Source organism: Amycolatopsis xylanica (assembly GCF_900107045.1).
GTDB lineage: Bacteria > Actinomycetota > Actinomycetes > Mycobacteriales > Pseudonocardiaceae > Amycolatopsis > Amycolatopsis xylanica.
In genome coordinates this window covers 114,385-170,510 of sequence record NZ_FNON01000007.1, presented here as the reverse complement: position 1 = coordinate 170,510, position 56,126 = coordinate 114,385, and the positions used below count along the sequence as shown (strand labels likewise).

The following is a 56,126-nucleotide window of genomic DNA, read 5'->3' as shown; positions in this document are numbered from 1 at the left end:
TTGGGTCGTCATAGGGGGAGCCTCCTCGGGCTTGCGCGGCCACTTCGGGAACATGCGACGGGCCCGGGTCTGACTCGCCCGCGGGGTTCACGGGCTCACAGTGGCGCGTCCGTGCGGGTTCTCACCGCTTCCGGAGTCCGTCGCCTAGCGTGGATGAGGGTAGGTGCGGCGGCCTGGGCCGGTCAATGTGAGGTACGCATAAAACCGGGCCACGATCAGTTGCAAGGTGGTTACGGCACGTTCTGGCGAAAAGCCGAAGTGGGCTGTTCGGGTAATACCGTTCCACCACCAGGCTGAGTGAATCTGATGGAGAAAGCGGTTGACCGTGCATAATCTTGCACATGACGCGATCGTTCATGGCTGACGAGATCGCAAGCCAGCCCGCGTGCTGGCGCCAGGCCGCCCAGCTGGTCCACTCAGTGGGAGATCGGTTGCCCGCCAAGGGCGCCAGCGTCGCGGTGGTCGGCTGCGGAACCTCCCGCTACATCGGCGAGTGTTATGCGGCGTTGCGCGAATCGGCCGGGCTCGGGCACACGGACGCGTTCGCCGCGTCGGAGTTCCCCGGCCGCCGCCGCTACGACCACGTGCTCGCCATCTCCCGCTCCGGCACCACGACCGAGGTGCTGCACCTGCTCGAATGGCTGCGCGGGGTCACCCCGACCACGGTGATCACCGCGGTGCCCCGCGAGATCGGCGACCGCGCCGACACGGTCATCGACCTGTCGTTCAGCGACGAGCGCTCAGTGGTGCAGACCAGGTTCGCGACCACCACGCTCGCGCTGCTGCGCACGCACACCGGCGAGGACCTCGCCGAGGCGACGGCGCAGGCGGAGATGCTGCTGGTCGAGCCGGTGCCCGACCGGGTCCGCACGGCGAGCCAGTTCACCTTCCTCGGCACCGGCTGGACGATCGGGCTCGCGCACGAGGCCGCGCTGAAGTTCCGTGAGGCGACGCTGAGCTGGACCGAGTCGTACCCCGCGTGGGAGTACCGGCACGGCCCGATCAGCATCGGCGAGCCGGGCAGGGTGACCTGGATGTTCGGCAAGCCGCCGCCGGGATTGGCCGAGGACGTCGCGAACACCGGCGCGCTGTTCATCGAGAGCAAGCTGGACCCGCTGGCCGACCTGGTGCGTGCCCAGCTGGTCGCCGCGGCGATCGCCACCGACCGTGGTCTGGACCCCGACAGCCCACGGAACCTGACTCGCTCGGTGGTACTGCGGTAAGAATCTCCCCCATGGTGATTACGGCGCTCGACGTCGGCGGGACGAGCATCAAGGCCGCGGTGCTGGACGGCGACCTCAAGACACTGGCGACCAGCCGCGAACCCACCGCCAAGGGCGCGGACGGGCACGCGGTCGCCGACCAGGTGGCCAGGATGGTGGCCGAGCTGGGCCACGACCCGGCGGCCGTCGGCGTGGTCGTGCCCGGCATCGTCGACGAGAACGCCGGTATCGCCCGGTTTTCGGCCAATCTCGACTGGCGTGACGTGCCGCTGCGCGCGCTGCTCGCCGAGCGGCTCGGCATCCCGGTCGCGCTCGGCCACGACGTCCGCGCCGGCGGGCTGGCCGAGTTCAGGGTCGGCGCGGGGCGAGGCTGCACCGAAGCCGCGTTCGTCGCCGTCGGCACCGGGATCGCGGCGGCGCTGCTCGTCGACGGCAGGCTCTACTCCGGCGGCGGGCTCGCCGGGGAGCTCGGCCATGTCGACGTCGGCAACCAGCTCAAGTGCGGCTGCGGCGCGGTCGGCTGCATGGAGATGATCGCCTCGGCGTCGGCGGTCGCCCGGCGCTACACCGAACTGACCGGCGAACCGGCCGACGGCGCCGAAAGTGTCGTACTCGCGGCGCAGAATGGGGACGAGCGCGCGAAGGTCGTGGTGGACGAGACCGTCGACGGGCTCGCGCGAGGCCTGCGGATCTTGGCGACCCTGCTGGCCCCGGAGGTCGTCGTGCTCGGCGGCGGGCTGTTCACGACAGGGGAGTACCTGCTCGACGCCGTGCGCGGGCAGCTGCGGCTGACGTTCCAGCGTGAGCCGGAGCTGCGCCTTGCCGAGCTCGGCCCGGATGCCAGCCGCTACGGCGCCGGGCTGCTGGCGCTCGACCTGCTCAAGCCGTGACGACCGCGAGGCCCTGCTCTTCGAACTCGCGCAGCACGTCGGGGTCGGCCGACTCGTCGGTGATCAGCATGTCCACCGCCGAGGCCGGGCAGATCTGCGCGAACGCCTGGCCGCCGAGCTTCGAGCTGTCGGTCACCACGACGACCTGACGCGCCCGCTCGGCCAGCAGCTTGTTGATGCTGGCCTCGCCCTCGTGGTGCGCGTAGGCGCCGCGCGTCACGTCGAACGCGTCGACGCCGAGGAACACCAGGTCGAGCGTGATCTCGTTGAGCAGCAGCTCGGCGAGCGGACCGGTCAGCTCGAACGAGTGCTGCCGCGCGACCCCGCCGGTGGTGACGATCTTGATGTTCGGCCGCACCGCCAGTTCGTGCGCGATGTTCAGCGCGTTGGTCACCACGGTCAGCGCCGGCGAGACCGAGCCGCGGTCGTTGAAGTCGGCGCGCGTGGCGATGGCGCGGCCGATCTCGGTGGTGGTCGTGCCGCCGTTGAGCCCGACGATCATGCCCCGCTCGATCATCCGCGCCGCGGCCGCGCTGATCCGCTGCTTCTCCGGCGCGTGCCTGGCCGCCTTGTGGCGCAACGGCAGGTCGTAGGCGACGTTGCTGGCGACGGCGCCGCCGCGCGTGCGGGTGAGCAGCTGGCGGCCCGCGAGGTGGTCGAGGTCGCGGCGGATGGTCGCGGGCGACACGTCCAGCTCCTCGGCGGTCTTCTCGACGTCGATCTTGTCGCGCTGGCCCACCATGTCCAACAGCGCGCTGAGCCGCTCGTGCCGGTCCATGCTTCCGCCCCTCTGGTCCGAGTTGAACAACGTACTACCGCTGGAATGTCTCCGTACGCGGTTTCGGTGAATCGAGCCCGGCACGCGGATTCTTCCATCGTCCCCGCGTGAAGTCCGGAAAGTCCACCGGGGCGCCACCCCGTCGGATGGATTCGGCGGACAGCGCGAACGGGGCGCTCCACGCGGCGGAATCGTAGACGTCGATGTCGGGGACCAGGCCCAGCCGCAGTGTCTGGGTGAGCCGGTAGAGCATCAGGAAGTCCATCCCGCCGTGCCCGCCCGGCCCCGGGCCGATGTCCGTCCACAGCCAATGGTCGTAGCTCGCGTACTGCTCGAAGTCACCCCACTCGTGGTCCGTCTGCTTCGGCTCGAGGTAGATCCGCGGCGGGAAGTCCTCGAACGCCCCGCGCGTGCCCGCGAGGTGGTTCAGCCTGCTGTACGGATGCGGGTTGGACACCCCGTGCACCAGGTGGACGACCTTGCCGAGCTCGGTCTGGAGCAGGCTCATGGTGACATCGCCCGCCCGGTACCGCTCGCCGCGGCGCGGATCGCCGCCGGGGAGCACCCGGTCGCGGTAGTCGGCGAGCCCGGCGGCCGGGGTGCTCATCGAGGTCAGCCTGGCGAGCCGGTCGCCACGGTGGATGCCGAGATACCCGGCGACCGGGCCGAGCCCGTGGCTCGGATAGGAGTCACCGTCCCCGTCGGTGTGCCAGCCGCGCCGCCACTGGCCCGCGTAGTAGCTGTCGGACAGCAGAAGCTCGCGCAGGTCGTGCAGGTAACCGCCGGAGGCGTGCAGGGTTTCGCCGAACAGCCCGGCGCGGACCATGCGGAGAACCCGGAGTTCGTTGCGCCCGTAGCAGCAGTTCTCCAGCTGGATGCAGTGCCGCCGGGTCTGCTCCGAGGTGTCGACCAGCTCCCAGAGATCCTCGATCGACGTCGCCAGCGGGCATTCGACGCCGACGTGCTTGCCCGCGCGCATCGCGGTCAGCGCGAGCGGCGCGTGGGAGTCCCACGGTGTCGCGATGTAGACGAAGTCGACGTCGTCGCGCGCGCAGAGTTGCTCGAAATCGGTGCAGGCGGCCGACTCGGGCAGCTCGGCCGATGCGATCGTCGCCGCGACGGCGGCCGGGTCGACGTCGTAGAGCGCGGTGATCCTGGCGCCGGGAATTTCGCGGAACAGGGGGACCATCGAGCGGCCACGCTGGCCGAGCCCGGCGATGCCGAACCGGGCGACGGGCCTCGGCTCGAACGGAACATCCATCATGGACAGTGAGTCTAGTCAGCGGGACAACGCGCACAAGTGCTCGAAACCGGAGCCTTTCAAGCACTTGTGCGCAATGATAGCTAGGCGGCGCTGCCGATACCGGCGCGGCGCACTCCCTTGCCCTGCATGATTTCCTCCCAGTTCCCGGCGCGCGAGACCCTTTCGCGCACCCCGCAGGACATTAACGTGCGCGGTCGGCGGGCGGATATCCGATTCGCGCCGCACCCCGGTGACGCTTTCCGGATAGCCCGACGGTGGCCGACGGTGCCTCCCGGTAGGCCTCGCGGTAGAACTGCGCGAACCGGGACAGGTGCACGAATCCCCAGCGCAGCGCCACTTCGGTGACGGAACCGGTGGCGCGGCCCTGCCGGATCGCGACCAGGTCCTCGTGCACACGCGCGAGGCGGACCCGGCGCAGGTAGCCGAGCGGGCTCAGCCCGAACTGCGCGCGGAAACCCTTCTGCAGCGCGCGGACACTCGTGCGGGCCGCGATGGCCAGGTCGGTCACGGAGATCGGTTCGTGCGCGTGGTCCTCGCAGAACCTGGCCGCGCGCTTGACCGCCTCGGTCATCAGGGTGGCGGGCTGCGCGGTGAGCAGCGGGCTCAGCGAGTGCGGCTGGGCGGTGACCAGCCCGTGCAGCACGAGCTGCTGGAAATGCGAGGCGGCCAGCGGCGACGCGGTGAACAGTCCCGAGCGCCAGGTCTCGGCGTAGGTCTTGATCAGCCCGGTCCAGGCGGTGACGGGCGGATTGTCGGCACGCAGGTCGGTCTCGAAGAGGATCGGCGACGGCACGTCCCTGCCGAGGTACTTGCCCACCGTGCGCTCGATCTGGACGCGGGGCACCTGCAGCACGTACGCGAGCGAGTTCGGCTCGAACCGCACCGACCGGAAGGTCTTCTGGCGGAAGTCGGTGATGTGGTCGAGCGTGCGGGTCTCGTGCCCGTCCCGCAGGGTGATCCCGTCGCCGCGCAAGGTGAGCTGAATCCGGTAGAAGTCCTGCTCGCCGACCATTTTGCCGCTGATGTCGAACTGCGGCTCCGAGAACACCTCGATCAGGTCGAACGGCGCGGCTGGCCCGCTCAGCAGGCCGAACTTGAACTGCCCGGGCCCCGAGGAGAAGGAAAGCGTGCGGGTGCCGAAGTTCTCGGTGATGAAGTCGCCGTAGGAGTCGGCCGCGTCGAGCACGATCTGGTCAACCTCGGCAGCCATCTCGCGATCTTCGCACAAGGTCGTGAGTGGTGCGGTCGGTTCTGACCGGCCGCACCACTCACGACCCGAATCAGGTGAGCGGCCGGTCCGTCGGCGCGATCGGCGCGGGCAGCAGGTCCCGCCCGGTCAGGTACGCGTCGACGCCCGCGGCGGCCGAGCGGCCTTCGGCGATCGCCCACACGATGAGCGACTGCCCCCGGCCCATGTCACCGGCGACGAACACGTTGTCCAGGCTCGTCTTGAAAGCCTTGTCCCGCGCCACGTTCCCGCGCGGGTCGAGTTCGACGTCGAGTGCCTCGAGCAAGCCTTCGCGCTGCGGGCCGACGAAGCCCATCGCGAGCAGCACGAGCTGAGCGGGCAGCTCGCGCTCGGTGCCTTCGACCGGCACGAACTTGCCGTCCGACAGCTTGACCTCGACCAGTTTCAGCGCGCGCACGCGCCCGGCCGAGTCGGCGACGAACTCCTGGGTGTTGACCGAGTAGAGCCGCTCGCCGCCCTCCTCGTGCGCCGACGAGACGCGGTAGATCATCGGGTAGGTCGGCCACGGGTGCGCGGCCGAGCGGGACTCCGGCGGCTTCGGCATGATCTCCAGCTGGGTCACCGATTTCGCGCCCTGGCGGTGCGAGGTGCCCACGCAGTCCGCGCCGGTGTCGCCGCCGCCGATGACGACCACGTCGAGGCCCTCGGCGTTGATCGGGGACACGTCCAGCTCGCCGGCCGCCACCCGGTTGGCGGGCGGCAGGAACTCCATCGCCTGGTGGATGCCGTCGAACTCCCGGCCGGCGATGGGCAGGTCACGCCACGCCGTCGCGCCACCGGCGAGCACCACGGCGTCGTACTCGGTCCGCAGCTGCTCGGCGGTGATGTCGACGCCGACGTTCACGCCGGTCCGGAATTCCGTGCCCTCGGCCCGCATCTGGTCGAGCCGCCGGTCGAGCCGGTGCTTCTCCATCTTGAACTCGGGGATGCCGTACCGCAGCAGCCCGCCGATCTTGTCGGCCCGCTCGAACACCACCACCTGGTGCCCGGCGCGGGTCAGCTGCTGCGCGGCGGCGAGCCCGGACGGCCCGGACCCGACCACCGCGACCTTCTTGCCGGTCTGCGCGGCCGGAGGCTGCGGGACGACCCAGCCCTCGTCGAAGGCGCGGTCGATGATCGAGATCTCGACCCGCTTGATGGTCACCGGGTCGTCGTTGATCCCGAGCACGCAGGCGGTCTCGCACGGCGCCGGGCAGAGCGTGCCGGTGAACTCGGGGAAGTTGTTGGTCGCGTGCAGCCGCTCGGCCGCGTCACGCCAGTCCTCCCGCCACACCAGCGTGTTCCACTCGGGGATGAGGTTCCCGAGCGGGCAGCCCTGGTGACAGAACGGGATGCCGCAGTCCATACAGCGCCCGGCCTGCTTCTGCAGCTTGTCCGACGCGAAGCCTTCGTAAACCTCGCGGTAGTCCAGCAGCCGCAGCGCCACCGGACGGCTCTTCGGCGTCTCGCGCGGGGTGGTCAGAAAGCCCTTGGGGTCAGCCATGTGCGGCCTCCATGATCGCCTCGTTCACGTCGCGTCCGTCCCGCTCGGCCTCGGCCTGCGCGGCGAGCACACGCTTGTAGTCCTTCGGCATGACCTTGCCGAACCGTGCGACGCCGGCCTCCCAGTCCTCGAGCAGCGCCCGAGCGACCGCGGATTCCGTTTCGTCGTAATGCTTTTCGACCGCTTCACGCAGGAACGCGACGTCCTCGTCGTCGAGCGGGTCGACGTCGACCATCTCCGGGTTGACCCGGTGCTTCGGCAGGTCGAGCACGTACGCGATGCCGCCGGACATGCCCGCCGCGAAGTTGCGGCCGACCTCGCCGAGCACCACGATCCGGCCACCGGTCATGTACTCGGCACCGTGGTCGCCGACGCCTTCGACGACCGCCAGCGCGCCGGAGTTGCGCACGCAGAACCGCTCGCCGACCTTGCCGCGGATGAAGATCTCGCCGCTCGTCGCGCCGTAGCCGATCACGTTGCCCGCGATGATGTTCTCTTCGGCGACGATGCGCGTCTCCTTCGGCGGCCGCACGATGATCCGGCCACCGGAGAGACCCTTGCCGACGTAGTCGTTGCCGTCACCGAAGAGCCGCAGCGTGATGCCCTTCGGCACGAACGCGCCGAACGACTGGCCCGCGGTGCCGGTGAACGTCACGTCGATCGTGTTGTCCGGCAGGCCTTCGCCGCCCCACCGCTTGGTCAGCTCGGAGCCGAGCATGGTGCCGACCGTCCGGTTGACGTTGCGGACGGGCAGTTCGAGCCGCACCTTGTCGCCGGAGGACAGCGAGCCCTCGGCGAGCTGGATCAGCGTGTTGTCGAGTGCCTTCTCCAGCCCGTGGTCCTGCTGGCGCTGCTGGTGACGGCGGCCGGCCGGCGCCATCTCGGGCACGTGGAAGATCGGCGAGAGGTCGAGCCCCGACGCCTTCCAGTGGTCGACGGCCTTGCGCTTGTCGAGCATCTCGGCGTGGCCGACCGCTTCGGCGAGCGACCGGAAACCCAGCTCCGCCAGGTATTCGCGGACCTCTTCGGCGATGAACTTGAAGAAGTTCACCACGTATTCGGCCTTGCCGTTGAACTTCTCGCGCAGCTTCGGGTTCTGCGTCGCGACGCCGACCGGGCAGGTGTCGAGGTGACACACCCGCATCATGATGCAGCCGGACACGACCAGCGGCGCGGTCGCGAAGCCGAACTCCTCCGCGCCGAGCAGCGCGGCGATGATCACGTCACGCCCGGTCTTGAGCTGGCCGTCGGTCTGCACGACGATCCGGTCACGCAACCGGTTCGCGAGCAGCGTCTGCTGGGTTTCGGCGAGGCCGAGCTCCCAGGGACCGCCCGCGTGCTTGATCGACGAAAGCGGCGAGGCGCCGGTGCCGCCGTCGTGCCCGGAGATCAGCACGACGTCCGCGTGCGCCTTGGACACGCCAGCCGCGACCGTGCCGACGCCGACCTCGGACACGAGCTTCACGTGGATGCGCGCGGCCGGGTTGGCGTTCTTGAGGTCGTGGATGAGCTGGGCGAGGTCCTCGATCGAGTAGATGTCGTGGTGCGGCGGCGGGGAGATGAGCCCGACACCCGGCGTCGAGTACCGCGTCTTCGCGATCCACGGGTACACCTTCGCGCCGGGCAGCTGCCCGCCCTCGCCGGGCTTCGCGCCCTGCGCCATCTTGATCTGGATGTCGTCGGCGTTGACGAGGTACTCGCTCGTGACCCCGAACCGGCCACTCGCGACCTGCTTGACCGCCGAGCGCCGCTCCGGGTCGTAGAGGCGTTCCGGATCCTCGCCGCCCTCGCCGGTGTTCGACTTGCCGCCGAGCTGGTTCATCGCGATGGCCAGCGTCTGGTGCATCTCCATCGAGATCGAGCCGTAGGAGATCGCGCCGGTCGCGAACCGCTTGACGATCTCCTCGACCGACTCGACCTCTTCGATCGGCACCGGTGGCCGCTCGCCGTACTTGAAGTCGAACAGCCCGCGCAGCGTCAGCAGCTTCTCGGACTGGTCGTTGACCGCCTTGGTGTACTCCTTGAAGATCTCGTACTTCCCGGCACGCGTGGAGTGCTGCAGCTTGAACACCGTCTGCGGGTTGAACAGGTGCGGCTCGCCCTCGCGGCGCCACTGGTAGTCCGCGCCGGTCTCCAGCTCGCGGTGGCTCGCGTGCACCCCGTCCGGCGGGAACGCCTTGCGGTGCCGCTCGGCCACTTCGAGCGCGATGGTGTCGAAGCCGACCCCGCCGAGCTTGGAATCCGTTCCGGTGAAACAGTTTTCGATGATCTCCTCGCCGAGCCCGACGGCCTCGAAGATCTGCGCGCCCGTGTAGGACGCGACCGTCGAGACGCCCATCTTCGACATCGTCTTGCGGACGCCCTTGCCGAGCGCCTTGATGAGGTTCTGCGTCGCCTGCACCTGGCTGACGCCCGGGATCAGGCCACGGAAGGCCATGTCCTCGACGGTCGCCATCGCCATGTACGGGTTGACCGCGGCGACGCCGTAGCCGATGAGCAGCGCGATGTGGTGCACCTCGCGGGCGTCGCCGGACTCGACGATGAGCCCGACCTGGGTGCGGGTCTTCTCGCGGACCAGGTGGTGGTGCACCGCGCCGGTCAGCAGCAGCGACGGGATCGGCGCGTGGTGCTCGTCGACGCCGCGGTCGGACAGCACGATGAACCGCGCGCCGTCCTCGATCGCCTCGGACACCTCGGTGCGGATCTCGTTGAGCCGCTTGACAAGCGCCTCGCCGCCGCCTCGGACGTCATAACGCCCGAGAACCGTCACGGCCTGGAACTCCGGCAGCGTGCCGTCGTCGTTGATGTGGACCAGCTTGGCGACCTGGTCGTTGTCGAGCACCGGGAACGGCAGCACGACCCGGCGGCACGACTTGGCGTTGGCCTCCAGCAGGTTCGGCTCGGAGCCGATCTGCGCGCCCAGCGCGGTGACGAGCTCCTCGCGGATCGCGTCGAGCGGGGGATTGGTGACCTGGGCGAAAAGCTGGATGAAGTAGTCGAAGATCAGCCGGGGCCTGGACGACAACGGCGCCAGCGGCGAGTCGTTGCCCATCGAGCCGATCGGCTCCGCCCCGGTGCGCGCCATCGGCTCCAGGATGGTCTCGAGTTCTTCCTCCGTGTAGCCGAAAGCCTGCTGCCGCCGCACGAGCGCGGCGTGCAGCGGGACCTCGCGATCACGCGGGGGCAGGTCTTCGAGCTGCACCAGCCCGGCGTCGATCCACTCGTCGTACGGGTGCGCGGTGGCGAGCTCGTCCTTGATCTCGTCGTCGGAGATGATCCGGCCTTCGGCGGTGTCGACGAGGAACATCTTGCCCGGCTCGAGCCGTCCCTTGCGGACGATCGTCGACTGCTCCAGCTCGAGCACGCCGACCTCGCTGGCGAGCACGACCAGGCCGTCCTCGGTCACCCAGTAGCGGGCGGGGCGCAGGCCGTTGCGGTCGAGCACGGCGCCGATCTGGGTGCCGTCGGTGAAACTGACCAGTGCCGGCCCGTCCCACGGCTCCATGAGCGTCGAGTGGAACTCGTAGAACGCGCGGCGTGCGGGGTCCATCTCCTGATGGTTCTCCCACGCCTCGGGGATCATCATGAGCACCGAGTGCGGCAGCGACCGGCCGCCGAGGTGCAGCAGTTCGAGCACCTCGTCGAACGAGGCCGAGTCGCTCGCGCCGCGGGTGATGATCGGGTAGATCCGCTTGAGGTCGCCGGGGATCAGGTCGGTTTCGAGCAGCGCCTCGCGGGCGTCCATCCAGTTGCGGTTGCCCTTGAGCGTGTTGATCTCGCCGTTGTGCGCCACGTACCGGTACGGGTGCGCGAGCGGCCACGACGGGAAGGTGTTGGTGGAGAAGCGGGAGTGCACCAGGCCGATCGCGCTGGTGACCCGCTCGTCGGTCAGGTCGTCGAAGAACTTCTCGACCTGAGGCTCGGTGAGCATTCCTTTGTAGACGATCGTGCGCGAGGACAGGCTGGGGAAGTAGAGGTCACCCTCGAGCTCGTGCTCGGCGCGCTTGCGCACACAGAAGGCGGCGCGCTCCAGTTCGAGCCCGCTCGCGCCGTCCCGCCCGGCCAGGAACAGCTGGGTGAAGTGCGGCATCGATTCAGCCGCCGTGGGCCCGCAATGCTCCGCGTGCACGGGAAGTTCACGCCAGCCGAGCACGCGCATGTGCTCCTCGGCGGCGATCCGCTCGATGGTCGACATGGCGCGGCCACGCTGTTTTTCGTCCGTCGGCAGGAAAGCCGTGCCGACGGCGTACGCGCCCGCTTCGGGCAGCTCGAAGTCCACCACGGCCCGGTAGAACTCGTCGGGCACCTGGATCAGGATGCCCGCGCCGTCCCCGGTGTCCGGTTCGGCTCCTCTGGCGCCACGATGTTCGAGGTTGCGCAGCGCGACCAACGCCTTGCGCACGATCCCGTGATCTCGCCTGCCCGCGAGATCGGCGACGAAGGCCACGCCGCAGGCGTCGTGTTCATGGTGCTTGTCGTACAAGCCCTTGCGGGTTTCCGGTACGTGGCGGGTCACGGCTGGCCGCCTCCCAAGGCGTCTGCGCGATTCGGTGGGTCGAACCAGTTAACGAAGTGGTCCGGAATCGCGATGGTCAGTCGAGAACAGAAGATGCTTCGTTGCCACTGCTTAGGTGACGGGCAGGGCAGGCATCATCACGGGGTCACGCTGCACTGGGTGACCCTGAACTTCAGGTGCGCCATTGCACCGAGCACGCGCTGGGTCGTCAACCGCGGGTGGTGGGGGTTGTCGGAGCGCGCGGTCGTACTCCCGGGTTCGCCGGGTCTTATGACGATAGTGTGAATTCGCTGTTATCGACATACGTCGTGGTGTCCGGGTGGGAAATGCCACGCCCTAGTTGACTTCCTGCCAGTGTGCCCATAGTACGGACACAGTGTGTCATCTAGTGGACTTGCGGGCCGTGAACTGCGGGTATGTCGTTTACGGACGTTCGTCTGACGACTGCGGCGCGGTTTCTGAGGCTTCCGTGACCATACCGAGATCGCTCGAATGGCAGAGTCGATCACGCTGGGAGTTCGCTTGCCGATTGGGCCATCCGCCGCATCGTAAACCGTTCTGCCCCAGGCAGTGACGGCTCGGACACCCCGTGCTTTGTTGCAGGGCATGGGAAAGGTGTCTCAGCCAACCCTCTTCTGTCCGGGTTGGACTGAACTCAGAGCGACTCGATGAACCCCAGCGCGATCCGCCACGTCTTCTCGGCGGCTTCTTCGTCGTAGTCCGGGAGGTCCGGATCGGTGTAGACGTGCCCGGCGCCCGGGTAGCGGAAGACCTCGACATCGGCGCCCGCCGCGCGGATTTGGCGGTACCACACGTTCTGCCAGTCGTCGGGCTCGAACAGGTCGGGGTCGGCGACGTGGAGCTGGACCGGGAGGTCGTCGACCGATGCGTCGTCGGCGATGTCCGAGGTGCCGTGCAGCAGGAGGAGACCGCGGGCCTTCTCGTCACCCAGTGCGAGGTTCTGGGCGAGCGCGGCGCCGAGCGAGAAACCCGCGTAGAGCAAGCCGCTCGCGGAATGGGGCGCGGAGGCGCGGACCGCGCGGCGGAGGAGTTCGTCGGTGCCGATCTCGTCCTTGATCTTCATTCCGTCTTCGACCGTCTCGGCGGTGCGGCCGTCGTAGAGGTCGGGCACGTGCACCTGGTGGCCGGCCGCGCGGAGCCGGTCGGCCGCCGCGTGCACCGCGGGCCGCGGCCCGTACGCCGAATGGAAGAGCATGATGTCCACCCGGCGATCGTAGGCGGGTGCGGCGCGCGCGCCCGCGCGGACGCCGTGGAAGGCTCGGGTGGTGGCCGACCGGTACCTGACCATCGCCCGAGCGGGCGAGCACGAGATCGAGATCAAGCGCTCGCGGTTCATTTGCGCGCTGGCGCCGGTCGGTTCGGTGGACGCGGCGCGCGAGTTCATCGCAGAGCGGCGCAAGGCGGGCCCCGACGCCAGACATCACTGCCACGCGTTCGTGCTCGGGCCGGACGGGCGGACCGCACGGTCCAGTGACGACGGCGAGCCCGCAGGCACCGCGGGCATGCCGATGCTGGAAGTGCTGAAGCGCAGGGAACTGACCGACACCGTCGCGGTGGTCACCCGCTACTTCGGCGGGGTGCTCCTGGGCGCGGGCGGACTCATCAGGGCGTACAGCCAGGCTGTCGCCGAAGCGGCGGACGTGCTGGGGGTGCGTGAGTATCAGCGGCTGAATCTCGTGGCGGTGACCATGGATTACGGGCCTGCCGGGAGGTTCGAGAGCGACCTGCGGGCTTCGAAGTACCTGCTGAGCGGTGTCCGCTACGAAGAGGTGGCCCGGTTCGAGGTCGGGGTGAAGGCGGGTGAGCTCGACGGGTTCCGAGCTTGGCTGGCGGATCTGACCGGTGGGGCCGCGACCGCCGAAGAGATCGGTGAGGACTGGCTGGGTTAGCCGAGTACGTCTTCGAGCAGCTGCTCACGGTGGATGCCGCGATCCTGCGCCGGGATCTCCGGGGCCGGCTCGCTGAGCAGTGAGACCACGAGTTCCTTGAGGCGTGCGATGAAGGCCATGACCGTCTCCCCGGTGCTCAGGCGGCCAGCGCCAGCTCGTCGGCGAACTCGATGCCCAGTGCGGTCGCGCCTGCCTGGGTCAGCAGCGCGGGAACGCGCTCGCCCCTTCTTCCGTCGCGGGCGGGCGCCAGGTAGCCCAGGTCGGCCAGCCGGTGCGCGGTGTACTGGTCGCAGCAGGCCAGCCCGTCGACGAACAGGTCGGGAACGCAGCTGCAGGTCATCTCCGCGTGCCCGGTGGCGACGGCGGTGAGGGTGGCCCTTTCGCGGTTGTTGAGAGTCATCGTCTCGGTCCTTCCACTGTCTGGTCCATTGAACTTCGTTCCACCGACAGTTTCTGGCCGCGCTGTGGCCTGCGTCACCTCCTAGAGGGCTCTTTAGGGGTAAACAAACGTCTGTTTAAGGGATGGCGTCTCCCGCCCCCTACCCGTGGTTCGCGGCCGGTAGTGGTGCGGGCCGGGTGTTGGCGATGTGGTGGAAGATGATCGAGCTGCGGAAGCCCACGATCTCTTTCCGCTGGCTGAGGCGGTCGACCAGGAACGCGTGCAGATGGTCGATGTCCTGGGCGCTGACATGGATGAGGAAGTCGTCGCTGCCCGCGATGACGAACACCGAAAGCACCTCGGGCAGCTGCGCGACCGAGTTCTTGAACGTGTCGATGACCGTCCTGCTCAGCGGCCTGACCTGGGCGGACACCATCGCCTGGACCCCGCGGTTGAGCGCGGCGAGGTCGATGTCGGCGTGGTAGCCGCGGATCACGCCGCGCTCGCGGAGCAGGCGGGTGCGCTCGAGGCAGGTGGAGGGGGCGACCCCGACCTTGCGGGCGATGTCGCGGTTGGTCTGCCGCGCGTCGGCCTGCAGCTCCCGGATGATCGCCGAATCAAGTTCGTCCATGGACCTCATCGAACCACGCTCGCCGAATATCGTTCGGAAGTTGCCCTATTCGCCCGCGTGACTATCTAACTTCAGCCTCGGAAGTTGGCTCTTGTTCGGGAGGAAACAGGTATGTGGGAACACGAGGAACTGGTCGTCCGGCGTGGGGCGCGGTCGGGGATCACCACCATGGTCGCCGCGCACTCCCGGGTACTGGGGCCCGCGATCGGTGGCTGCCGGATGAAGCGGTATCCGCAGGTCGGAGCGGCCATCGACGATGTGCTGCGGCTCGCGAGGGCGATGAGTCACAAGTGCGCGGTCGCCGGGGTCCCCTATGGCGGCGGCAAGAGCGTCATCGCGCTCGACGAGCGACCCCTCACCCCCGAGCTGCGACGTGCGGTGCTGCTCGACCACGCCGATCTCATCGCCTCGTTCGGCGGGTCCTACCTGGCCGGTCCGGACATCGGGACCGGCCCGGACGACATGCTCGTCTTCCGTGAGAAGGGGCCGTACGCGTTCTGCGTGCCGGAGTCGCACGGCGGTGTCGGGTCGTCGAGCGTGCCGACCGCGACCGGGGTGCTGGCCGCGTTGCGCGCGGGCGCGCGGCAGGTCTTCGGCGGCGAAGACCTCACCGGGCGGCGGGTGGTGATCAGCGGATTCGGCGCGGTGGGCGCGCGAGTGGCGCAAGGCATCGAGGGCGCCGAGATCATCGTGTCCGATGTGGACGAAACCAAGCGGTCGGCGGCGGCCGGACTGGGACTGGGCTGGGTCGAGCCTTCGGAAGCCTTACAGGTCAAGGCCGACGTGTTCATCCCGGCGGCGGTCGGCGGGGTGCTGAGCCCGGAGACGGCGAGCGAACTCGACGTGGCGCTGATCGTCGGCCCGGCCAACAACCAGCTCACCGAGGACTCCGTTGCCGACCTGCTCGACGAGCGCGGCATCGTCTGGGTGCCCGATGTCGTGGCCAGCGCGGGCGGAATCGTCTACACGCTGGCCCGTGAGGTCGACGGCCTCGACCACGCGGCGGCGTCGGCGCGCGTCGAGGCCATCGAGTCCACGGTGGCGGAAATCCTGCCAGGCCCCGGCACTCCGCTCTCCCGGGCCCTCGCGCTCGCGGAACAGCGCCTGAGGTCGTGAGTGGTATGGCCGGTTAGAACCGGCCATACCACTCACGACCCCGCCCGGGATAAAGCCCGCTTTATCCCGACGTGGCCCGACCCGACCCGGCCTGGCCAGCGAAGCGGAGGGCTCGTGAGCGTTGCGAACGGTTAGAACCGTCCGCAACGCTCACGACCCTCGGGCTGCCGCTCGCCCATGGCCAGACCCGTGAGCGAGGGGTTCCCCTGCTGCACCCAACGCAGCAGGGGAACCCCTCGCTCAAGCAAGAAAAGGTTGCGCGAGCGGCAACTCTGCTCCGTTGGATGCGGCGGAGTCACCACTCACGACCCCACCCGGGCCTCGCGGAGTGAAGGTGACCGGGATAAAGCCCGCTTTATCCCGGGCTTGGCTACTTCTGGTGCGGGGCCACGTAGGCGCCCGCTTCGGGGGCGGCGAAGAGCTGCTTGACGTAGCGCAGGCCGCCCTCGGCCGTCGCGTCCGGCGCGGCGGCGTAGACCTGGCGGGTCGCGGGTGCGCCCGGCTTCGAGAAGTCCAGCGGCGCGACCAGGTTGCCGGTGTCGGCCGACGTGGTCTGCTTCAGCGCGGCCTGGATGCCGTCGCGGGTCAGGTCCTTGTTCTCGCAAGCCTTCTTAAGCACCGTGCCCCAGACCTCGCCGACCGCGTAGCCGTAGGGGGTCCCGCCGTTGGGGGTCTCCTTGTAGGCCGCCTTGTACTTCGTGGCGACCTCTTTGGCCTTCGGGAGGTCCGCCGAGAACGGCACGCTGCTCGCGACCACGGTCAGCTTGTCCAGCGCGGACGCCGCCGGGCTCTTCAGCAGCGCGGGGTCGAACGTCGGGTTGTTGCCCAGCACGGGAACGTTGAGCCCCAATGCCTTGTTCGAGGCCAAGGTAGAGCCGGTTTGGGTGGGCGTCGTGGTCAGCACTATGAGCTTGACGCCGTCACCCTTGAGGCCGGTGACGATGTTGGACAGGTCCGCGTCGGTCGAGGTGATCTTGACTTCCTTGACCTTCAGCCCGTGCTTCTCGGCATAGAACCGCGAACCGCGCAGGCCGTTCGCGCCGTATTCGCCGTCGATGTAGATGTGCGCGATCTGGTCGCCGTCCTTGAGCTGGCCCTGTTCCTGAAGGTAGGAAAGGCCGTCGATGATCTCGACGTCATAGGTCGTGCCCACGATCATCACGTACGGGTTGTCGAGCAGTTCCGAAGACCACGAGGCCGGCGCGGCGGTCAGCTTGTCGGACTTCAGGTTCTGCTTGAGCGCCGCGACCACCGGGGAACCGAGCAGCTGCACGAAACCGAGCACCTTCGGCTCGATCTGCGGATAGAGCGTCTTGGCGGCGTCGGCCTTGTAGCCGTGGTCGACGGTTTCGAGTTTCACCTTGCGCCCGCAGGCGCCGCCCGCGTCGTTGAAATCCTTGGCCCACAACTCGTTTCCCTGGGTCACACCCAGCCCCAGGTTCTTGAAGACCCCGGTTTTGTCGGTCATCACGCCTAGAGTGATGTCCGAGGAGGTGACACCTTTGTCGGTCTTGACGCCCGAGTTGTCCGAGCCGGAGGAGCCGGAGTCGTTCGCTTTCGTGCTGCACGCCGTGACGGCCAGCAGCGCGGCCATGGTCAGCGATGCTGCGAGTGGTGCGCGTTTCATCGTTCCTGCTCCTCTTTTCTGGTGGTGCGCGCGGTGATCCGGCGACCGATCGCGGCGAGGCCGCCGGGTTCGAACAGCACGACGAGGATGATCGCCGCGCCATACACGAACGAACTGACGAGAACGGGGGAGAGCGCACCGCCGCCGGTACCGGTGAACCAGCCGAGATCGGCCGAATACAAGGAAAGGATCTGCGGCAGGCCGTTGACGATCAGCGCGCCCACCACGGCGCCCGGCACCGAGCCGAGGCCGCCGATGATCACCATCGCGAGAAAGGCGATCGAAATGTTGATCCCGTATGTGCCGTACTCACTTTCATCCGGCTTGAGGATGTCGAACCACAGCACGGTCATCGCGCCCGCGAGGCCCGCGTACGCCGAGGAGACGGCGAACGCGCCCGCTTTCGCCCGCGTGACGCTGACGCCCATGACCGAGGCGGCGGCCTCGTTGTCCCGCACCGCCCGCCACGACCGGCCGACGCGGCCCTTGACCGCGCCGGTGGCGACCACGAACGCGATGATCGTGAGCGCGAGGAAGAGATACCAGCCGCGTTCGGCCTGGCGCAGTGGCACACCGAGGATTTCGATCTGCGGGCCGCCGTTGCCGAACGGGAAGCCGAACAGCGAGAACTGCGCGGGCGCGCGGCCGGTGGACGTGCCGCCGGTCAGCTTCTCCGCGGACTGCCCGAGGTAGAGACCCAGGAACACCAACGAAAGTGAGGCGACACCTAGGTAGATACCCCTGAGGCGCCCGGAAACCGGCGCGAACGCCAGTCCCAGCAGTGCGCTGATCACGACCGCGCCGATCAGCGCGAGCTCGGGACTGAGGCCGAGCCCGGTCACGCGCGGGTCCCCGGTCGGTCCGGCGAGGACGGTGTAGCTGGTCGCGCCCGCGAGCAGGAAGAAGGCGTGCGCCAGTGAAAGCTGCCCGGCCTGCCCGACCAGCAAGGTCAGGCCGATGGCGCCGACCGCGCCGATCATCATGTACTGCCCGGCCTTCAGCCAGGCGGCGTCGAGATAGAGAGGAAGTGCGAGCAGGACGACCAGCACCGCGATCCAGGCGGCCAGGCGCACCCAGCGGAGCGGCCGCTTCGGCGGGATGCCCTGTGCCGGAACGACTTCGGGTGGTTTCACGGCGGTCTCAGACACGGGTGCTCTCCCTGGTTCCGAACAAGCCCGACGGACGCACCACGAGCACCACCAGCATGACCAGGAACACCGCGCTCTTTGAAAAATCAAAAGAGATGTACTGCGCCGAAAGCGCTTCGACCACGCCGACCACGATCCCGCCGACCACCGCGCCCGCGGTCGAGTCGAGCCCGCCGAGGATGGCTGCCGGGAACGCGGCGAGCGCGATCGAGTGCGTGCCACGCGAAAGGCCGGCCCCGGAGAAGTCCTGGGTGGCGATGAACAGCACCGCGACCCCGGCGAGCAGCCCGGCGACCAGCCAGGCCGTGGCGGTGACCCGGGAGCTGCGGATACCCATCAGCGCGGCGGCTTCGCGGTTCTCCGCCTGGGCGCGCATCGCGACGCCCCAGTCGGAGTACTTGAACGCGATCGTGAACGCGGTGATCAGCACGGTCGCGACCAGCAGGGCGACCAGATGCGTCCGGAAGAGCGTGATCCCGCCCAGCTGGAACGGTTTCGCGTCCCAGGCCTCGCCGAGGAACGGCACGGTGACACCGAGCCGCCGCACGATCTCCTCGGTGATGATCACGTCGACGCCGATGGTCAGCAGCGCGAGGCTGTCCGGGCCCGCGTTGCGCGAGCGCGACAGCAGCAGCCGCTCGAGCAGCAGCCCGATCAGGCCGGCGCCGATCACGCCGACCAGCGAGGCACCCACCCAGCCGAGCGCGTCGCGGGTGACCACGACCAGGTAGCCGCCGAACAGCACCAGCGAGCCGTGCGCGAAGTTGACCACCTCGGTGGCCTTGAAGATGATGACGAAACCCAGCGCCAGCAGTGCGAACACCGCGCCTTTGCCGAGTCCGTTCACCAAGAGCTGCAGGAAGGTGTTCACGCTTCCACTCCCAAGTAGGCCTTGACGACGTTCGGATCGGCTTGCACCTCGGCGGGTGTGCCGTCGGCGATGCGCTTGCCGAAGTCGAGGACGGTCACCCGGTCCGCGATGCCCATCACCAGGCCCATGTCGTGTTCGACGAGCAGGATCGAGATGCCGAGTTCGTCGCGCACCTCGCGGATGGTGCTGGCGAGTTCGGCGGTCTCCGAGGCGTTCATCCCGGCGGCCGGTTCGTCGAGCAGCAGGATCACCGGCTCGACGGCGAGCGCCCGCGCGATGTCGACGCGTTTGATCGCGCCGTACGGCAGCGCGCCGACCGGGGTGTGCACGAGGTCGCCGATGCCGAGGAAGTCGCAGATCTCGGCCGCTCGCGCCGCGTGCTTGCGCTCGGTCTTGCGGGTGAGCCGCAGCCCGCAGGCCAGAAAACCGCCCTTGGTCAGGGAATGGCGGCCGAGCATGACGTTGTCGAGCACGGTCGAGCCGGGTGACAGCGCCGCGTTCTGGAACGCGCGGCCGACGCCGAGCCCGGCGAGCTTGTGCGCGGGCAGCCCGGAAAGGACGGTGTCGCCGAGCCGGACCTGCCCGGAGTTCGCGCGGTAGACCCCGCAGATCACGTTGAAGCAGCTGGACTTCCCGGCCCCGTTCGGGCCGATCAGCGCGTGCAGTGAGCCGGGTTCGACGGTGAACGAGACGTCGTCGAGCGCGTGGATGCCGCCGAAGCTCAGCGTCACGTTCTCGATCTCCAGCGAGGGCGGGGTGGTCATCCGGCCCACCTCGTCAGCCCGCGCGACCGGGCGCGCCGGATCTCGGCGTCGCGGGCCTCCGCGTCGGCCGTGGCCTGGGATTCGGCATGCCCCCCGAGGTAGAGCCGCTGGACGTCCTCACTGCGCGCGAGTTCCGCGGTCGTCCCGGCGAGCGCGACGCGGCCGACTTCCAGCACGATCGCGTGATCGGCGACGTTCAGCGCCATGACCGCGTTCTGCTCGACCAGCACCACGGCGGTGCCCTGGGCGTGGATCTCGCGGATGATCTTGCCGATGCGCTCGACGACCTGGGGCGCGAGCCCGAGTGACGGTTCGTCGAGCAGCAGCAGCTTCGGTCCGGACATCAGCGCCCGGCCGATGGCGAGCATCTGCTGCTCACCGCCGGACAGCAGGCCCGCGCGTTGTTTCGCGCGCTCGGCGAGCACCGGGAACAGCTCGTGCACCCGGCGCCGCGCGGCCGCGCGCAGGTCCGCCGACCTGGCACCGATACCGCCGGCGCGCAGGTTTTCGTCGACCGTCATCCGCGCGAAGACCTGGCGGCCCTCCGGCACCCCGACGACCCCGAGCCGCACGATCGCGGCCGGATCGAGCCTGCCCAGCGGCTTGCCGTCATAGCGGATGTCGCCACCCGCGATCGAGCCGCGATGCATGCGCAAGGTGCCCGAGATGGCCCGCAGCAGTGTCGACTTCCCGGCCCCGTTGCTGCCCAGCACCGCCACCACGCCATCGGGTGACACGTCGAGGTCTATGCCGTGCAGTGCGGCGACTGACCGGCCATAACGCACCCGCAGATCCCGAATGCTGAGCAAACCGCCTCCCAAGGGTGGCGTGACACGAGTCACGCTGGGTGGCGGTCATCCTCTGTTTGTCCGTGACCGCGAAACACCCCCACCTGGAGAGGTCCGGGACACAAAACGGACACATCGTGCCGAGTTGAGGACGTTCAGCGTCGGTCAGGTCGCCCGAGTAGACGATCTCTCTTAGCGACCACTCCCGGCGACATCACCGCTACTACTTCGGAGGCTGATCTTTCTTTGGTGAAGGGCCGGCAGGCTGAGCGGGTGGTTTGCCCGGAATTACAGGATGCTTCGGCGTCGAAGGCTGTATTCCGTAGCGCGGTTCGGACGGGGCTGAGTCGACGATGAGGCTGTCGTCACTCATCGCTCTTGTCCTTGCTGGGGCTCGACACTCCTGCTCGTCCTTTAGGCGGAGTGCTGGTGGCTTTTGGCGGTTCAGCCGACGCGGCCTCCTTTGCCTTGGTGTACGACCCTGAGTAGCCACCTCGTGACGGTGCGATCCATTCGGGACGCGTTTTGGTCATGTCGTCCTCCTTGGCGCGGGCTGACGGCCAAGTGTGGCTGATCGATGTCACGTTGTCACTCCTCTGGTCTGCTCTTGCCTGGCTCTGAAGGCTCGTTGCCGGTTGGGAACTCGATCGTGACGATGTCCTCGCATCGAATATAGATTCCAGATTCGGCCGCTACTCGTCCTGTGAAAGCGCCGTCTTCTTTCATTTCAAAAGATTTTTCCAGGTATAGTTCCCGCGGATGGGGATATGATGAGGCGAATGACGACTCGTCGAACCATCCCCCCATCCAGCGGCCGTCTTCCGTCAGCACTCGCACCCAGGTGGGGCCTGTTCTTCTGAAGGCGAAATCCCATGCAGTTGGATCTGGCGTGTAGGCTCTGCGAAGGCCAAATCGTTTTCTTACGGCTGCACCGATCTTGGCGCGGAACCTCAACCACCAGGTTGCGGTTGTGAAGTAGAAGGTCGCATGCGCGGCAAGCCAGGGAAAGATGATTACGAGTAAGAGGCCGATCGCTGCTATGTATCTAGGGTCACCCTTTGTTGTTTCGTTACTTCGAAATAGGTCTAGCAGGCTCTGCCTGCATGCGAGAATGTACAGTCCTGCAAAAGCGACGCTAGTTGAGACTGCTCGCAATATGCGTATTGGCACCTCGAGTTCGTCGGGGCTTGGCCCACGTAGTGTTCTTCTGGTGATTTGGTAGACAAAGCCGGGGATGATGGTCACAAGGATGATGAGAATTTGGACCCACGTTTGTGGCAACATTTTCACCCCTCCTTGTGTTGGCCTTAGCCTGTTCATCAAGTCGCGGGAGGTATGAGAGTCGCTACAGTGTTTGCCGCATCGTGACACTGCGTAGCCTTGACAGCTAGAGAAGCCCGGCTTCCGAGGCCTTGCCGATGGCTTCGACGCGGTTGCGGGCGCCGAGTTTGTGCAGCGCCGACTGCAGATACGTCTTGACGGTGTTGCGGGCGAGGCCGGTCGATTCGGCGATCTCGGGGTTGGTCTGGCCCTGGGCGGCGAGCCGCAGCACCTCGTACTCGCGGCGGGTCAGGCCGCTGCGGGCGAGCGCGTCGGAACGCTGGCCGTCGTCGGGCAGGATGCGGGGGTCGACCACGCGTTCCCCGCGCAGGACGCGGCGCAGCGCGGCGACGAGATCGGTGCCGGCGACGTCCTTGAGCAGGCAGCCGTGCGCGCCGGAGTCGAGTGCGGCCAGCACGCCCTGGTGGTCGCCGTGCGCGGTGAACACCACGATCCGCGCGGCGGGCTGGAGCTTGCGGAGTTCGCCGACGACCTCGGGCGCGAGCATGTCCGGCAGCCGGAGGTCGAGCAGGATCAGGTCGGGGCGGAGTTCGAGCACGCGGCTCAGTGCCGTGTGGCCGGATTCGGCCGAGCCGACGACGGTCAGTGACGGGTCGGAGCGCAGGAGCAGCGCGACGCCGTCGCGGACCACCGGGTGGTCGTCGACGACCATGACCCGCCAGGTCACGAGGGCCGTCCGACCCAGGCGCGCAGGGTGCAGCCGTCGTCCTCGTCGCGGACGACGCTGACCCGGCCGCCGAGCCTGGCGGCGCGTTCGGCGAGGCCGCGCAGGCCCATGCCGGTGCCGGGCGCCTCCAGCGACGGCTCGCCGGTGCCGTCGTCGGCGACGACCACCTGGACCCCGCCGTCGCTGGGCAGCAGGCTGACCACGACCGAGAGCGCTCGTGCGTGTTTTTCGACGTTGAGCAGGCCTTCGCGGACGGCCGAGATGAGCAGCGCGGTGCGTTCGGCGTCCAGCGGCGGTACCGGCGCGAGCTGGACGAACCGCGCGGGGACGCCGCAGCGGGCTTCGAACGAGCGGCAATGTTCGGCCAGCTCGACCGGCAGCGCCCGCTCCGGGCTGGACTCCGACAGCGCGAGCAGCGACTCGCGCAGCGCGCTGGACGCGGCCGAGACGTCGCCCTCCAGCCTGCGCAGCCGCGAGGCGAGCACGGGGTTGTCCTGGATGTCTTCGTGCAGGTTCCGCACCTGGACGCCGATGGAGAACAGCAGCGCGCCGACCGAATCGTGCAACGCGCTCTGCATGCGCTGGCGCTCGGCCGAGACGGCGTTCTCGCGCTTCGATTCGGCGATCTTGGCCAGTTCGAGTGCGGTTCCGGCCTGCTGGGCGACCAGTTCGAGCGTGTGGACGGCGTCGTCGCCGAACTCGGCCGCCTCGCGCATCGCGGCGTAGGCGATGGCGACGGTTTCGGTCCGGTCGCCGACCCGGCTGAAGATCGGCACCGCGAGCATCGCGCCGATGCCCTCGCCGCGGACCTGCGCGTCGAACTGGTGGGTGATGGCCGTTGAGCTGACGTAGTCGTTGACCCTGACCGGCTTCCCCAGCGCCAGCACCCGGCCGCCGATGCCCTGGCCGACCGGCACGACCAGGTTCTGCAGCGCGTCGGTCCGGTTGCCCGACATCCAGCGGATGACGGCCTCACCCGGCTTGTCCAGCTCGCCGACGAACCCGGAATGGACGCCGATGGACTCGCGGATCAGCCGCGCGGTGCCGTGCAGCGCGACCACCCGGTCCAGGGTGGCGAGCAGCGATTCGCGCTCACGCAGAAGGCCGTCGAGCGTGGCGCTGAGCTCGGCGGCGCGATCACTGGCGACGTGCTCCCTTGCCGTCACGCCGGTCACCTTGACACAAAGCGACCGGATCCGGACATACCCGAGTGGAGACCGAGGGCCGAATTGTTTTAACTGGACCGGTGGAGATCACCCGCGACGCCGCGACGCTCGCCCTGTACACGACCGACGCGTCCAACTACCGGCACGTGCCGCTCGGCGTCGTGCGCCCGCGTGACGCCGAAGAGCTGATCGAGGCGCTCGCGCACTGCCGCGACCAGGGACTTCCCGTGATCGCGCGCGGCGGTGGGACCAGCGTCGCGGGCAACTCGTGCGGGCCGGGCGTCATCGTCGACACGTCCCGGTACTTCGCCGGCGTCCGTGCACTCGACCCCGGGCGGCGGCTCGCGCGGGTCGCGCCGGGCACCGTGCTCGACGATCTGCAGGCGCTCGCCGCGCCGCACGGGCTGCGGTTCGGGCCCGATCCGTCGACGCACAGCCGGTGCACGATCGGCGGGATGATCGGCAACAACGCGTGCGGCTCGCATTCGGTCGCCTGGGGCCGCACGGTCGACGTCGTCCGCGAACTCGACGTCCTGCTCTACGACGGGACCAGGATGACCGTTGGCGCCACCGCACCGTCCGAAGTGGACCGCCGGTCCGCGTTGCCGGGCAGCGAAGGCCGGATCTACCGCGGGCTCAAGGCACTCGTCGACGAGAACTTGGCGCTGCTGCGCACCGAACTGTCCACTTGGCCGCGCCGAGTGTCCGGGTACGGGCTCGAACACCTGTTGCCGGAGAACGGTTTCGACGTCGCCAAGGCACTCGTCGGCAGCGAGGGCACCTGCGTCACCGTGCTCGAAGCGACCGTTTCGCTCGCCGAGCTGCCCAAGCACAAAGCCTTGGCGGTGCTGGGTTTCCCGTCGGATATCGCCGCCGCCGACGCGGTCATGGACATCCTGCCGTGGTCGCCGCTGACCGTCGAAGGCGTCGACGCCGAGCTTGTCGCGCTGCTGCCCGGGCACCGGCGGGTGGGCCTGCCGGATGGTGGGGCGTGGTTGTTCGTCGAAATGGCGGGTGACGAGCCAGGGGAGGCCGAGCGCCGGGCCGCCGACCTCGCGCGCAAGCTGGCGGGCAGGCTGACCGGGCAGGTCGTGCTGACCGACCCGGCCGCGCAGAAACGGCTGTGGCGGATCCGCGAGGAGGGCGCCGGGCTCGCGACCAGGCTGGCCGACGGGTCGGAGGCGTGGCCCGGCTGGGAGGACGCCGCGGTGCCGCCGGAAAACCTGGGCGCGTACCTGCGTGACTTCAAGGCACTGATGGCCGAGCACGGCAGGCAAAGTGTCGTCTACGGGCACTACGGTGAGGGCTGCTTACATATGCGGCTCGATTTCGACCTGCTGTCGGAGCCTGGGATCGCGCGGTTCCGGACGTTCCTGGAGCAGTCGGCGGACCTGGTCGCGGCGCACGGCGGTTCGCTGTCCGGTGAGCACGGCGACGGGCAGGCGCGCTCGGAGCTGCTGCCGCGGATGTACAGCCCCGAGGTGATCGGGCTGTTCGAGCGCTTCAAGACGCTGTTCGACCCGGACGGCCGGATGAACCCCGGGATTCTGGTCAACGCGCGGCCGGTCGACGCCGACCTGCGCGTGCGGTCCGCGGCCATGCCGACGTTCCTCGGCTTTCCCGAGGACCACGGCCGGTTCGACGAGGCGATGCGGCGGTGCGTCGGCGTCGGGAAATGCCGCAACACCGGTAGCTCGGGCGTGATGTGCCCGAGCTACCGGGTCACCCGCGAGGAGAAGGACTCGACACGCGGGCGCGCGCACCTGCTCGCGGAGATGATCAATGGCGAGCTGATCACCGACGGCTGGCGGTCCGAGGAGGTGCGGGACGCGCTCGACCTGTGCCTGTCGTGCAAGGGCTGTCTGTCCGACTGCCCGGTCGATGTCGACATGGCGACATACAAGGCCGAGTTCCAGTACCAGCACTATCGCGGCCGCATCAGGCCCGCGTCGCATTATTCGATGGGCTGGCTGCCGATGTGGCTCCGGCTCGCCGGGCGCATGCCGCGCGTCGCGAATGCTGTCACCAAGGTGCTTAGTAAGCCGCTTAAGCGTCTCGGCGGGATCGCGGCCGAGCGCGACTTGCCAACCTTTGCCGAGCCCTTCACCCGTCGGCGCCGGGACCTGAAGCGTTGGGCGACAGGGGAGCGGCGCGTGGTGTTGTGGCCGGATTCGTTCAACAACCACTTCACCCCGGACGTGCTCGACGCGGCGGCCGAGGTGCTGACCGCGGCCGGGTACGAGGTCGTCATCCCGGATCGGCCCGTGTGCTGCGGGCTGACGTGGGTGTCGACCGGCCAGCTCGGCATGGCGCGGCGGGTGCTGCGCAACACTCTCGACGTTCTCAAGCCTTATCTCGACGCAGGGTATGAGGTGGCGGGTCTCGAACCGAGCTGCACGGCCCTGTTCCGCGGCGACCTCAAGGCGTTGCTGCCGGATGACCCGACGGCGGAGCTGCTGACGGCTCGCACCAAGACGTTCGCCGAACTGCTGACCGGCACCGAATTCGCCGACCTGGACATCGACACGCTCACGCAGGTCCATTGCCATCAGCACGCCGTGCTCGGCTTCGCGGCCGACGAAAAGGTGATGGCCGCGGCCGGGATCCGCAATACGACCATGGACTCCGGCTGCTGCGGCCTCGCGGGCAACTTCGGCTTCGAAGACGGCCACTACGACGTCTCCGTCGCCTGCGCGGAGGACCGCATGCTCCCGGCCGTGCGCGCCGCCTCACCCGGGACCGTCGTGGTTTCGGACGGCTTCAGCTGCCGCACGCAGCTTGAGCAGCTCGAAGGCCGCCGCGCCGTTCATCTGGCCGAGCTGCTGAGGCAAGCCCTTCGTACGGTGGAGAGGTGACCGAGGAAGAGACGACCGTCGTCGAGACGGTGCGGGAGTTCGTCGACCGTGAGGTCCGGCCGGTGGTCCGCGAGCTCGAGCACGCGAACACCTACCCCGGGCGGCTGATCGCCACCATGAAACAGCTCGGTGTCTACGGGCTGGGCATCGCCGAGGAGTACGGCGGCACGGACGTCTCGGCCGAGTGCTTCGTGCACGTCACCGAGCAGCTCGCGCGTGGGTGGATGAGCCTCGCCGGTGCGATGGGCGGGCACACGGTCGTCGCGAAGCTGATCGGGGAGTTCGGCACACCGCACCAAAAACGCCACTACCTGCCCAAGATGGCGACCGGTGAGATCAGGGCGACCATGGCGCTCACCGAACCGTCCGGTGGCAGTGACCTCCAGGCCATCACCACGACCGCGCTGCGGCGGGACGAGTCTTATGTGGTCAACGGCGCCAAGACCTGGATCAGCAACGCCCGCCGCGCCGGGCTGATCGCGCTGCTGTGCAAAACGGATCCACTGGCCGAGAAGCATCGCGGGATCAGCATCCTGCTGGTCGAGCCTGGCGACGGGCTGACCGTGTCCAGGGATCTGCCGAAGCTCGGCTACAAGGGCGTCGAAGCCTGCGAACTGTCCTTCGATGGCTACAAAACGTCCCGCGAGTCGCTGCTCGGCACCGAGGAAGGCCACGGGTTCGCCCAGATGATGCGCGGACTCGAGATCGGCCGCATCCAGGTCGCGGCGCGTGCTTTGGGTGTCGCCACGGCGGCTTTGGACGATTCGCTCGCCTACGCGCGGGAACGGACCAGCTTCGGCAAGCCGATCTGGCAGCACCAGAGCATCGGCAACCTCCTCGCCGACATGGCCACGAAACTGACCGCCGCGCGTCAGCTCACCCTCTTCGCCGCCGCGAAGTACGACACCGGCGCGCGGGCCGACCTCGAAGCCGGGATGGCCAAACTGTTCGCCTCCGAGACCGCGATGGAGGTCGCACTCGACGCCGTCCGGATCCACGGCGGGTACGGGTACTCGACCGAGTTCGATGTCGAGCGGTATTTCCGCGACGCACCGCTGATGATCGTCGGCGAGGGCACCAACGAGATCCAGCGGACGGTCATCGCCCGCCAGCTCGTCGAACGGGGTGGCCGATAATGCTCCCCCTGGAAGGAATCCTCGTCGTCGCGCTGGAACAGGCGGTCGCCGCGCCGTTCGCCACGCGGCAGCTGGCCGACCTCGGCGCCCGCGTCATCAAGATCGAGCGGCCGGGCACCGGGGACTTCGCGAGAAAGTACGACGAGACGGTGCACGGCCAGTCGAGTCACTTCATCTGGCTCAACCGCAACAAGGAGAGCATCACACTCGACATCAAGGACCCGAAGGACCGCGAGGTGCTGGACGCGCTCATCGCGAAAGCCGACGTGTTCGTCCAGAACCTCGCGCCCGGTGCCGTCGACCGGCTCGGCCTCACCACGCACGAACGCCTGATCGTCGCCAACATCTCCGGATATGGCCCGGACGGGCCGTACCAGGACAAGAAGGCCTACGACCTGCTCGTGCAGTGCGAGGCGGGCGTCGTGTCCCTCACCGGCACACCGGGAGAACCCGCCAAGGCGGGCATCCCGGTGGCCGACATCGCCGCGGGCATGTACGCCTACAGCGGGGTGCTTTCCGCGCTCTACGAACGCGAACGGACCGGCAAGGGCACGACGTTCGACGTCGCCATGCTCGACGCGCTCGGCGAATGGGCCGGTTTCCCTTATTACTTCGCCAAATACGGCGGAACCGAACCGCCGAGGGCGGGCGCCAAGCACGCCGCGATCTCGCCTTATGGTCCCTATCGGACCGCGGACGGGACCGTGTTCATCGGGGTGCAGAACGACCGGGAATGGCGCGCGCTCTGCGAATCCGTGCTGGGCCGGGCGGATCTGGCCACGGACGCCCGGTTCGCGACGAACACCGCGCGGGTCGCGCACGACGACGAGCTGACCGCGCTGCTCGAGCAAGCGCTCGCCGGGCGCTCATCGGCTGAGGTGGAACATCGTCTGGACACGGCCGGCATAGCCAACGCCAGGATGCGCACCATGGCCGAGTTCGCCGCGCATCCCCAGCTCGAGGCGCGGCGGCGCTGGGCCGACGTCGGTACGCCCGGGGGTGAGGTCACCGCTCTTCTCCCACCGGTCGACGTCCACGGCAGGCTGCCGCGGCTGGATCCCGTTCCGGACCTGGGGGAGCATTCGGCCGCGATCAGGGCGGAGCTCGGGCTGCCCGAAGACCGGTAGCCGCGGGTTGCTGACGTTCACGAATTCGACCTTCCCGCTCGCGGTGAGGAACCGTTTGCCCGGCGCGCCCAGCGCGGCCGCCGCTTCGTACCAGGACGGATGGTCCGCGTACAGCACGCTGACCCCGGGATGCCCGACGCTCGGACATGGCCACCGCAGCGGCTCGTCCTGTGCTTCCAGGCGCGCCTGTGTCATGCCGCCCATCCCCGGTGTGTGCGCGACGAACTCCGCCCACAGCGTCGGATAGTCCAGCCACGCCAAGGGAAACGCGTCGTGCCAGTACGCCGGGCCGCGCACGGCGTCCACGTCGCCGAGCGCTCGCGCGAGGCCGATCCAGATCTCCCAATCCGGCCGGGACAGCCCGGCCCGCGGCAGCGTCTGGTGGTGCCAGCGCACGGCCCGGTCGTCGCGGTGCCGGTACACACCCTCGAACTCCAGCTCACCGCACGAGGGCAGGATCAGGTCCGCGTGATAAGCGATCTCGTCCATGACAAGTCCGATGTGGACGGAGAATTCGACTTCGCGCAGCGCTTGGCGCACTCGCGTGCTTTCGGTGACCGTTTGCAGCGGATTGCCCTGGGTGACCAGCGCGCGCAACCGGTACGGCCTGCCGGTCAACACCGGCTCCGGGCCCGGCGGGAGAGCTGGCGGCGTCGGCGGAACCGCCACGGTCAGCGGCGGCAGCCGCAGGTCACCCGGCCAGGTGTGGTGCATGAAATTGCAGCCACCGCCCGGAATCCCGATGTTGCCCGTCACCGCCGCGAGGAACGTCAGCGCCCGGTAGGCGTCGAACGCGCCGCGCTGATGCGAGACACCCGCGTCGCAGAAGATGGCCGCCCGGTCGGCGGCGGCGTACTCCTCGGCGATGCGCCGGATCGTGTCCGCCGGGAGCCCGGTGATCCGCGCCGCCCAGTCCGGCGTGTAGCCGTGGTCGCGCAAGTGGTCGCGCAGCTCTTCGAACCCGGTCACCCAGTGCGCGACGAACCGCCGGTCCTGCCTGCCGGTCGTGATGATGTGCGACAGCATGCCGAGCACCAGCGCCAGGTCCGTGTGCGGACGCGACGCGAGCCATTCGTCGGCCCGCGCGGTGGTCGGCGTCCGGCGTGGATCGACGACCACCAGCTTGGCCTGGGTCCGGTCGCGGCGCAGGTAGTCGAAGACGAGCGGGTGCGTCTGGGCCTGGTTCGTGCCGAGGAACAGCAGGTACTTCGACGAGCCCAGGTCGTCCTGCCCGGTCGCGCCGTCGATGCCGTAGCCGTTGGTGAACATGCCCAGCCCGAACGCCGAAGCGAGCGCCGCGCTGCCGGGGTCGACCATGCCCGGCCCGTTGGGACTGCCGAGCAGCGCGAACAGCCTCGACATCAGCGAGCCCGTCCCGTGTGCCCGGCTGCCCGAGGTCCAGGTGGCGATCGACCGTGCCTCGCCCTCGTCGCGCAGTGCCAGTAGCCGCGCCGCGACCGCCGCGAAGGCCTCGTCCCACGAGATCGGTTCGAACTCCGATTCGCGCGAGCCCTTCTTGCCCGAGATCCGGCGCAACGGCGTGGTCAGCCGTCTGCTGCCGGGGCTGCAGGGCCCGGCCAGTACGCGGTCAGGTGCGTTCACGCGAGTCTCCGCATCATCACGCCGACCGGGGCACGCCTGGCCGAGGTCGCCGGGGTGATGTGGTCGGCGGCGAGCAGGCCGAACGCGACGCGCGGATCACCGGCGAGCTCGCCGTGCGTGATGGCCGTGCGGCGCCACTGGCCCATGAAGTCGGTGAAGAACCGCATGACCGCCGGCTCCGCGCCGCTCGCGGGTTCGTGCGCGATGGTCAGCCCTGTAGCGACGCGCAAGGTGTCCGTGCGGTGGCACGGCAGGCCCGGCCACCGCAGCTCCGGCTCGCCGAGCAGGTCGGTGGCCGCCCGCAGCCGCCTCGCCCGGTCGTAGGCCGCGGTGGTGAGCACCGCGGTGGCGCCGGAGACGTCGGCGATCGCGCCGAGGGTGGCGAACCCGGTGCCGGGGGAGAACGGGTCGGGCGCCGTCACCGGCACCGCGACCACGCCTGCCGCGAGGCAGCCGGCGAGCGCGAACAGGTAGTCGCGCTGGTCCCGATAGACGAGCAGCAGCCGGTCACCGGGGCCGAACCCGCGTAGCCGTAGCCGGGCGGCGACGCGCTGGGCGCCGGCGTCGAGCTCGCCGGTCAGCACGCGTCTGTGCCCTTTGCCGCTGCCTGTCATGCACAGAATCGAGTGCGGCTCCGCCGTGGCGGCCTTCCGGAGTGCCGGAATGATCCAGGTCGTCCCGATCGGGGTCATGGCTCTTCCTCTCGCAGGGTCAGCGTTCGACTACTGCACGGTTGCGATCCGAAGAAGGTTCACGATTCGGGATGGACTCGCATGTGAACCGCATGATCCATACCGCTCGCCCGTTCGTCGCCTGCTCCGGTCCATTCGGCTTGGTTCGGCGTAACGGAGCAGTCTTTCGCGGCATCCGGTGATCTAACGTCCCATCGGGAGAGACGCGTGCGGGCAGGGGAGCCGGAGGATGAAACAGGATCTTGTCGAGAGGCTCGAAGCCCTCATCGACGTCGGCAGCGCGTGGGCCGATGACGTCGAGGCGCTGCGTGACTCGATCTCACGACAGGCAGGCGCCGGTGCCGCGTTGTCGATCGAACTCGCCGCTCGGCGGGCCGAGCAGGCCTTTGTCGAGCTGCAGACTGCGCTCGATGACGTTCGATCGGCTGATGGCCGCCGCGTCAAGTAACCACTAGCCTGCCATGGGTGACGGTCGCGAATGGCCCCCAGCTCTGTTCCACCTGCGAACGCAGGGGTATCAGGCCGCCCTATCAGCCGACACTGCGGGTGCTGGCGGTCGATGACGAGCTGCCGGTGCTCGAAGAACTCGTGTACCTGTTGCGCGCCGACCCCCGGATCGCGTGGGCCGAAGGCGTTTCCGACGCGACCGAGGCGTTGCGGGTGCTGCATCAGGCGATCGGCAGCGGCCAGCCGCTCGACGCGTTGTTCCTCGACATCCGCATGCCCGGCCTGAACGGTCTCGACACCGCGCGCGTCCTTTCCCGGTTCGCCGAACCGCCCGCGATCGTGTTCGTCACCGCCTACGACGACTCCGCTGTCGAGGCCTTCGAGCTCAACGCGGTCGACTATCTGCTCAAGCCGGTGCGCCAGGAACGGTTCGCCGAGGCCGTGCACCGGGTGCTGCACGCGGTGGCCGAACGCGGCGACCACGTCGAACCGGCGGCGCCGGAACCCGCTGCCGAGTCCGAGGACGACACCATCCCGGTCGAGGTCGGCGGGCTGACCCGGTTCGTCAAACTGGGTGACGTCCGGTTCGCCGAGGCCGACGGCGACTACGCGCGGCTGCACACCGCGCAGGGCAGCTTCCTGGTCCGCTCGGCGCTCACCGCGCTCGAAGAACGCTGGCGTGACCTGGGTTTCCTCCGGATCCACCGCAGTCATCTGGTCGCGCTGAAGTACGTCGACGAGCTGCACGTCAACGCGGGCCGGGTGACCGTCCGCGTCGGCGGCACACTGCTCACGGTCAGCAGGCGGCACGCGAAGCAGCTGCGGGACGTCCTCGTCAGGCAGGCCAGGGTCAACACGCGGAACGGGTGAGCGGCGATGAACGAGCGCAAACGGGTCACCGTCACCAGATCGACCACCTCGGCCAGGCCGCGGCAGTATCCGGTGCGCCAGGAGATCGACGAGGAGACCGACATCGGCGGGCTGTATGTCGGCTCGCTGATCCGCGCGCAGCTGCGGCTCGGGATCACCGTGTGCCTCGCGGTCGGCGGGACGCTTGCCGCGATCCCGGCGCTGTTCTGGATTTTCCCCGCGGTGCGCGATATCCGGCTGTTCGGCGTCGGGCTGCCGTGGCTGCTGCTCGGGGTGCTCGTCTATCCGTGCGTGGTGCTCGTCGCGTGGATCCTCTCGCGCTGCGCCGAACGCAAAGAACGAGAGTTCGCCGAGATGGTGGATCGGCTCTGAGACCTTGAACAACGCCTACAGCATCGTCGCTGTCGTCTTGGTCGTGCTCGCCACGCTGTCCATTGGCATCTACGGCCTGCGCGTTTCGCGCACCACCTCGGACTTCTACGTCGCGTCGCGCACTGTTTCGCCGCAATTGAACGGGTCCGCGATCAGTGGCGAATATTTGTCCGCCGCCTCTTTCCTCGGCGTCGCCGGGCTGTTGTTCGCGTTCGGCTCGGACATGCTCTGGTACCCGGTCGGGTACACCGTCGGCTATCTCTTCCTGGCCGCGCTGGTGGCCGCGCCGTTGCGGCGCTCGGGCGCGTACACGCTGCCCGACTTCGCCGAGGCGCGGCTGGAATCCCGGACCGTGCGGCGGATCGCGGGCGTGCTGACCGTCGGCATCGGCTGGATTTATTTGCTCCCGCAGCTGCAGGGCGCGAGCCTGACGCTGGCGACGGTCACCGGCGCGCCGAAATGGGCGGGCGGCCTGCTCGTGGTCGTCGTCGTGGTCAGCAACGTGGTCGCGGGCGGGATGCGCTCCATTACTTTTGTGCAGGCGTTCCAGTACTGGTTCAAGCTGACCGCGCTGGCCGTGCCGCTGCTCTTCCTGGTGTGCGCGTGGCTGATGCACGGCAAGGCCAGGCCCGACGCGGGCCTCGCCGGGGAAGCCGGCCGGTTCTCCCCGTTCAACGGCATGCAGGAGTATCCGGTCTACGTCATCTACGCGCTGATGATCGCGACCTTCCTCGGCACCATGGGACTGCCGCACGTGGTGGTCCGCTTCTACACCAACCCGTCCGGCCGCGAGGCGCGCCGGACGACGGTGGTCGTGCTGGCGCTGCTCGGCGTCTTCTACGTGATGCCGCCGGTGTACGCGGCGCTCGGCCGGGTGTACAACCCGAACCTCCCGTCCGACGGCAACACCGACGCGATCGTGTTGCTGCTGCCGCGCTGGATGATCGGCGGCGTCGGCGGCGACCTGCTCGGCGCGCTGCTCGCGGGTGGCGCTTTCGCGGCCTTCCTGTCGACCTCGTCGGGACTCATGGTTTCCGTCGCGGGCGTGCTTTCGGGCGCGCGCAACGTCCGCGCCTTCCGGCTGGCGACCATCGTGGCGGCCGCGGTGCCGTTCGCGATCACCCTGCTGGTGCCCGGCCTGCCCGCGGCGAACGTGGTCGGGCTGGCGTTCGCGGTCGCCGCGTCCTCGTTCTGCCCGCTGCTCGTGCTCGGCATCTGGTGGCGGAAGCTGACCTCGGTCGGCGCCGCCGCCGGGCTGATCACCGGCGGCGGTTCGGCGCTGGTCGCCGGCGCGGTGACGATCGCGCGCGGCCAGGAAAGCGGGCTGCTGCACACCTTGCTCGCGTGGCCTGCCGCGTGGAGCGTGCCGCTCGGGTTCGGCGTGATGGTCGTGGTCTCGCTGCTGACCCCGAATCACCGCGCCCCGGGCGCCGCGCGCATGCTCGCGCGGCTGCACCTGCCCGAAAGCGTGCTGGAAGGGACCAAACGCGCATGACGATCTTCCTGAGCGCGCTGGGCGGTGCGGCGGTCGCCGTCGCCGTGATGCTGATCGTCGGCCGGTACGCCAAGCGGTCCGGCTCGCGGCTCGGCACCGCCGCCGAGCGGGCGACCTTCGAAACACTGCACACGGCCTGGTCTGCCGCGCCGCCGCTGCGGGCGGGCCTGGTCCCGGCGACGGCCAGGAAGGCCGCCCGGCATCTGCGGACGCTGCTGGACACGCCCGCGCTCGCGATCACCGACGAGACCCGGCTGCTCGCGTGGGACGGCGCCGGCCAGGACTGCCATGGCGAGGTGACCGCCGAGCTGGCCAAGACCGTCTTCGAATCCGGCAGGCCCCAGGTCTTCGGCAGGGACAAGCTGGGCTGCGCCGAGGCGGACTGCCCGATCCGCTACGCCGTCGTCGCGCCGCTCGCCGTCGACGACCACGTGGTCGGCGCCATCACCGCCTACAGCTCCACCGCCTCCGCCGCGCTCGTGCAGGCGACCAACGAGGTCGCGCGCTGGGCGTCAGGACAGCTCGAACTGGCGGAACTGGACCGGTCGAAGCGGCGGCTGCTCGAAGCCGAGGTCCGGGCGCTGCGTGCGCAGATCTCGCCGCACTTCATCTACAACTCGCTGACGGTGATCGCGTCTTTCGTGCGCACCAACCCCGAGCGCGCGCGAGAACTGCTGATCGAGTTCGCCGACTTCACCCGCTACTCGTTCCGCCGCCACGGCGACTTCACCACGCTCGGCGAGGAACTGCGGTCCATCGAGCAGTACCTGACCCTGCAGCGGGCGCGGTTCGGCGACCGGCTCAAGGTGACGCTGCGCATCGCGCCCGAAGTGTTGCCGGTGAACGTGCCGTTCCTCTGCCTGCAGCCGCTCGTCGAGAACGCCGTCCGGCACGGCATGGACGGCGAGGCGGGCACGGGGCATCTCACGATCGTCGCCGAGGACGTCGGCTCGGAGGCCCACATCTTCGTGGAGGACGACGGCTCGGGCATGGAACCCGAGCAGGCGCGCCGGATACTCGCCGGTGAGGTCGACGAAACCGCGGGCATCGGCCTCGGCAATATCGACGACCGACTTCGTCAGGTCTACGGCGACGCGTTCGGGTTGGTGGTCGAGACCGCGCCGGGCGCCGGAACCAAGGTCCACGTGCGCGTCCCCAAGTACCGATCGGGCGTCGGGCCCAGGTGAAAGCGCCACCGGGACCTGCGTGAAGGCTTGCTTACGTGGCTGAGCTCCGTCTGGATACGCACCGTCATGCTCTCCTCCACGTGTCCGCCTTCGGGAAGGTTCTTACCTATTGGGTGAAACAGTCAACCCCAGTTCTTCGACGGCTTGGCGTAACGCGCGCAAGGCGTTGTACGTCCGGGACTTGACCGTGCCCAGCGGGATGCCGAGCTCGCGCGCCGTGTCCTTGATCGACAGGTCGCGGAAGTACAGCTGCGCCAGAACCGCCCGGTGTTCCGGACGCAGCCTGTCCATGGCCTCACGCATGGCGTGGGTCAGTTCCACCGACGCGATCTCGTCCTTCGCGACGGCGACGGTGTCGAGCCCGGTGTCGTCGACCTCGAGCGGCCGCGCCTTGCGGGCCCGCCAGTGGTCGCAGACGAGGTTGCGGGCCACCGTGTAGAGCCAGGGCCGGATCGAGGTGTGCCGGGTGGTCAGCGCCTCCGGCCGCTGCCAGGCACGCAGCAGCGTCTCCTGGACGATGTCCTCGGCGAGCTGGACGTCCGTGCCGGTCAGCTTGCGCACGTAGCGGCGCAGCGCGGCCTCGTGTTCGTCCATCACTTCGCGCAGGGTGGCTGAGTCCATCTTCAGGTGCGGCATGCCGAACCCCTCCAACGGTCCCGCCGGACACTCTGACCGGTCACGTTCCTGAAGGTAGGGAGACGAACGTCACGTCGGTACGTCCTTGCCGGGAATCCGAGACGAGCCGCCGGAAGCGCGAGTTCTGCGGACGGGCGGTGTCCGACGAACGGATGGGCGGTCGGGGAATAGGGGTTAATCGGCTCGGAAGTGAACCCGAACGGGGTCCGGGGCCGTGTCACAGACATGAGGTTGAGCCGTATCGCACTGGGACTGGCCGCGGCAGGGGTGCTCGCGGGCTGTTCGGCGGCCCCTGAGGGCCCGCTGGCGCAGGACTACGCCGACGTGCTGACCACGGCGCCCAGTCCGGTGCCCGCCTACGCGGCGGCCAGCGTGGTGGAGACCGACTGCGGCGCCAACGCCAACGGTCATCGCAACGTGGACAACTTCATCGCCACCCCGGGGCAGCCCGGCGCGGCGCACCACGAGCACGAATACGTCGGCAATGTGTCGACCAACGCCATGTCCACCGACGCCAGCCTGGCCGCTGCCGAGACGACCTGTCCCGACGGCAACCTGTCGACCTACTACTGGCCGGTGCTGCGGCTGTCCGGCGGCCACGGGCACGACCTCGGCGCGCCGCCGGTCCCGCCGTCCTCGGTGGCCATCAGCTATCAGGGCAGCCCGGCGGGCCCGGTGGTCGGCATGCCCCGGTTCCTGCGGATGAGCACCGGCGCCCCGCGCGCGTTCACCGAACGGACGCCGTCACAGGCGAAATGGACCTGTTCGGGTCTCGAGGACCGGGTCCAGACCAAGTACCCGGTCTGCCCCGGCGGCGCGCGCGTGGTCCGGATCTTCGACTTCCCCGGCTGCTGGGACGGCCGCAACACCGACAGCGCCAACCACAAGTCGCATCTGGCGTTCGCCGACGCGGCGGGTGTCTGCCCGGCGCGGACGTTCGCGATACCGCGGCTGCGGGTCGAAGTCTCCTACGATGTGCCCCAGGGCGCGAAGTTCGCCATCGACTCCTTCCCGGAGCAACGGCAGAATCCCGGCACCGATCACTCCGACTTCGCGAACGTGATGACCGACGACCAGATGGCGGCACTGGTCGCGCAGCTCAATGGGGGTCGGCGATGAACACGCACGACACGGACTCGCTCGGCGTCTACGTGCTGGGCAAGCTCGATCCGGACGAGGCGAAGGCCGTCGAAGCGCACCTCGCCGCCTGCGCGGCCTGCCGCCAGGAGGTGGAGGAACTGCGCGAGATCCAGGTGATGCTCGGCGCGGTTCCCGACGAAGCCTTTCTGGACGGGCCTCCCGAAGACGAACTCGTGATGCCCCGGCTGGTGCGGCGGGTCCGTGACGGGCCCCGGTTCTTCACCCCAGGCCGCTTGGTCGCGGCGTCGATCGTGGTCGCGGCCATCGGCGGACTGCTGCTCGGCCGTGGCACCGCGCCGACCGAGCAGGTCGCCTCGCCCGTGCCGGCGCCCACGACCCAGTTGAACGTGCCGCCCGCGGCAGGCACCAAGGTCGCTTCGGTGACCGATCAGGCCAGTGGCGCGCGGATGACGCTGCGGGTCGAGCCCGCGGCGGGCTGGGTGCGGGTGAACCTCGCCGCCGCCGGGATCAAAGCGGGCGAGAAGTGCCGCATCGTGGTCGTTTCACGGTCGGGTGAGCGCGTCGTCGCGGGCAGCTGGCTGGTCTCGCCGGACGCCGAGCGGGTGGGCAGCAACGTCGACGGCACCGCGCTGATCCCGCTGGACCAGGTCGCGTCGGTCGAGATCGCCACCTTCGCCGGACGGACGATGGTGGCCGCTCAGCTGTGACCCCACCAGGCCGCCGCGAGCGCGTCCAAGGTGGGCAGGGGTGGCGCGGGCAGCATGCTCAACCACCAGCGCAGGTTGCTGTAGACGTGCAGCAGGCCATACGCGAGGCACCGGCGCGAGAACGCCTCGTCGAGGCCGGTCACGCCGTAGCCGAGCAGGAGCTCGCGCAGGAACGCGGAATCGCCGCCGGAGACGAACAGCCCGGCGCCGACGAAGTCGTACTCGGGCGCGCCGCGCATCGCCGGTTCGAAGTCGAACAGGCCGGAAAGCCGCCAGTGGCCGTCGTGCCCGGTGACCATGATGTGGTCGCGCATGAACTCGGTGTGCAGCAGCACCGGCGCGGGATCGCCCAGGTCGACGCCGTCGAGGAACCCAGGGATCTGCTCGATCCAGGCCTCGTCCAGCTTCGTGGCGCAGTGATGATCGAGCACGTTCTTTCGTTGCTCGGCAAGGAAATCGGGCCAGCTCGCGGGGCCGAGCCCGGGTGGCGCTTCGACCGCGTGCAGCGCGGCGAGCGCTTCGCCGAGCCGCGGCGCGAGTGAGCGACGGTCCTCTGTGGACAGCCGGGGCCACACGGCGCTGAGCGTCTCGCCGGGAAGGCGTTCCATCAGCACGTGACCCCAGCCGTCGTGCTCGCCTGCCGACTCGACCGCGGGCGTCGGGATCGGCAGGCGGCCGTGTACCGCTCGCAGCACCCCGCTTTCGGTCGGGAGCTCGCCGAGGTGCACCGGCGGGAAGAGCTTGAGCACGAGCTTGTCGCCGACCGCGTAGACCGGGAGTGAGCCGTCCTCGAACGGGACGACGTCTTCGCCGCCATGGCCGAGCTTCCCCAGCAGCTCCCGGACCGGGGGCAGCAGGGACTCACGGGTCAGCGCGTCGAACTCGGCCTCGGTGCCGGCGGCGGGGAACACCATGATCACGACCGTAGCCCGGACTTGACTTTCTCGGCGACGGATTTACGGCGTCTCGGTGCGCTCCAGCAGCGCGCGGCTCGCGAGGAGGACGAGACGGCAGATCTCGTCGGGGTCCGCGCTGGCCAGCGGCTCGCGGCCGGTGACGTCGCGGACCAGGCCGATGCCGAGCACCCAGGCGAGCATGAGATCGGCGCGCAGCTCGGCGTCGGCCGCGTCGGTGAGCTTGGCGAGCGCGTTCGCGTACTCGTCGCCGAGCTGCTTGCTGATCGGCGACGAGGCGCTCCCGCTGCCGGTGGAGCGGAGGAACGCCTCGAGCGAATGATCACGCTTTTTTCCGTGCAGCTCAGGGGAAAGCACGCTGCGCAAGGCTTTCTCGAGCAGCTTCTCCGGCGGCGTCGCCGCGATCAGCTCCCGGCCGCCGCGCGTGATCACCTCCTCGAAGAGCAGTTCCTTCGAGCCGAAGTAACGGAACAGCAATGCCTGGTTAGCACCCGCGTGCTTGGCTATGTCCCGCACCGTGGTGCGGTCGAAGCCGCGCTCGGCGAAGAGCACGGCGGCGGCGTCGAGCAAGGCTTCTCGAGTCGCGGCCGCGTCTCTCTTACGCGACAGTGGTTCTCCGGTCACTCTCCCCTCCCGGGAAGACCGTAACCCCTAAACCCATAGGGGGGTCATTGACCGGTCCGATGACCCGACCTAGCGTTGTAAGCAACTGCTTACAAGCTGTGACGGGGAGTGACCAGTGAGTATTACACCGCCTGAACCCGTTGCCTACCCCTTCGATTTCGGCCCGGGCCTCGACATGAACGAGGCCTACGAAGCCGCCCGCGACACCGACGGGCTGCTCCGCGTCAAGCTGCCGTTCGGCGAGCCCGGCTGGCTCGCGACGCGCTACGCGGATGTGCGGCAGGTCTTCGGAGACAAGCGGTTCTCCCGGGCACTGGCCAAGCAGAACGACCCGCCACGGATGTTCCCGACCGCGCTGGAGACCGGGATTCTGGCCGAGGACCCGCCCGACCACACCCGGCTGCGGCGGCTGGTGGCGCAGGCGTTCACCATGCACCGGGTCGAGGACATGCGGCCGTGGGTGCGCGACCTGGCCGAGGGCCTGCTCGACGACCTGATGGCGAAGGGCAGCACCGGAGAGCTGGTCGAGGACTACGCGTTGCCGCTGCCGGTCGCGGTCATCACCGAGCTGCTCGGCGTGCCCGATCTGGACCGTCCGAAGTTCCGCAAATGGAGCGACGCGTCGCTGTCCACCGCCCAGCTGACCGTCGAAGAGGCCGTCGCCAACCGCAACGGCCTGCGCGAGTACCTGGCCGAGTTCATCGCCGACCACCGCGAAAACCCGCGCGACGACCTGATGTCCGCGCTCATCCAGGCGCGCGACGTCGACGACCGGCTGACCGAGCTGGAGCTGGTCGACATGTGCGTCGGCCTGCTCATCGGCGGCCACGAGACGACGGCGTCGGAGATCCCCAACTTCGTCTACGTCCTGCTCGAGTACCCGCAGGAATGGAAGCGGCTGCTCGCCGAACCGGAGCTGATCCCGAGCGCGGTCGAGGAGCTCACGCGGTACGTGCCGCTCGGCGCCGGCGCGACTTTCTCGCGCTATGCCACCGAAGACATCGAGATCGGCGGCGTCGTGGTCAAGAAGGGCGAGGCCGTGCTCGGCGCGATCGGGCCCGCCAACCGCGACCCGCGCCGCTTCGAGGACCCGGACACCCTGCGGCTGGACCGCGAAGGCAACCAGCATCTCGGCTTCGGCCACGGCGTCCACCACTGCCTGGGCGCGCAGCTGGCCCGCCTCGAACTGCAGGAATCCTTGCGCGCGCTGCTGACCAAGATGCCCGATCTCCATCTCACCGGCGATGTCGAGTGGAAAACGCAGAGGCTGGTGCGGTCTCCTCGTAGAATGCCGGTGGGATGGTGATGATCTGTGACTTGGCATCTTGAGGTCGACGCGCATACCTGCATCGGCTCCGGAATGTGCGCCGCGCTGGCGCCCGAATGGTTCGAGCTCACCGGCGAGACGGCCACCGCACGCGCCGCCGAGGTCGACGAGGACGAGATCCTCCTCGACGCCGCCGACTCCTGCCCGGCGATGGCCATCGCCGTAGCCAACGCGGCAGGCGAGGAAATCGGGCCCCGGCCTTGACCAGGTCGTGAGTGTTCCGGCCGGTTAGAACCGGCCGGAACACTCACGACCCCTAGGCGGGCTTGAAAACCCCGTGCTCCGTCACGACCGCCGTGATGAGCGCGGCCGGGGTGACGTCGAACGCCGGGTTGAACACGGCCGCTCCCTCGGGCGCGACCCGCGTGCCCGCGAAGTGGGTGAGCTCGTCCGCGCGGCGCTCCTCGATCTCGATCTCCGCGCCGGTCGCCAGCGTGGTGTCCACTGTGGACGATGGGGCGACGACCACGAACGGGACGCCGTGGTGGGCCGCCGCGATCGCCAGCGAATACGTGCCGACCTTGTTGGCCACGTCGCCGTTCGCGGTGATCCGGTCCGCGCCGACGAGCACGCAGTCGACCATGCCGCGCGCCATCGCCAGCGCCGCCGCGCTGTCCGGCTGCACGCGGTACGGCACCCCGGCCTCCGCCAGCTCCCACGCCGTCAGCCTGGCGCCCTGCAGCAGTGGCCGGGTTTCGTCCACCAGCACCGATTCGACCAGGCCACGGGCGTGCAGATGCCAGACCACGCCGAGCGCGCTGCCCCAGGCGACCGTCGCGAGCCTGCCCGCGTTGCAGTGGCTGAGCAGGCGCAACGGACGGCGTGAGCACGCCGAAAGCACAACTTCCGCGGCCAGGCCCGACGCCTCGCGATTGAGCCGCTCGTCTTCCTCCAGCAAGGCGAGAGCCTCGGCGAGCACCGCGTCGGCGCCCTCACCGAGCCGGGTGAGCGCCCGCGTGACACCCCAGCGCAGGTTGACCGCCGTCGGCCGTGCCGACGCCAGGCGTTCCGCCTCCACGGCGACGTCCGAACCGTTGAACGCCGCCAGCGCGACCCCGAGCGCTCCGGCCGCGCCCAAAGCGGGCGCGCCGCGCACGGCGAGGCGGCGGATGGCGTCGATGAGCTCGTCGACCGTGCGCAGCGTCAGCGTCCGGTACTCCGACGGCAGCGCGACCTGGTCGATGATCACGACCGCGCCGTCGGCCCAGTCCACCGTCCGCCGCATTACAGGCCCGCCATCAGATCCGTCTCGGTGATGCCGGGGCCCTGGCCTTCGCGGATGAACCATTCGGTGCCGAAGCTGGCGGCGAACCGGTCGTCCGGCATCGACAGGAAGAACGACTGCTCGCTGATCTGCGACGCGTGCGCGCGCATCGCGGCCCGCTTCTCGGTCAGGTGCGCCGTCACGTCCACCTCGCAGGTGAGCTCCGCCTCCGGCTTGCCGAATTCGAACTGGTCGAAGTCCGGCGCGTCCTCCGCCTTCATCTGCCCGGACGCCACCGCCTCTTCCATGCCACGGCGCATGGCGTCGCGGTTGATCGTGCCCTGGTACACCCTCGGCGTGCCCGCCAGTTCGGCCGCGCGCTTGCCGACGCGGTGTACCTGGATGTGGTCGGGGTGCCCGTAGCCGCCGTTGTCGTCGTAGATCGTGAGGACGTCGGCGTTCTCTTCACGCAGGATGGCGGCCAGCTTCTCGGCGGCCTCCTCGACCGGAGCGGTCCAGAACGTGCCCGGCTCGGTGTTGGTCGGCTCGCCCATCATGCCGGAGTCGCGGTAGCCCAGGAACTCCACGCGCTTCACGCCGAGGATCTCCGCCGACGCGTGCGTCTCGATGACGCGGCGCTCCCATAGTTGTTCGCCCTCAGCGAGAAAGCCGTCTTCGACCTCACCGACCTCGCCGCGGGTGCCGACGACGAGCACCACGCGGTGCCCCTCGTCGGCGGCCTTGCGCATGACCCCACCAGTGCCGATGCATTCGTCATCGGGGTGGGCGTGGAATGTGACCAGGGTTGCCATAGCCAGAAGCTACCTACACAGGCAGGGTCCGTGCCAGGAAGCTTTCCGTGAGCGACCAAGCCGCTTCCGCGGCGGGAGCGTCGTAGAAGATCGCCGCGACATGGTTGTGGAACGCGTGCCCCGCCTCTTCCTGGACGTGGATCTCCGCGCCCTCGTGCCTGGCGACGGCCTCCTCGACGCGCTTCACGCCGTCACGGGCGATGTACGGGTCTTTGCCGCCGAAGTGGAACTGGATCGGGCACGTCACGCCGTCGAGCTGCCCGATGGCGTCCGGCACGGTCGAGCCGTAGAACGACACGGCGGTGTCCGGCGACCCCGCGGCCGCCGCGGCGAACGCGAGCGAGCCGCCGAGGCAGAAGCCGAACACGCCGACGCCGCCGCGGACCTCCGGCAGCCCGCGCAGCAGCTCGGCGGTGGCCAGCACGTCCGACAGCCCGAGCGCGAAGTCGAACTTCCCGACCACGGCCATCGACGCCGCGATCCCGGCCTCGTCGTGCCCCGATGACCACTTCGGCTCGAAGCGCCAGAACAGCTCGGGGACCGCGACCACGTAGCCGAGCTTGGCGAGATCGGCGGCGACCGACTTGAGGTAGTCGTCGAGCCCGAAGATCTCCTGGATCAGCACGAGTCCCGGCCCGCTGCCGGATTCGGGCAGCCAGACCGGCAGGTCGAACCCGCCGTCGGCGACGGTGACGTGCTCCGTGCGTGTGCTCAACCCTCAGTCCCCCAGTGTGGTGGCGATGACGCGGTCGCGGAAGTCCGCCACCGGCACGTTCAGCTCGCCCAGCGCGCGCGAGGCGACCGTGCCGGGGTCCGCGATGGTGGCCAGCAGCAGATGCCCGCCGGAAATCAGCTTGTGGCCGGTGCCGGTGGCCTCGTATAGGCCTTGTTCCAGCACGCCTTTGGCTTCCGTGCTGAACGGGACGTGCCCCTGGCCCGGCTCCTGGTCGGCTGGCACGAGCCGCTGGACGACCTGCCGTGCCTCGTCGATGTCGATCCCCAGCTCGTACTGCGACAGCGCGGCCAGGAACAGGTGTTCGTTCCCTATGCGCTGGTGCCCGAGCTTGCGCGTCTCGTCCTGCGCTCCGGCGACGACCTTGCGTGCGGATTCGGTGAACTTGTGAAACACGGCCCCAGCATGTCAGTTCGGCTCAGCGGTGGAAAGCGTTCACCAGCACCTCGGTGACCAGTGCAGCCTGGCTGCCGTCCGGGTCGAGGTCGGGGTCGAACACGGTCAGCTCGAAGCCCGCCGCGCCCGGCAGCGCGAGCAGGCCGCGCAGCAAGGTCACCAAGGTGTCCGGGTCGAGCCCGCCGTCGTCGGGACTGTCCACGGCCGACACGTACGCCGGATCGAGCGTGTCGATGTCGACGTGCACCCAGAAACCGTCGAGCGGCTCGAGCACGCGCCGCGCGGTTTCCAAGGCGGCGGCCGGACCCGAAGCCATGATCGACTCACTCGTCACCGTCGCGATGCCCGCGTCCGCGGCGTCGCGGGACTCGCGCTCGCGGGCGCCGAGCACCACGACGTCCTCGTCGCGCACGTACGGCTGCAGACCGTCGATGTCGGTGAGCTCGTCCGCGCCGCGGCCGGTCACCAGCGCGACGTCTTCGCCCGCCGCCGCACCGACGTGCGGCGAGTTGCCGAGATGCCGGAAGTCGTCGTGACCGTCGAGGAAGGCGAGGCCGAACCGGCCCGCGCGGCGGCGCAGCGCCAGCATCGCGCCGAGCAGGATCGAGCAGTCACCGCCGAGCACGACCGGGAAACCGTCCACGTGCGCCAGCCGCCCGGCGAGCGTGCGCGTGTACTCCGCGATCGCTTCGGCGTTGCGGACGCCGTCGCCGGGCTGCCACGCCGAGAGGTAGCGCGGGGGAGTGACCACCCCGCCGTCGTCCGCGCCGAGCCGCGTGAGCAGGCCCTGGTCACGCAGCGCCCCCGGCGCCTTGTAACAGCCGGGCACGGCGCCCGCCTCAGGTGGGCGAAGGCCCAGATTGGACGGTGCGTCGAGCAGGACGAGGTTGCGCATGCGGCCGAATCTAGCCTGATCGACTGGCTTAGTCCTGCCACCACTCCTACCGTGGGAGGCTATGGCCGAGCGCACGAAGTACATCCTGGACGAAGCCGAAATGCCGACCCGGTGGTACAACGTCATCCCTGACCTGCCGGAGCCACCGCCCCCACCACTGCACCCCGGCACCCGCGAGCCCGTCGGCCCCGACGATCTCGCGCCGCTGTTCCCGCTCGCGCTGATCATGCAAGAGGTCAGCGGTGAGAGTTACATCGACATCCCCGAGCCGGTGCTCGACGTCTACCGCTTATGGCGCCCTTCGCCGCTCTACCGAGCGCGAAGGCTTGAGAAGGCGTTAGGCACGCCCGCGCGGATCTACTACAAGTACGAGGGCGTCAGCCCGGTCGGCTCGCACAAGCCGAACACCGCTGTGCCGCAAGCGTTCTACAACGCGCAAGAGGGCGTCACCCGGCTGACCACCGAGACCGGCGCGGGCCAGTGGGGGAGCGCGCTCGCGTTCGCCTGCGCGACCTTCGGGCTCGAATGCGAGGTCTGGCAGGTGCGGGCCTCGTACGACCAGAAGCCCTACCGCAAGCTCATGATGGAGACCTTCGGCGCGACCGTGCACCCGAGCCCGTCGGAGCTGACCGCGTCCGGGCGCGCGATCCTCGCCGAGCATCCCGATTCGACAGGCAGTCTCGGCATCGCGATCAGCGAGGCCGTCGAGCAGGCCGCCGCCGACGAGGGCGCCCGGTACGCGCTCGGCAGCGTGCTCAACCATGTGCTGCTGCACCAGACGATCATCGGCGAGGAGGCGCTCAAGCAGTTCGAGCTGGCGGGCGACACCCCGGACGTGCTCGTCGGCTGCACCGGCGGCGGCTCGAACTTCGGCGGGCTCGCTTTCCCGTTCCTGCGGGAGAAACTGGCGGGCCGGATGTCGCCGGTGATCCGCGCGGTCGAGCCGGCGGCCTGTCCGTCGCTGACCCGGGGCAAGTACGCCTACGACTTCGGCGACACCGCCGGGCTCACCCCGCTGCTCAAGATGCACACGCTCGGGCATGATTTCATTCCCGACCCGATCCACGCCGGTGGCCTCCGCTATCACGGGATGTCGCCACTGATCTCGCACATCTACGAACTCGGGTTGATGGAAGCGATTTCGATCGGGCAGCAGGAATGCTTCTCGGCCGGGGTCAAGTTCGCCCGCACGGAAGGCATCATCCCCGCGCCGGAGCCGACGCACGCGCTGGCCGCGTGCATCCGGGAAGCCTTGCACTGCAAGGAAACCGGCGAGGAAAAGGTCATACTCACGGCATTGTGCGGGCACGCGCACCTCGATCTGCCCGCCTACGGCTCGTATTTCGCGGGCGACATGGTCGACGACGAGTTGTCCGACGACGCACTGGCCGAATCGCTGGCCGGATTGCCCTGATCTGACGGATCCCGTACACGGGATCTTGAGGTTTCTTCCCTGACGCGGCTTAGTAAGAACATCCGCCGCGCTAGGGAAGGAACTTCCTGTGCTCGCAAGGAGAACGCTCGCCGTCGCGGCGGCGCTGCCCGTCGCATTGCTGATCACCGGCGCGATCGCACCCGTCACCGAGGTGGTGAGCGGGCACGGGAACGCCCCGTCCGACAACGCCTACATCAGCCGGGACGGCCGGTTCGTCGCGTTCCAGTCCTTCGCGTCGAACCTGGTGCCGGGCGACACGAACGACGCCTCCGACATCTTCGTGCGCGACCGGCAGCTCGGCACGCTGACCAGGGTCAACGTCACCGCGCACGGCGGACAGGCCGACGCGGGCGGCTACGAGCCGTCGATCTCCGCGGACGGCCGGTTCGTCGCGTTCACCTCCAACGCGCGCAACCTCGTGCCCGGCCGCGCGGGTGAGGGCCTGGACGTCTACGTCAAGGATCTGCGCACCGGCGAGCTGACCGTCGCCAGCCGGACCCCGGAGGGCGTGTGGGCCGACAATGTCTCGTATCTGGCGCAGATCGCGGCCGACGGCCGCTCGGTCGTCTTCTTCTCGGCCGGCTCGAACCTCGTGCCCGGCGACGTGAACGGCGCGCCGGACGTGTTCAGCACCGACCTCGTCACCGGCAAGATCTCGCTGGTCAGCGCGACCGCCGACGGCTCGCCAGCGTTCGGGATGTCGGACCGGCCGACGGTCAGCGCCGACGGCCGCTACGTCGCTTTCCGTTCCAACGCGGGAAATCTGGCGCCCGGTGACGGTCAAGGCCGCTTCGACGTGTTCGTCAAGGACCTGCGCACGGGCAAGGTGACCCGGGCCAGCACGGCGGCCGACGCCGAGCGCCCGCGGATCAGCGGCGACGGCTCGGCGGTCACGTTCAGCTCGGCCGCCGCGCTGATTCCCGGTGACACCAACGGTTTCGCCGACATTTACGTCAAAGAACTCCCGAGTGGCAAGCTCGTCAGGGCCAGCGTCACCGCAGACGGGCGGCAGGGTGACGAACTCGCGTATCGCTCGGCGTTGAGCGCGGACGGCCGGTACGCCGTCTTCGAGAGCAAGGCGTCGAACCTCACGCCCGGCGACACGAACAAGGCCTTCGACGTCTTCGTCAAAGACCTGCGCACGGGCGCGCTCACCCGGCTCGGCGCGGGCGCCGGGCCGGGGATCAGCGCGGACGGCCGCTCCGTGGTCTTCGACGGCGAGGGTCACGTCTTCCACACCAGACTGCCGAAGCCGGACGCCGACCCGTTCGCGAACGCTGTCGCGTCGGCGTCGAATGTGGTGGTGCTGAACGGAAAACACGCGCTCGGCGCGCCCGACGGCAGGCACGCGACCGTCATCGGATTACTCAACGGCCGCTTCACCCTCGACCTCGGCGACGACGAGGAGGGCGTGGGTGACCTGGAGATCCGCGGCTGGTGTCTCGGCAGGGTCCCAGTAGATTTCCTTGACGCGAAAGGAAAGTACGTCGGGTCAAGCCAGTTCTCTTCGAGGAATCCCGTGGTCCGGCACGCGGGCGCGCCTTACCGCTACGCCCGGTTCAACCTCGGCCTGCTGCAGACTTTGAGCGTGGACGGCGTGCGAGCGTCCTAAACGGACACTCGCAGCTCGGCCAGTATCTCCGGTCCCGTCGCGGTGAGCCTGGCCACCGCACTCTTGCCCCAGTACCAATAGAACGCGCCGCCGATGGCGATCCCGACCGGGATCTCCAGCCAGCGCAACACCGGCAGATCTTGGGTACGCCCGAACACCTCGAGGATGATCACCGGGATCGTCGTCAGCGCGGCCAGCAGCTCCATCCCGAGCAAGGGAAGGATCTTCGCGCAGCCCGCGTTGCCGCCTGTGGCGAACGGGTTCGAGGTCTTACGCTGATCCGGCAGCGGATACGGCGCCATCGCGGACTGCAGGGCGACGGAACCGGCGCCCGCGAGCACCAGGACCGCGAACAGGGACAGCACCAGCGGATACGTGGAGGGATGGCCGGTCGCCGCGGGCAGGACCAGGCAGCACGCCAGCCCGACCGACCCGACGATGAGCAGCCAGGCCAGCTGCCTGCCCCGGACGTCGGCCCGGATCGCGCCGGGGGTGAGCAGGGTGTGCCAGAAGCCGCTGCCGTCGAAGCCGTACAGGTTGCCGGTGTAGAGCGGGACGTAGAACGCGAGGCAGACCCCGGCGCCCGAGGCGAACGTGGCCGCCGACCCGTCGTAGAGCGAGGGCCCGATCATGATCACCGGGCCGACGAGCATCGCGCTGAACATCGTGGTCCGCCGCCGCGCGTCCCGCCACCACGACCGCAGTTCCTTGCCGACGACCGCGCCCAGCGGGGTCGCGGGCAGCAGTGCGCGGCCGGTCCGTTTCGCGCGGCTCTTGGCCACCCCGTGGTACGCCGGGTGGGTCACGCGCCGCGCGAGCAGTTTCGCCCAGGCCAGCAGCAGCCCGGCGAGCAGCACGACCATGGCCGCTGCCAGCAGCAGGACGGTCGTCCACTGCCCGTCGCCCGCGGCACGCACCGCGACGGCACCCCAGCCGGACGGCAGCGCCCGCGTGACCGAGGTCAGCTCGCTCGCCTGGCCGTCGATGATCGCCGGGCCGAGCGTGTGCAGGACGTACTGCAGGGCGACACCGGACAGCGTCAGCAACGCGACGACCACCAGCGCGAGGTCCTTGCCCTTGCGCGTGCTCAGCAGCGCGCCGAGCAGGCCGGTGACCACCCGGTACAGCAGCACGGCCAGCACCAGCTGCAGCACGGTGAACACCAGTCCGACCAGTGCGGCGCCGCCGCCGAGGCGCTGGCCGTAGACGAACAGCCCGGCGAACGCGACCAGCGAGACCACCGTCGTCACGCCGACGAAGCTCGCGGCGAGCAGCCCGGTCGCGAGCTTGCGCCCGCTCAGCGGCAGCAGTGAGAAGTGCTCCGGCCGCAGCGACTCGTCGCCGCCCATCAAGACCGGCCCGAGTATCCAGCCGAGCAGCCACAGCGCGTAGATGGACGCCAGCAGGTCGACCGAGGTGCCGGGATCCGCGAACGAGACCGCGCCGTAGGAGAGCGTGGCGACCGCCGCGGCGAGCCCGACGACACCGCCGAGAATGGTGCCGATGGCGCGGTTGCCTCGCAGCGCGTGGCGCATCACGCGCAGCTTCATCCCTACGAAGACGCCAACCACGACAGCCCCTCCGCCCCACCGGTCCGCCCGCCGACGATGTGCACGAACGCCTCTTCGAGACTGCCCTCGCCCCGCACCTCGTCGACGGCGCCCGCCGCCACCAGCCGCCCAGCGCTGATCACCGCGACGTGACTGCACATCTGCTCGACCAGCGCCATCACGTGACTTGACAGCACCACCGCGCCGCCGGAGGCGACGAACCGGTTCAAGATCGTGCGGATGGTCGACGCCGACACCGGGTCGACCGCCTCGAACGGCTCGTCGAGCACCAGCAGCTTCGGCGCGTGCAGCAACGCCATGGCGAGCCCGATCTTCTTCCGCATGCCCGCCGAGTAGTCGATGACCAGCGTGTTCGCCGCGTCGAGCAGCTCCAGCACCCCGAGCAGCTCGTACGCCCGCTCGGCGACGGTCTGCGCGTCGAGCCCGCGCAGCGTCCCCATGTAGGTGAGCAGCTCACGCGCGGTGAGCCGCTCGGGGATCGACAACCCGTCCGGCAGCACCCCGACCTGCGCCTTGGCCCGCTCAGGCTCCGCCCAGACGTTGGCGCCGAAGATCCGCGCGCTCCCGCGGTGCGGCCGCAGCAGCCCGACGGCCATGGACAGCGCCGTGGTCTTGCCGGCCCCATTGGGCCCGACCAGGCCATAGAACGACCCTGGCGGCACCTCGAGGCTCACGTTGTCGACCGCGAGCTTCGCCCCGAACTGCCGGTACAGCCCGTACATCCCCAGCGCCGGAACCATGCGCATCCCCCTGACCGAGTCGCTGGCGCGACCCTACGCCGCGTACACGCCCGGCGCCGGGGTTCGGGTTGCCCCGGGGCTATTCGCCGCAGGTGATCTTGGGCTGGGGGTTGTACTTGACCGTCCGGGTGCTGCGGCTGACCTCGCGGCCGGTCGCGGCGTCACGCAGGACACGGGTGTCCGTGGTCGTGAACCCGGGCGCGCCGTTGCTGGCGTGGCAGTTCTCCGCCGGACCGGCCTTGGGCTGCGGCTCGGTCTGGTTGGTGCGCGCGCCCGCGATCGACTCGACCTTGTAGCGCGCGGTGCCCCACAGCTTCACCGTGAGCGAAGACGGCGTCCAGATCGTCTGGATCGCGACGCCGGTCTGGCTGTCGTTGGTGAACTTCAGGTCGATGACGCTGCTGCCGTCGTGGTTCTGGAACACCGTCGCCTCGCGCGCGGCGGGGTAACGGCTGATGTAGTAGCTGTGCTCCTTGTGGCCCGCGTCCTTCATCCCGGCGAAGTACGCGGCGTTGTAGAGCGTCGTCGCGAACTGCGAGATGCCGCCGCCGACCTCGCGGCCGGGCGCGCCGTCGGAGATGACGCCCGCCTCTACGTAGCCCTGCTTGGTGCCGCGCGGGCCGGTGAAGCCGTTGAGCGAGAACGTCTCGCCCGGCTTGACGATCGCGCCGTCGACCTTGTTGGCCACCACGTGGATGTTGACGCCGGAGTCGGCCGCGAAGCCACCGGTGGTGAACTCGCCGATGACCTCCTTCACGCCGAGCTGGTTGGCCTGCTCGGTGGTCACCTTGGCAGGCGTGTCCTTGTAGGTGGCCTTCAGCTCACGCTTGTCGGCCAGCTTGAGCACGTCGACCATCGGCTTGAGGCTGACCTCCCAGTCGACGCCCCTGCCGTCGACGGACGGCTCGACGGCGGGCTTGCCGCCCTCGAAGACGATCGACGCCTCTTTGCCCTCTTTTTCGGTGGACTTGAGCTGCGGGCCCGCCGCTTCGACGACCTTCTCCTGGTCGATCTTCGGCGCCAGCGTGATCGGCTCGAAGCTCAGCGCGGCGGCGATCTGGGCGGGCTCCAGCTTGGCGTCCTTGCCCTCGCCCTTGATGATCAGCGGCGCCGCGACCGCGGGCTTGGCGATCTGCTCGAAAGCGGCCTTGAGCGCGTCCGGGTTGGTCTGCACCGGGGTGAGCGCCACGGGAAGGTCGAGTGCCTGCCCGGCGGCCCAGTGCGCGAGCACGGCGTCCGTGGCGGCGGGAACGTCGAGTTTCTGGCCCTGCTTGGCCTCGACGAGCACCGGCTCGGCCTCGTCGAAGCGGATCGTGCCCTCGATCGGGTCACGGTCCGTCTTGGCTCTCAGCTGCTCCATCGCCTGCTTGAGCTTGGCGTCGTCGGCGTGCGTCACGACACCGACCTCGCGCGAGGTGAAGAACGAGGCGATCCGCGTGAACGGGTTGAGCGGCTGGTCGCCCGCCTGGTCCAGCGTGCCGGGCCAGTCGAGGGTGAGCCCGGAGACCTTCGGGGCGAGCTGGTCGGTGACGTCGCCCGCCTTGACCTGCACGGGGCTGCTCAGCCGCGGCTCGATCTTGGCGCGCAGCTCCTTCTCGGCGCTGTCGCGGCTCATCCCGCCGACGTCCACCCCGGCCACCGTGACCCCACGTGGCACGCTGCCGCTGCTGATCAGCAGGTCGGCGCCCCAGAGCAGGAGCAGCCCGCCGAACACCGAGCCGCCGATGATGGCGGCCTTACGCTTGTTGAAGCGTTTCTGTGGCGGAGCGGGCGCCTCTGTGGGAGGCTCCTGCGTCAACACCGATACGGCAGGCAAGATGTCCGTCTGCTCGGCACTCGACCCGGGCCAGTAGGAATCCGGCAACTCTCTCAACCCTCCACGATCAGCTCGGGGTTGCCGATCGCCGGTGTTCAAGATACGGGCACGCCAGAAGGCCGCTCACACTCGCCCGGTTGGGGGATGCCCCCTGAAGACAATCGATTACCGAGCGTCTGGCTCCGGGTTCGCACCGGCTTTGGCGAGGAAGTCGAAGTCGCAGCCTTCGTCCGCCTGCGTGATGTGCTTGGCGTAGAGCGAGCCGTAGCCGCGTTCGAACGGAGGCGCCGGTGGCTCCCACAAAGCGCGCCTGGCGTCGAGCTCGGCGTCGTCGACTTCGAGGTGCAGCCGCCGCGCCGGGACGTCCAGTGTGATCAGGTCGCCGTCACGCACCAGCGCCAGCGGGCCGCCGACGAACGACTCCGGCGCCACGTGCAGCACACAGGCGCCGTAACTCGTCCCGCTCATCCTGGCGTCGGAGATCCGGACCATGTCGCGGACGCCCTTGGCCAGCAGGTGGTCCGGGATCGGCAGCATCCCGTACTCGGGCATGCCCGGCCCGCCCAGCGGGCCGGAGCCACGCAGCACCAGCACCGAATCCTCGGTGATGCCCAGCCCGGGGTCGTTGATGCGCTTCTTGAGGTCGCTGTAGTTGTCGAACACGACCGCGGGACCCGTGTGGGTGAGCAGGTGCGGTTCGGCGGCGATGTGCTTGATGACCGCGCCGGACGGCGCGAGGTTGCCGCGCAGCACGGCGACGCCGCCCTCGGCGGCGACCGGGTTGTCCCGCGTGCGGATCACGTCGTCGTTGTGCACGCGCGCGACGGCGAGCAGCTCGCCGAGCGTCTTGCCGGTGACCGTGACGCGGTCGGTGTGCAGCAGGTCGGTCAGCCGGGAGAGCAGGCCGGGGAGGCCGCCCGCGTAGTAGAAGTCCTCCATCAGGAAGTCGCCGCCGGGGCGCACGTTGGCCAGCACCGGCACCTGGCGGGCGATGGCGTCGAAGTCCTCGATGCTCAGCGGGATCTGGCTGCGGCCTGCCATCGCGATCAGGTGGATCACCGCGTTGGTGGAGCCGCCGAGCGCGAGCACGGTGGTGATCGCGTCGGAGTACGCGCGCTTGTCGAGCACCTGCGAGATCGTCAGGTTCTCCCAGACCATCTCCACCACGCGCGCACCGCTCGCCGCGGCCATCCGATGGTGCGCCGAGTCGACGGCCGGGATCGAGGCGGCGCCGGGCAGCGTCATGCCGAGCACCTCGGCGGCGCTGGTCATGGTCGAGGCGGTGCCCATGGTCATGCAGGTGCCGGGGGAGCGGGCGAGCCCGCGCTCCAGTTCGGACATTTCCGCGTCGCCGATGAGACCCGCGCGCTTGTCGTCCCAGTACTTCCACATGTCGGTGCCGCTGCCGAGGATCTCGTTGCGCCAGTGGCCCTTGAGCATCGGCCCGGCCGGCACGAAGATCGCCGGGAGCCCGGCGCTGGCCGCGCCCATGAGCAGCGCGGGGGTGCTCTTGTCGCAGCCGCCCATGAGCACGGCGCCGTCGATCGGGTAGGACCGGAGTATCTCCTCGGTCTCCATCGCCAGCAGGTTCCGGTAGAGCATCGGCGTCGGCTTCTGGTAGGTCTCCGACAGCGTCGCGACCGGGAACTCCAGCGGGAAGCCGCCCGCCTGCCAGACGCCGCGTTTGACCTGCTCGGCCCGCTCACGCAGGTGCATGTGACAGGGGTTGATGTCACTCCACGTGTTCAAGATCCCGATCACGGGCTTGCCAAGATGCTCTTCGGGGTTGAATCCTAGTTGCCTGCTCCGCGCGCGGTGGCTGAAGTTGCGCAGCTCGTCGCCGCCGAACCAGCGGTGACTACGGAGGTCCTCAGGCTTCATCATGTGGGCTGATCCTGCCACTCTCCTGGGCTGTGTGTAGTCCCTAAAGTATGACATCTCATATATCATTTCTGCGACTGTTCCCGGCCGGAACATTCGGGCGGCGTCATACCAGTAGATTTGGCACTATCTGCGAAAGCCGTCGGGAGCCGGAGATGACGATGTCTGGGACGTTCAGCCTGCCCGCCTCGCGCACCGAAGTGGTGCTGGAGGAAATCCGCCGAGGCATCCTCACCCGGGAGCTGTTACCCGGCCAGCCGCTGGTCGAGGCGGAATTGGCGGCCAAGCTCGGCGTCTCGAAGACGCCGGTGCGCGAGGCGCTGAAGGTGCTGTCCAATTCGGGCCTCGTGACGTTCAGCCCGTACAAGGGCGCCTCGGTCTGCGTGGTCGACTCCGAACTCGCCAAGGCCGTCTACGACGTCCGGCTGGTGCTGGAGCCCGAGGCGGTCCGCCGCACGGTCGAGCGCCGTGACCCGGCCCTGCTCGAGGACGCCGCCGAAGCGTTGAAGGAAGCCTCGGCCGCGATCTCGGATCGCGACCAGGCCGCCTTGAGCCTGTTGAACCGCCGCTTCCACCGCGCGCTCTACAGCGGCTGCGGCAACCCCTTGCTCGTCAGCATCCTCGACGACCTCAAGGACCGCGCGGCCTTGATCAGCATCGTCGGCTGGGAAGCGAACCCCAGCTGGCGCAAGGAATGGAACGAGCACAAGGCGATTCTGGCCGCCGCCAAGAAGGGCGACGCGCAGACCGCGTCGGACCTGCTCCGCAACCACGTCGCGGACTTCCTGGCTCGCATCGTCGCCGCGATCGGCGACTAGGTGTCGTGAGTGTTGCGGCCGGTTAGAACCGGCCGCAACACTCACGAGTCCCTGAACGGTGCGCAGGCTCAATCCCGCCTCGGACGAAGCACGCGCGTCATGTTCAGTTGATCTGGAACTGCTCCCCGTACACCGACCACTTCAGCGGGGTGTGCAGGTCGAAGTTCTTCTCGTTCAGGAACTTCGACTGCTCGGTGTCCACACGGGACGTGTCGGAGTGGGCTTCCTCCTGCTTCATGACGCGCTTGCGCTCGACGAGGAACGCCTTGAGGTAGGTCGTCTCGTCGCCGCCCTGTGACGGCGGCTTCGCCTTCTTCAGCGCGGCGGAGCGGATGCCCTTGAAGCTCGTCGAGTCGCCGTCGAAGCCGTGCATGACCGCGGCGTCGTAGTAGGCGAATTGTCCGAGATTGCTCAGGCCGTCCGCTTTGCCCTGCGCGACCGACGGGTTGAAGTAGACGCGGTCACGCTCGTGGTTCTGCGCGTTCTTGAACGCGTCGGTGGCGGCCGCCTTCTTCCAGTCGCTGACGAAGGCCGAGCCGAGGCCCGCGTGCGAGTCGGTGCCGTTGACCTTGCGCAGCGCGGGGAGGTACTTCTGCAGCGGGTTGCCCGGCGTGGTCTGCGAGTAGTACTCGACCAGGTCGAGCATGTCGCCGGTGCCGGAACAGAAGCCGATGATGCCCGCGGTGTAGCCGCGGCCGTCGCCGATGTCCTCGATGTACTTGTACTGCGCCTTCCAGTCCAGCGAGGAGTTCTCCGCGCTGGAGACGAGCTTCATCGCGATTTCCTTCTTCGCGGGCGCCGAAAGGTCACCCGCGAGCACGGCGGCGCCGAGCGCGGGGGCCTCGGTGGCGGCGAAGGAGGCGGTGGAGACCACTACGGGCGTCGCGACGGACAAAGCCAGCACGGAGGCGACGCCGATGCCGCGGCGGATTCTGGCGTTCATGGTTAAGAGTCCCTTTCATTGTCGAATTAGGACACGAAAAGTGATCCTGTTTACCTATTTCGACAGAGCTGCTCCGGGCAGGGAGAAACCCCGGAGGGTGGTGCGCGGGAATTGCAGCTCTGCTTCTTGCTGCGGCGTATCCGTACGATAACGAAGCGTCAATCAAGCCACAAGAGCGCCGAAGAATTCATGTACATGAACGGGTAATCGGTTGCTCAATGGCCGGGTAGCTGTCATTCTCTTGCCTATGACCCGTCCGAGGGGGAGGCGCTGGCGCGCGCGATGAGTGGATCCACGTTCTTTTCGCACGCCCTTTCGCTGGCGGCGCTGTACGGGCCCGGACCTTGGCCTGACGAAGGAAATCCGC

General features: G+C 69.0%; 51 protein-coding genes and 2 pseudogenes (2 of these 53 only partly in view). 20 read left to right on the top strand and 33 right to left on the bottom strand.

What is annotated here, in order from left to right; all coding sequences use genetic code 11:
• Positions 1–12: the start of a CbtB domain-containing protein gene (locus BLV57_RS30245; RefSeq protein WP_091294523.1), read on the bottom strand. It extends 204 nt beyond the left edge of the window; the window shows 12 of its 216 coding nt (coding positions 1–12); its start codon is at positions 10–12; its stop codon lies beyond the left edge, outside the window.
• Between the two features lie 329 nt (positions 13–341).
• Between BLV57_RS30245 and BLV57_RS30240 the strand changes: the two genes are divergently transcribed.
• Together BLV57_RS30240 and BLV57_RS30235 are read left to right on the top strand one after the other, a co-directional pair.
• A complete protein-coding gene (locus BLV57_RS30240; protein ID WP_091294521.1) occupies positions 342–1,223 on the top strand; it encodes an SIS domain-containing protein in 882 nt (293 codons plus the stop codon).
• An 11-nt stretch (positions 1,224–1,234) separates the two neighbouring features.
• Positions 1,235–2,113: an ROK family protein gene (locus tag BLV57_RS30235; RefSeq protein ID WP_091294519.1), complete on the top strand. Its 879-nt coding sequence runs from the start codon at positions 1,235–1,237 to the stop codon at positions 2,111–2,113.
• Here the strand turns inward: BLV57_RS30235 and BLV57_RS30230 are convergent.
• From BLV57_RS30230 to BLV57_RS30205, 6 genes and pseudogenes are all read right to left on the bottom strand, one after another.
• Positions 2,103–2,891 (bottom strand): DeoR/GlpR family DNA-binding transcription regulator, encoded by a 789-nt coding sequence (locus BLV57_RS30230; protein WP_091294517.1) that lies wholly within the window; start codon positions 2,889–2,891, stop codon positions 2,103–2,105. The two genes, BLV57_RS30235 and BLV57_RS30230, sit on opposite strands and share 11 nt — an antisense overlap.
• A gap of 34 nt (positions 2,892–2,925) precedes the next feature.
• Positions 2,926–4,158 (bottom strand): annotated as a pseudogene (locus tag BLV57_RS30225) (Gfo/Idh/MocA family protein); the annotation flags it as partial.
• Between the two features lie 178 nt (positions 4,159–4,336).
• On the bottom strand, positions 4,337–5,365 hold the full coding sequence (locus tag BLV57_RS30220; protein ID WP_091294514.1) for a helix-turn-helix transcriptional regulator: 1,029 nt from the start codon (positions 5,363–5,365) through the stop codon (positions 4,337–4,339).
• Between the two features lie 70 nt (positions 5,366–5,435).
• A complete protein-coding gene (locus BLV57_RS30215) occupies positions 5,436–6,887 on the bottom strand; it encodes a glutamate synthase subunit beta (RefSeq protein ID WP_091294512.1) in 1,452 nt (483 codons plus the stop codon).
• Positions 6,880–11,403 carry a glutamate synthase large subunit gene (gene gltB / locus BLV57_RS30210; RefSeq protein WP_091294510.1) on the bottom strand — a complete coding sequence of 1,508 codons (4,524 nt, stop codon included), beginning with the start codon at positions 11,401–11,403 and terminating at the stop codon, positions 6,880–6,882. Before gltB ends, BLV57_RS30215 begins: the two co-directional genes overlap by 8 nt.
• A 655-nt stretch (positions 11,404–12,058) precedes the next feature.
• Positions 12,059–12,712 (bottom strand): dienelactone hydrolase family protein, encoded by a 654-nt coding sequence (locus BLV57_RS30205; protein WP_091295077.1) that lies wholly within the window; start codon positions 12,710–12,712, stop codon positions 12,059–12,061.
• Between BLV57_RS30205 and BLV57_RS30200 the strand changes: the two genes are divergently transcribed.
• Positions 12,690–13,313: a YigZ family protein gene (locus BLV57_RS30200; protein ID WP_091294509.1), complete on the top strand. Its 624-nt coding sequence runs from the start codon at positions 12,690–12,692 to the stop codon at positions 13,311–13,313. The genes BLV57_RS30205 and BLV57_RS30200 overlap by 23 nt on opposite strands.
• Here BLV57_RS30200 and BLV57_RS44265 read toward each other — a convergent pair.
• From BLV57_RS44265 to BLV57_RS30190, 3 genes are all read right to left on the bottom strand, one after another.
• Entirely contained in the window at positions 13,310–13,432 is a 123-nt protein-coding gene (locus BLV57_RS44265) for a hypothetical protein (RefSeq protein WP_281244442.1), read from the bottom strand. The two genes, BLV57_RS30200 and BLV57_RS44265, sit on opposite strands and share 4 nt — an antisense overlap.
• 17 nt (positions 13,433–13,449) lie before the next feature.
• Complete coding sequence (locus tag BLV57_RS30195) at positions 13,450–13,713, bottom strand: hypothetical protein (RefSeq protein ID WP_091294507.1); 264 nt, start codon at positions 13,711–13,713, stop codon at positions 13,450–13,452.
• A 139-nt stretch (positions 13,714–13,852) separates the two neighbouring features.
• Complete coding sequence (locus BLV57_RS30190) at positions 13,853–14,323, bottom strand: Lrp/AsnC family transcriptional regulator (RefSeq protein ID WP_091294505.1); 471 nt, start codon at positions 14,321–14,323, stop codon at positions 13,853–13,855.
• Positions 14,324–14,434: 111 nt separating this feature from the next.
• Here BLV57_RS30190 and BLV57_RS30185 point away from each other — a divergent pair, with 111 nt between their 5' ends.
• Complete coding sequence (locus tag BLV57_RS30185; RefSeq protein WP_091294503.1) at positions 14,435–15,439, top strand: Glu/Leu/Phe/Val dehydrogenase dimerization domain-containing protein; 1,005 nt, start codon at positions 14,435–14,437, stop codon at positions 15,437–15,439.
• Positions 15,440–15,809: 370 nt separating this feature from the next.
• Here BLV57_RS30185 and BLV57_RS30180 read toward each other — a convergent pair whose 3' ends face one another.
• From BLV57_RS30180 to BLV57_RS30150, 8 genes are all read right to left on the bottom strand, one after another.
• Positions 15,810–17,066, bottom strand: coding sequence for an ABC transporter substrate-binding protein (locus tag BLV57_RS30180; RefSeq protein WP_091294501.1), 1,257 nt, complete (start codon positions 17,064–17,066; stop codon positions 15,810–15,812).
• Positions 17,063–18,214 (bottom strand): branched-chain amino acid ABC transporter permease, encoded by a 1,152-nt coding sequence (locus tag BLV57_RS30175; protein ID WP_176968877.1) that lies wholly within the window; start codon positions 18,212–18,214, stop codon positions 17,063–17,065. Before BLV57_RS30175 ends, BLV57_RS30180 begins: the two co-directional genes overlap by 4 nt.
• Complete coding sequence (locus tag BLV57_RS30170; protein ID WP_091294499.1) at positions 18,207–19,085, bottom strand: branched-chain amino acid ABC transporter permease; 879 nt, start codon at positions 19,083–19,085, stop codon at positions 18,207–18,209. Before BLV57_RS30170 ends, BLV57_RS30175 begins: the two co-directional genes overlap by 8 nt.
• Positions 19,082–19,849, bottom strand: coding sequence for an ABC transporter ATP-binding protein (locus tag BLV57_RS30165; protein ID WP_091294498.1), 768 nt, complete (start codon positions 19,847–19,849; stop codon positions 19,082–19,084). The genes BLV57_RS30170 and BLV57_RS30165 overlap by 4 nt, the downstream gene beginning before the upstream one ends.
• The gene (locus tag BLV57_RS30160; RefSeq protein ID WP_091294496.1) at positions 19,846–20,658 is read right to left on the bottom strand and encodes an ABC transporter ATP-binding protein; all 813 of its coding nucleotides are present in this window, start codon (positions 20,656–20,658) and stop codon (positions 19,846–19,848) included. Before BLV57_RS30160 ends, BLV57_RS30165 begins: the two co-directional genes overlap by 4 nt.
• Positions 20,659–21,225: 567 nt before the next feature.
• On the bottom strand, positions 21,226–21,921 hold the full coding sequence (locus tag BLV57_RS43000) for a DUF6338 family protein (RefSeq protein ID WP_143047179.1): 696 nt from the start codon (positions 21,919–21,921) through the stop codon (positions 21,226–21,228).
• A gap of 103 nt (positions 21,922–22,024) precedes the next feature.
• Positions 22,025–22,630, bottom strand: a complete 606-nt coding sequence (locus tag BLV57_RS30155) for a response regulator (protein WP_091295073.1) — start codon at positions 22,628–22,630, stop codon at positions 22,025–22,027.
• 11 nt (positions 22,631–22,641) lie between these two features.
• Positions 22,642–23,811 carry a GAF domain-containing sensor histidine kinase gene (locus tag BLV57_RS30150; protein WP_091295072.1) on the bottom strand — a complete coding sequence of 390 codons (1,170 nt, stop codon included), beginning with the start codon at positions 23,809–23,811 and terminating at the stop codon, positions 22,642–22,644.
• Between the two features lie 80 nt (positions 23,812–23,891).
• On the opposite strand from BLV57_RS30150, the gene BLV57_RS30145 reads away from it, so the two are divergent.
• The 3 genes from BLV57_RS30145 to BLV57_RS30135 are packed head-to-tail and all read left to right on the top strand — an operon-like array spanning position 23,892 to position 28,929.
• Positions 23,892–26,666: an FAD-binding and (Fe-S)-binding domain-containing protein gene (locus BLV57_RS30145; RefSeq protein WP_091294494.1), complete on the top strand. Its 2,775-nt coding sequence runs from the start codon at positions 23,892–23,894 to the stop codon at positions 26,664–26,666.
• On the top strand, positions 26,663–27,802 hold the full coding sequence (locus BLV57_RS30140; RefSeq protein ID WP_091294492.1) for an acyl-CoA dehydrogenase family protein: 1,140 nt from the start codon (positions 26,663–26,665) through the stop codon (positions 27,800–27,802). Before BLV57_RS30145 ends, BLV57_RS30140 begins: the two co-directional genes overlap by 4 nt.
• The gene (locus BLV57_RS30135; protein WP_091294490.1) at positions 27,802–28,929 is read left to right on the top strand and encodes a CaiB/BaiF CoA transferase family protein; all 1,128 of its coding nucleotides are present in this window, start codon (positions 27,802–27,804) and stop codon (positions 28,927–28,929) included. The genes BLV57_RS30140 and BLV57_RS30135 overlap by 1 nt, the downstream gene beginning before the upstream one ends.
• Before the next feature lie 333 nt (positions 28,930–29,262).
• Here BLV57_RS30135 and BLV57_RS30130 read toward each other — a convergent pair.
• Positions 29,263–30,531, bottom strand: a pseudogene (locus BLV57_RS30130) (molybdopterin-containing oxidoreductase family protein); the annotation flags it as partial.
• On the bottom strand, positions 30,528–31,223 hold the full coding sequence (locus BLV57_RS30125; RefSeq protein ID WP_091294489.1) for an AMP-binding protein: 696 nt from the start codon (positions 31,221–31,223) through the stop codon (positions 30,528–30,530). The gene BLV57_RS30125 and the pseudogene BLV57_RS30130, both read right to left, overlap by 4 nt.
• A 229-nt stretch (positions 31,224–31,452) precedes the next feature.
• Here BLV57_RS30125 and BLV57_RS30120 point away from each other — a divergent pair, with 229 nt between their 5' ends.
• The 5 genes from BLV57_RS30120 to BLV57_RS30100 are packed head-to-tail and all read left to right on the top strand — an operon-like array spanning position 31,453 to position 35,594.
• Complete coding sequence (locus tag BLV57_RS30120) at positions 31,453–31,671, top strand: hypothetical protein (RefSeq protein ID WP_091294488.1); 219 nt, start codon at positions 31,453–31,455, stop codon at positions 31,669–31,671.
• A 17-nt stretch (positions 31,672–31,688) separates the two neighbouring features.
• Positions 31,689–32,540 carry a LytR/AlgR family response regulator transcription factor gene (locus BLV57_RS30115; RefSeq protein ID WP_342741224.1) on the top strand — a complete coding sequence of 284 codons (852 nt, stop codon included), beginning with the start codon at positions 31,689–31,691 and terminating at the stop codon, positions 32,538–32,540.
• 6 nt (positions 32,541–32,546) lie between these two features.
• Positions 32,547–32,912 carry a hypothetical protein gene (locus BLV57_RS30110; RefSeq protein ID WP_091294487.1) on the top strand — a complete coding sequence of 122 codons (366 nt, stop codon included), beginning with the start codon at positions 32,547–32,549 and terminating at the stop codon, positions 32,910–32,912.
• A gap of 4 nt (positions 32,913–32,916) precedes the next feature.
• On the top strand, positions 32,917–34,407 hold the full coding sequence (locus tag BLV57_RS30105) for a sodium/solute symporter (protein WP_091294486.1): 1,491 nt from the start codon (positions 32,917–32,919) through the stop codon (positions 34,405–34,407).
• Positions 34,404–35,594 (top strand): sensor histidine kinase, encoded by a 1,191-nt coding sequence (locus tag BLV57_RS30100; RefSeq protein ID WP_091294484.1) that lies wholly within the window; start codon positions 34,404–34,406, stop codon positions 35,592–35,594. Before BLV57_RS30105 ends, BLV57_RS30100 begins: the two co-directional genes overlap by 4 nt.
• Before the next feature lie 102 nt (positions 35,595–35,696).
• Here BLV57_RS30100 and BLV57_RS30095 read toward each other — a convergent pair whose 3' ends face one another.
• Entirely contained in the window at positions 35,697–36,230 is a 534-nt protein-coding gene (locus tag BLV57_RS30095) for a sigma-70 family RNA polymerase sigma factor (RefSeq protein ID WP_091295067.1), read from the bottom strand.
• Positions 36,231–36,455: 225 nt separating this feature from the next.
• On the opposite strand from BLV57_RS30095, the gene BLV57_RS30090 reads away from it, so the two are divergent.
• Positions 36,456–37,349, top strand: a complete 894-nt coding sequence (locus tag BLV57_RS30090) for a DUF1996 domain-containing protein (protein WP_091294483.1) — start codon at positions 36,456–36,458, stop codon at positions 37,347–37,349.
• Positions 37,346–38,038 carry an anti-sigma factor family protein gene (locus tag BLV57_RS30085; RefSeq protein WP_091294481.1) on the top strand — a complete coding sequence of 231 codons (693 nt, stop codon included), beginning with the start codon at positions 37,346–37,348 and terminating at the stop codon, positions 38,036–38,038. Before BLV57_RS30090 ends, BLV57_RS30085 begins: the two co-directional genes overlap by 4 nt.
• Here the strand turns inward: BLV57_RS30085 and BLV57_RS30080 are convergent.
• Entirely contained in the window at positions 38,029–38,952 is a 924-nt protein-coding gene (locus BLV57_RS30080; RefSeq protein ID WP_218134900.1) for an aminoglycoside phosphotransferase family protein, read from the bottom strand. The genes BLV57_RS30085 and BLV57_RS30080 overlap by 10 nt on opposite strands.
• A 42-nt stretch (positions 38,953–38,994) precedes the next feature.
• Entirely contained in the window at positions 38,995–39,576 is a 582-nt protein-coding gene (locus BLV57_RS30075; protein ID WP_091294480.1) for a TetR/AcrR family transcriptional regulator, read from the bottom strand.
• Between the two features lie 115 nt (positions 39,577–39,691).
• Between BLV57_RS30075 and BLV57_RS30070 the strand changes: the two genes are divergently transcribed.
• Together BLV57_RS30070 and BLV57_RS30065 are read left to right on the top strand one after the other, a co-directional pair.
• Positions 39,692–40,882, top strand: coding sequence for a cytochrome P450 (locus tag BLV57_RS30070; RefSeq protein ID WP_091294478.1), 1,191 nt, complete (start codon positions 39,692–39,694; stop codon positions 40,880–40,882).
• 6 nt (positions 40,883–40,888) lie between these two features.
• Positions 40,889–41,107, top strand: coding sequence for a ferredoxin (locus BLV57_RS30065; protein WP_091294476.1), 219 nt, complete (start codon positions 40,889–40,891; stop codon positions 41,105–41,107).
• 52 nt (positions 41,108–41,159) lie between these two features.
• Here the strand turns inward: BLV57_RS30065 and mtnA are convergent, their stop codons facing one another.
• Genes mtnA through BLV57_RS30040 form a run of 5 tightly spaced genes read right to left on the bottom strand, consistent with a single transcriptional unit; the run spans position 41,160 to position 44,943 of the window.
• Entirely contained in the window at positions 41,160–42,128 is a 969-nt protein-coding gene (gene mtnA, locus BLV57_RS30060; RefSeq protein WP_091294474.1) for an S-methyl-5-thioribose-1-phosphate isomerase, read from the bottom strand.
• Complete coding sequence (locus BLV57_RS30055; protein WP_091294473.1) at positions 42,128–42,919, bottom strand: PIG-L family deacetylase; 792 nt, start codon at positions 42,917–42,919, stop codon at positions 42,128–42,130. The genes mtnA and BLV57_RS30055 overlap by 1 nt, the downstream gene beginning before the upstream one ends.
• 13 nt (positions 42,920–42,932) lie before the next feature.
• Positions 42,933–43,634: a dienelactone hydrolase family protein gene (locus BLV57_RS30050; RefSeq protein WP_091294472.1), complete on the bottom strand. Its 702-nt coding sequence runs from the start codon at positions 43,632–43,634 to the stop codon at positions 42,933–42,935.
• A 3-nt stretch (positions 43,635–43,637) separates the two neighbouring features.
• On the bottom strand, positions 43,638–44,048 hold the full coding sequence (locus tag BLV57_RS30045; RefSeq protein WP_091294470.1) for a Clp protease N-terminal domain-containing protein: 411 nt from the start codon (positions 44,046–44,048) through the stop codon (positions 43,638–43,640).
• A 22-nt stretch (positions 44,049–44,070) separates the two neighbouring features.
• Complete coding sequence (locus BLV57_RS30040) at positions 44,071–44,943, bottom strand: arginase family protein (protein WP_091294468.1); 873 nt, start codon at positions 44,941–44,943, stop codon at positions 44,071–44,073.
• Between the two features lie 61 nt (positions 44,944–45,004).
• On the opposite strand from BLV57_RS30040, the gene BLV57_RS30035 reads away from it, so the two are divergent.
• Together BLV57_RS30035 and BLV57_RS30030 are read left to right on the top strand one after the other, a co-directional pair.
• Complete coding sequence (locus BLV57_RS30035) at positions 45,005–46,357, top strand: TrpB-like pyridoxal phosphate-dependent enzyme (RefSeq protein ID WP_091294467.1); 1,353 nt, start codon at positions 45,005–45,007, stop codon at positions 46,355–46,357.
• Between the two features lie 88 nt (positions 46,358–46,445).
• Positions 46,446–47,990, top strand: coding sequence for a TolB family protein (locus tag BLV57_RS30030; protein ID WP_091294465.1), 1,545 nt, complete (start codon positions 46,446–46,448; stop codon positions 47,988–47,990).
• On the opposite strand, the gene BLV57_RS30025 is transcribed toward BLV57_RS30030, so the two are convergent.
• The 4 genes from BLV57_RS30025 to araD all read right to left on the bottom strand — a co-directional run bounded on the left by BLV57_RS30025 (position 47,987) and on the right by araD (position 54,001).
• On the bottom strand, positions 47,987–49,561 hold the full coding sequence (locus BLV57_RS30025) for a hypothetical protein (RefSeq protein WP_091294464.1): 1,575 nt from the start codon (positions 49,559–49,561) through the stop codon (positions 47,987–47,989). The two genes, BLV57_RS30030 and BLV57_RS30025, sit on opposite strands and share 4 nt — an antisense overlap.
• A complete protein-coding gene (locus BLV57_RS30020) occupies positions 49,543–50,301 on the bottom strand; it encodes an ABC transporter ATP-binding protein (RefSeq protein WP_218134899.1) in 759 nt (252 codons plus the stop codon). Before BLV57_RS30020 ends, BLV57_RS30025 begins: the two co-directional genes overlap by 19 nt.
• A gap of 79 nt (positions 50,302–50,380) precedes the next feature.
• On the bottom strand, positions 50,381–52,165 hold the full coding sequence (locus BLV57_RS30015) for a VanW family protein (protein WP_091294460.1): 1,785 nt from the start codon (positions 52,163–52,165) through the stop codon (positions 50,381–50,383).
• Positions 52,166–52,282: 117 nt separating this feature from the next.
• Positions 52,283–54,001: an L-arabinonate dehydratase gene (gene araD, locus BLV57_RS30010; protein ID WP_091294457.1), complete on the bottom strand. Its 1,719-nt coding sequence runs from the start codon at positions 53,999–54,001 to the stop codon at positions 52,283–52,285.
• A gap of 158 nt (positions 54,002–54,159) precedes the next feature.
• Here araD and BLV57_RS30005 point away from each other — a divergent pair, with 158 nt between their 5' ends.
• Positions 54,160–54,816 (top strand): GntR family transcriptional regulator, encoded by a 657-nt coding sequence (locus tag BLV57_RS30005; protein ID WP_091295063.1) that lies wholly within the window; start codon positions 54,160–54,162, stop codon positions 54,814–54,816.
• A gap of 103 nt (positions 54,817–54,919) precedes the next feature.
• Here BLV57_RS30005 and BLV57_RS30000 read toward each other — a convergent pair whose 3' ends face one another.
• Positions 54,920–55,759 carry a chitosanase gene (locus tag BLV57_RS30000; protein WP_091294455.1) on the bottom strand — a complete coding sequence of 280 codons (840 nt, stop codon included), beginning with the start codon at positions 55,757–55,759 and terminating at the stop codon, positions 54,920–54,922.
• Positions 55,760–56,041: 282 nt separating this feature from the next.
• On the opposite strand from BLV57_RS30000, the gene BLV57_RS29995 reads away from it, so the two are divergent.
• Positions 56,042–56,126, top strand: partial view of a hypothetical protein gene (locus BLV57_RS29995; protein ID WP_091294454.1) — the 5' end (the start) only. Its footprint extends 1,256 nt past the window's final position; only the first 85 of its 1,341 coding nucleotides appear in the window; the start codon lies at positions 56,042–56,044; its stop codon lies beyond the right edge, outside the window.

What these genes read in the sequence shown, in the direction of transcription:
- BLV57_RS30120 (WP_091294488.1), top strand. Translation starts at nt 31,453, where the DNA reads ATGAAACAGGATCTTGTCGAGAGGCTCGAAGCCCTCATCGACGTCGGC.
- BLV57_RS30230 (WP_091294517.1), bottom strand. Translation starts at nt 2,891, where the DNA reads ATGGACCGGCACGAGCGGCTCAGCGCGCTGTTGGACATGGTGGGCCAG.
- BLV57_RS30000 (WP_091294455.1), bottom strand. Translation starts at nt 55,759, where the DNA reads ATGAACGCCAGAATCCGCCGCGGCATCGGCGTCGCCTCCGTGCTGGCT.
- BLV57_RS30040 (WP_091294468.1), bottom strand. Translation starts at nt 44,943, where the DNA reads ATGCGCAACCTCGTCCTGCTCGACGCACCGTCCAATCTGGGCCTTCGC.
- BLV57_RS30240 (WP_091294521.1), top strand. Translation starts at nt 342, where the DNA reads ATGACGCGATCGTTCATGGCTGACGAGATCGCAAGCCAGCCCGCGTGC.
- BLV57_RS30205 (WP_091295077.1), bottom strand. Translation starts at nt 12,712, where the DNA reads ATGGTCAGGTACCGGTCGGCCACCACCCGAGCCTTCCACGGCGTCCGC.
- BLV57_RS30185 (WP_091294503.1), top strand. Translation starts at nt 14,435, where the DNA reads ATGTGGGAACACGAGGAACTGGTCGTCCGGCGTGGGGCGCGGTCGGGG.
- BLV57_RS30220 (WP_091294514.1), bottom strand. Translation starts at nt 5,365, where the DNA reads ATGGCTGCCGAGGTTGACCAGATCGTGCTCGACGCGGCCGACTCCTAC.
- BLV57_RS30080 (WP_218134900.1), bottom strand. Translation starts at nt 38,952, where the DNA reads ATGGTGTTCCCCGCCGCCGGCACCGAGGCCGAGTTCGACGCGCTGACC.
- BLV57_RS30195 (WP_091294507.1), bottom strand. Translation starts at nt 13,713, where the DNA reads ATGACTCTCAACAACCGCGAAAGGGCCACCCTCACCGCCGTCGCCACC.
- BLV57_RS30055 (WP_091294473.1), bottom strand. Translation starts at nt 42,919, where the DNA reads ATGGCAACCCTGGTCACATTCCACGCCCACCCCGATGACGAATGCATC.
- BLV57_RS30165 (WP_091294498.1), bottom strand. Translation starts at nt 19,849, where the DNA reads ATGACCACCCCGCCCTCGCTGGAGATCGAGAACGTGACGCTGAGCTTC.
- BLV57_RS30035 (WP_091294467.1), top strand. Translation starts at nt 45,005, where the DNA reads ATGGCCGAGCGCACGAAGTACATCCTGGACGAAGCCGAAATGCCGACC.
- BLV57_RS30215 (WP_091294512.1), bottom strand. Translation starts at nt 6,887, where the DNA reads ATGGCTGACCCCAAGGGCTTTCTGACCACCCCGCGCGAGACGCCGAAG.
- BLV57_RS30085 (WP_091294481.1), top strand. Translation starts at nt 37,346, where the DNA reads ATGAACACGCACGACACGGACTCGCTCGGCGTCTACGTGCTGGGCAAG.
- araD (WP_091294457.1), bottom strand. Translation starts at nt 54,001, where the DNA reads ATGATGAAGCCTGAGGACCTCCGTAGTCACCGCTGGTTCGGCGGCGAC.
- BLV57_RS30155 (WP_091295073.1), bottom strand. Translation starts at nt 22,630, where the DNA reads ATGGTCGTCGACGACCACCCGGTGGTCCGCGACGGCGTCGCGCTGCTC.
- BLV57_RS30020 (WP_218134899.1), bottom strand. Translation starts at nt 50,301, where the DNA reads ATGGTTCCGGCGCTGGGGATGTACGGGCTGTACCGGCAGTTCGGGGCG.
- BLV57_RS30125 (WP_091294489.1), bottom strand. Translation starts at nt 31,223, where the DNA reads ATGACCCCGATCGGGACGACCTGGATCATTCCGGCACTCCGGAAGGCC.
- BLV57_RS44265 (WP_281244442.1), bottom strand. Translation starts at nt 13,432, where the DNA reads ATGGCCTTCATCGCACGCCTCAAGGAACTCGTGGTCTCACTGCTCAGC.
- mtnA (WP_091294474.1), bottom strand. Translation starts at nt 42,128, where the DNA reads ATGCGGCGGACGGTGGACTGGGCCGACGGCGCGGTCGTGATCATCGAC.
- BLV57_RS30180 (WP_091294501.1), bottom strand. Translation starts at nt 17,066, where the DNA reads ATGAAACGCGCACCACTCGCAGCATCGCTGACCATGGCCGCGCTGCTG.
- BLV57_RS30090 (WP_091294483.1), top strand. Translation starts at nt 36,456, where the DNA reads ATGAGGTTGAGCCGTATCGCACTGGGACTGGCCGCGGCAGGGGTGCTC.
- BLV57_RS30110 (WP_091294487.1), top strand. Translation starts at nt 32,547, where the DNA reads ATGAACGAGCGCAAACGGGTCACCGTCACCAGATCGACCACCTCGGCC.
- BLV57_RS30190 (WP_091294505.1), bottom strand. Translation starts at nt 14,323, where the DNA reads ATGGACGAACTTGATTCGGCGATCATCCGGGAGCTGCAGGCCGACGCG.
- BLV57_RS30095 (WP_091295067.1), bottom strand. Translation starts at nt 36,230, where the DNA reads ATGCCGCACCTGAAGATGGACTCAGCCACCCTGCGCGAAGTGATGGAC.
- BLV57_RS30135 (WP_091294490.1), top strand. Translation starts at nt 27,802, where the DNA reads ATGCTCCCCCTGGAAGGAATCCTCGTCGTCGCGCTGGAACAGGCGGTC.
- BLV57_RS43000 (WP_143047179.1), bottom strand. Translation starts at nt 21,921, where the DNA reads ATGTTGCCACAAACGTGGGTCCAAATTCTCATCATCCTTGTGACCATC.
- BLV57_RS30005 (WP_091295063.1), top strand. Translation starts at nt 54,160, where the DNA reads ATGTCTGGGACGTTCAGCCTGCCCGCCTCGCGCACCGAAGTGGTGCTG.
- BLV57_RS30100 (WP_091294484.1), top strand. Translation starts at nt 34,404, where the DNA reads ATGACGATCTTCCTGAGCGCGCTGGGCGGTGCGGCGGTCGCCGTCGCC.
- BLV57_RS30235 (WP_091294519.1), top strand. Translation starts at nt 1,235, where the DNA reads ATGGTGATTACGGCGCTCGACGTCGGCGGGACGAGCATCAAGGCCGCG.